Annotated in this window: 45 protein-coding genes, 1 rRNA gene and 1 pseudogene; 21 read left to right on the forward strand and 26 right to left on the reverse strand. The window is 45.2% G+C overall.

The features are described 5' to 3' along the window. Nucleotides 1–165 precede the first annotated feature (165 nt). Nucleotides 166–870 (reverse strand): DUF445 domain-containing protein, encoded by a 705-nt coding sequence (locus IEY09_RS17435; RefSeq protein WP_188872059.1) that lies wholly within the window; start codon nt 868–870, stop codon nt 166–168. Nucleotides 871–1218: 348 nt separating this feature from the next. Between IEY09_RS17435 and IEY09_RS17440 the strand changes: the two genes are divergently transcribed. The 3 genes from IEY09_RS17440 to IEY09_RS17450 all read left to right on the forward strand — a co-directional run bounded on the left by IEY09_RS17440 (nt 1219) and on the right by IEY09_RS17450 (nt 5677). Then, nucleotides 1219–1599, forward strand: a complete 381-nt coding sequence (locus tag IEY09_RS17440) for a VOC family protein (RefSeq protein ID WP_037419655.1) — start codon at nt 1219–1221, stop codon at nt 1597–1599. Between the two features lie 249 nt (nt 1600–1848). After that, entirely contained in the window at nt 1849–5103 is a 3255-nt protein-coding gene (locus IEY09_RS17445) for a DUF748 domain-containing protein (RefSeq protein ID WP_188872061.1), read from the forward strand. Between the two features lie 217 nt (nt 5104–5320). After that, nucleotides 5321–5677, forward strand: a complete 357-nt coding sequence (locus IEY09_RS17450) for a glutaredoxin family protein (RefSeq protein WP_037419649.1) — start codon at nt 5321–5323, stop codon at nt 5675–5677. A 30-nt stretch (nt 5678–5707) separates the two neighbouring features. Here the strand turns inward: IEY09_RS17450 and IEY09_RS17455 are convergent, their stop codons facing one another. Continuing rightward, nucleotides 5708–6397, reverse strand: a complete 690-nt coding sequence (locus IEY09_RS17455; protein ID WP_037419754.1) for an energy-coupling factor ABC transporter permease — start codon at nt 6395–6397, stop codon at nt 5708–5710. Between the two features lie 212 nt (nt 6398–6609). Here IEY09_RS17455 and IEY09_RS17460 point away from each other — a divergent pair, with 212 nt between their 5' ends. Continuing rightward, on the forward strand, nt 6610–7074 hold the full coding sequence (locus IEY09_RS17460; protein WP_037419646.1) for a hypothetical protein: 465 nt from the start codon (nt 6610–6612) through the stop codon (nt 7072–7074). Between the two features lie 117 nt (nt 7075–7191). On the opposite strand, the gene IEY09_RS17465 is transcribed toward IEY09_RS17460, so the two are convergent. Genes IEY09_RS17465 through IEY09_RS17480 form a run of 4 tightly spaced genes read right to left on the reverse strand, consistent with a single transcriptional unit; the run spans nt 7192 to nt 12528 of the window. After that, complete coding sequence (locus tag IEY09_RS17465; protein WP_037419644.1) at nt 7192–7371, reverse strand: Trm112 family protein; 180 nt, start codon at nt 7369–7371, stop codon at nt 7192–7194. Next, on the reverse strand, nt 7361–8368 hold the full coding sequence (lpxK, locus tag IEY09_RS17470) for a tetraacyldisaccharide 4'-kinase (protein WP_144376447.1): 1008 nt from the start codon (nt 8366–8368) through the stop codon (nt 7361–7363). Before lpxK ends, IEY09_RS17465 begins: the two co-directional genes overlap by 11 nt. Then, nucleotides 8369–10174, reverse strand: a complete 1806-nt coding sequence (gene msbA / locus IEY09_RS17475; RefSeq protein WP_037419637.1) for a lipid A export permease/ATP-binding protein MsbA — start codon at nt 10172–10174, stop codon at nt 8369–8371. A 32-nt stretch (nt 10175–10206) separates the two neighbouring features. Then, entirely contained in the window at nt 10207–12528 is a 2322-nt protein-coding gene (locus tag IEY09_RS17480) for a DNA internalization-related competence protein ComEC/Rec2 (RefSeq protein WP_188872063.1), read from the reverse strand. A gap of 32 nt (nt 12529–12560) precedes the next feature. Here IEY09_RS17480 and IEY09_RS17485 point away from each other — a divergent pair, with 32 nt between their 5' ends. From IEY09_RS17485 to IEY09_RS17510, 6 genes are all read left to right on the forward strand, one after another. Then, nucleotides 12561–13070: a DUF2062 domain-containing protein gene (locus IEY09_RS17485; RefSeq protein ID WP_037419631.1), complete on the forward strand. Its 510-nt coding sequence runs from the start codon at nt 12561–12563 to the stop codon at nt 13068–13070. 287 nt (nt 13071–13357) lie between these two features. Continuing rightward, complete coding sequence (locus IEY09_RS17490; RefSeq protein WP_188872065.1) at nt 13358–14533, forward strand: NnrS family protein; 1176 nt, start codon at nt 13358–13360, stop codon at nt 14531–14533. A 152-nt stretch (nt 14534–14685) separates the two neighbouring features. Then, nucleotides 14686–15090: a phosphate-starvation-inducible protein PsiE gene (locus IEY09_RS17495; protein WP_011623180.1), complete on the forward strand. Its 405-nt coding sequence runs from the start codon at nt 14686–14688 to the stop codon at nt 15088–15090. Nucleotides 15091–15240: 150 nt separating this feature from the next. Next, nucleotides 15241–15543: a PilZ domain-containing protein gene (locus tag IEY09_RS17500; RefSeq protein ID WP_037419625.1), complete on the forward strand. Its 303-nt coding sequence runs from the start codon at nt 15241–15243 to the stop codon at nt 15541–15543. Nucleotides 15544–15620: 77 nt separating this feature from the next. Then, nucleotides 15621–16289, forward strand: a complete 669-nt coding sequence (locus IEY09_RS17505; RefSeq protein WP_011623182.1) for an AAA family ATPase — start codon at nt 15621–15623, stop codon at nt 16287–16289. Then, on the forward strand, nt 16276–16617 hold the full coding sequence (locus tag IEY09_RS17510; RefSeq protein WP_037427275.1) for a hypothetical protein: 342 nt from the start codon (nt 16276–16278) through the stop codon (nt 16615–16617). The genes IEY09_RS17505 and IEY09_RS17510 overlap by 14 nt, the downstream gene beginning before the upstream one ends. A 109-nt stretch (nt 16618–16726) precedes the next feature. Here the strand turns inward: IEY09_RS17510 and IEY09_RS17515 are convergent, their stop codons facing one another. Further along, nucleotides 16727–16978, reverse strand: a complete 252-nt coding sequence (locus tag IEY09_RS17515; RefSeq protein ID WP_037427277.1) for a YecH family metal-binding protein — start codon at nt 16976–16978, stop codon at nt 16727–16729. 128 nt (nt 16979–17106) lie between these two features. On the opposite strand from IEY09_RS17515, the gene IEY09_RS17520 reads away from it, so the two are divergent. The 4 genes from IEY09_RS17520 to IEY09_RS17535 all read left to right on the forward strand — a co-directional run bounded on the left by IEY09_RS17520 (nt 17107) and on the right by IEY09_RS17535 (nt 21634). Beyond that, nucleotides 17107–18789, forward strand: a complete 1683-nt coding sequence (locus IEY09_RS17520; RefSeq protein WP_037419617.1) for a sensor histidine kinase — start codon at nt 17107–17109, stop codon at nt 18787–18789. Continuing rightward, entirely contained in the window at nt 18786–19496 is a 711-nt protein-coding gene (gene btsR / locus IEY09_RS17525; RefSeq protein WP_037427280.1) for a two-component system response regulator BtsR, read from the forward strand. The genes IEY09_RS17520 and btsR overlap by 4 nt, the downstream gene beginning before the upstream one ends. 195 nt (nt 19497–19691) lie before the next feature. Further along, on the forward strand, nt 19692–21140 hold the full coding sequence (locus IEY09_RS17530; protein ID WP_037427281.1) for a carbon starvation CstA family protein: 1449 nt from the start codon (nt 19692–19694) through the stop codon (nt 21138–21140). 125 nt (nt 21141–21265) lie between these two features. Further along, nucleotides 21266–21634 (forward strand): VF530 family protein, encoded by a 369-nt coding sequence (locus tag IEY09_RS17535; RefSeq protein ID WP_140907877.1) that lies wholly within the window; start codon nt 21266–21268, stop codon nt 21632–21634. Between the two features lie 211 nt (nt 21635–21845). Here the strand turns inward: IEY09_RS17535 and IEY09_RS17540 are convergent, their stop codons facing one another. Then, nucleotides 21846–22955 (reverse strand): PQQ-dependent sugar dehydrogenase, encoded by a 1110-nt coding sequence (locus tag IEY09_RS17540; protein ID WP_188872067.1) that lies wholly within the window; start codon nt 22953–22955, stop codon nt 21846–21848. A gap of 164 nt (nt 22956–23119) precedes the next feature. Here IEY09_RS17540 and IEY09_RS17545 point away from each other — a divergent pair, with 164 nt between their 5' ends. After that, a complete protein-coding gene (locus IEY09_RS17545; RefSeq protein ID WP_188872069.1) occupies nt 23120–23572 on the forward strand; it encodes a FlxA-like family protein in 453 nt (150 codons plus the stop codon). 39 nt (nt 23573–23611) lie between these two features. On the opposite strand, the gene IEY09_RS17550 is transcribed toward IEY09_RS17545, so the two are convergent. The 7 genes from IEY09_RS17550 to rssA form a co-directional block, all read right to left on the reverse strand. After that, nucleotides 23612–24496, reverse strand: coding sequence for a hypothetical protein (locus IEY09_RS17550; RefSeq protein WP_188872083.1), 885 nt, complete (start codon nt 24494–24496; stop codon nt 23612–23614). A gap of 113 nt (nt 24497–24609) precedes the next feature. Further along, complete coding sequence (gene ribA, locus IEY09_RS17555) at nt 24610–25221, reverse strand: GTP cyclohydrolase II (protein ID WP_037427288.1); 612 nt, start codon at nt 25219–25221, stop codon at nt 24610–24612. A gap of 263 nt (nt 25222–25484) precedes the next feature. Continuing rightward, nucleotides 25485–25841, reverse strand: coding sequence for a YibL family ribosome-associated protein (locus IEY09_RS17560; protein WP_037419602.1), 357 nt, complete (start codon nt 25839–25841; stop codon nt 25485–25487). Between the two features lie 125 nt (nt 25842–25966). Then, nucleotides 25967–26428 (reverse strand): anaerobic ribonucleoside-triphosphate reductase-activating protein, encoded by a 462-nt coding sequence (nrdG, locus tag IEY09_RS17565; protein WP_188872071.1) that lies wholly within the window; start codon nt 26426–26428, stop codon nt 25967–25969. Nucleotides 26429–26543: 115 nt separating this feature from the next. Beyond that, nucleotides 26544–28661, reverse strand: a complete 2118-nt coding sequence (nrdD, locus tag IEY09_RS17570) for an anaerobic ribonucleoside-triphosphate reductase (protein ID WP_037419596.1) — start codon at nt 28659–28661, stop codon at nt 26544–26546. A 303-nt stretch (nt 28662–28964) separates the two neighbouring features. Further along, a complete protein-coding gene (locus IEY09_RS17575; RefSeq protein ID WP_188872073.1) occupies nt 28965–29645 on the reverse strand; it encodes a hypothetical protein in 681 nt (226 codons plus the stop codon). 112 nt (nt 29646–29757) lie between these two features. Beyond that, nucleotides 29758–30705, reverse strand: a complete 948-nt coding sequence (gene rssA, locus IEY09_RS17580; protein ID WP_037419588.1) for a patatin-like phospholipase RssA — start codon at nt 30703–30705, stop codon at nt 29758–29760. Nucleotides 30706–31085: 380 nt separating this feature from the next. On the opposite strand from rssA, the gene IEY09_RS17585 reads away from it, so the two are divergent. From IEY09_RS17585 to IEY09_RS17600, 4 genes are all read left to right on the forward strand, one after another. Next, the gene (locus tag IEY09_RS17585) at nt 31086–32435 is read left to right on the forward strand and encodes a DEAD/DEAH box helicase (protein ID WP_188872075.1); all 1350 of its coding nucleotides are present in this window, start codon (nt 31086–31088) and stop codon (nt 32433–32435) included. A 114-nt stretch (nt 32436–32549) separates the two neighbouring features. After that, nucleotides 32550–32987: a DUF3010 family protein gene (locus IEY09_RS17590; protein ID WP_037419582.1), complete on the forward strand. Its 438-nt coding sequence runs from the start codon at nt 32550–32552 to the stop codon at nt 32985–32987. A gap of 56 nt (nt 32988–33043) precedes the next feature. Then, entirely contained in the window at nt 33044–33571 is a 528-nt protein-coding gene (locus tag IEY09_RS17595; RefSeq protein WP_037427302.1) for a M48 metallopeptidase family protein, read from the forward strand. 86 nt (nt 33572–33657) lie between these two features. Next, on the forward strand, nt 33658–34125 hold the full coding sequence (locus IEY09_RS17600; protein WP_188872077.1) for a hypothetical protein: 468 nt from the start codon (nt 33658–33660) through the stop codon (nt 34123–34125). A gap of 361 nt (nt 34126–34486) precedes the next feature. On the opposite strand, the gene IEY09_RS17605 is transcribed toward IEY09_RS17600, so the two are convergent. The 4 genes from IEY09_RS17605 to IEY09_RS17620 form a co-directional block, all read right to left on the reverse strand. Continuing rightward, nucleotides 34487–35782 carry a peptidoglycan DD-metalloendopeptidase family protein gene (locus IEY09_RS17605; RefSeq protein ID WP_037419574.1) on the reverse strand — a complete coding sequence of 432 codons (1296 nt, stop codon included), beginning with the start codon at nt 35780–35782 and terminating at the stop codon, nt 34487–34489. Nucleotides 35783–36049: 267 nt separating this feature from the next. Next, nucleotides 36050–39106 carry an AAA family ATPase gene (locus IEY09_RS17610; protein ID WP_188872079.1) on the reverse strand — a complete coding sequence of 1019 codons (3057 nt, stop codon included), beginning with the start codon at nt 39104–39106 and terminating at the stop codon, nt 36050–36052. Further along, nucleotides 39103–40302 carry an exonuclease SbcCD subunit D gene (locus IEY09_RS17615; protein WP_172587877.1) on the reverse strand — a complete coding sequence of 400 codons (1200 nt, stop codon included), beginning with the start codon at nt 40300–40302 and terminating at the stop codon, nt 39103–39105. The genes IEY09_RS17610 and IEY09_RS17615 overlap by 4 nt, the downstream gene beginning before the upstream one ends. Nucleotides 40303–40594: 292 nt before the next feature. After that, nucleotides 40595–41365 carry a TSUP family transporter gene (locus tag IEY09_RS17620; RefSeq protein ID WP_069455460.1) on the reverse strand — a complete coding sequence of 257 codons (771 nt, stop codon included), beginning with the start codon at nt 41363–41365 and terminating at the stop codon, nt 40595–40597. A gap of 141 nt (nt 41366–41506) precedes the next feature. Between IEY09_RS17620 and IEY09_RS17625 the strand changes: the two genes are divergently transcribed. Then, complete coding sequence (locus IEY09_RS17625) at nt 41507–42400, forward strand: LysR family transcriptional regulator (protein ID WP_037430889.1); 894 nt, start codon at nt 41507–41509, stop codon at nt 42398–42400. Between the two features lie 50 nt (nt 42401–42450). Here the strand turns inward: IEY09_RS17625 and IEY09_RS17630 are convergent, their stop codons facing one another. The 6 genes from IEY09_RS17630 to IEY09_RS17655 form a co-directional block, all read right to left on the reverse strand. After that, the gene (locus IEY09_RS17630) at nt 42451–42846 is read right to left on the reverse strand and encodes a hypothetical protein (RefSeq protein ID WP_037419558.1); all 396 of its coding nucleotides are present in this window, start codon (nt 42844–42846) and stop codon (nt 42451–42453) included. A gap of 44 nt (nt 42847–42890) precedes the next feature. Continuing rightward, nucleotides 42891–43346: a GNAT family N-acetyltransferase gene (locus IEY09_RS17635; protein ID WP_037419745.1), complete on the reverse strand. Its 456-nt coding sequence runs from the start codon at nt 43344–43346 to the stop codon at nt 42891–42893. A 93-nt stretch (nt 43347–43439) separates the two neighbouring features. Continuing rightward, on the reverse strand, nt 43440–44042 hold the full coding sequence (locus IEY09_RS17640) for a GNAT family N-acetyltransferase (RefSeq protein ID WP_037419555.1): 603 nt from the start codon (nt 44040–44042) through the stop codon (nt 43440–43442). Between the two features lie 643 nt (nt 44043–44685). Continuing rightward, the gene (locus IEY09_RS17645) at nt 44686–45816 is read right to left on the reverse strand and encodes a sodium ion-translocating decarboxylase subunit beta (RefSeq protein ID WP_069455194.1); all 1131 of its coding nucleotides are present in this window, start codon (nt 45814–45816) and stop codon (nt 44686–44688) included. Nucleotides 45817–45824: 8 nt separating this feature from the next. After that, entirely contained in the window at nt 45825–47660 is a 1836-nt protein-coding gene (gene oadA, locus IEY09_RS17650; protein ID WP_069455195.1) for a sodium-extruding oxaloacetate decarboxylase subunit alpha, read from the reverse strand. A gap of 11 nt (nt 47661–47671) precedes the next feature. Beyond that, complete coding sequence (locus IEY09_RS17655) at nt 47672–47884, reverse strand: OadG family protein (protein WP_229778017.1); 213 nt, start codon at nt 47882–47884, stop codon at nt 47672–47674. A gap of 503 nt (nt 47885–48387) precedes the next feature. Here IEY09_RS17655 and IEY09_RS17660 point away from each other — a divergent pair. After that, nucleotides 48388–49387 (forward strand): annotated as a pseudogene (locus IEY09_RS17660) (IS630 family transposase). A gap of 397 nt (nt 49388–49784) precedes the next feature. Here IEY09_RS17660 and IEY09_RS17665 read toward each other — a convergent pair. Then, nucleotides 49785–49893: ribosomal RNA gene (locus IEY09_RS17665) — 23S ribosomal RNA — on the reverse strand; the annotation flags it as partial.

Here is a 49893-nt window from a genome sequence, read left to right on the forward strand (position 1 = left end):
TTATTTGCCTCTTTTGACTTCGCTAAAAATCAAAGATGCATTTAACATGGGTAGGTATACAGGCAAAGCCTCAAATGATGATAACCACCTACTGAAGTAGGTGGTTTTGGGCTAAAAATAAAAAAGGGAGCCATTGCTCCCTTCGCGATAGTGGTTAATCTCAGATTAGCCCTGTACTAAGGCGGCGACAAGTCCGATGGCACCACCAAACACACCGCCCCACACCACGAGCCAACCTAAATGCGTTTGGATCATCTCCTGAACTATCTGCTTAACCATTTGCGGGGTTAATTCATTTAAGCGTTGCTCAACGATATTAGCAATCTTCTGTTGTAAATCGGCCATCACATTTGGCTGTTCAAGCTCTTGCTTCAATAGGCAGCGGAATTGTTCACTCTCGGCCATATCGACCAATGAAGCTTTCATCTTCTCAATAAAGGGTTCTTTTAGCGGCATTAGCGCCTCAGTCCCCCCAAACATGGCTAACATGCCACCAAATGAAGATTGTGCCACAGTATTGACTAAGGCATCGAAAGACGGTGCTAAGTCTACTTTCTCAATCACAGGCGCCAAATCGATTTGGCTTATACCTTCTTTTTCAGACAAAAAACGATCAATGTTTTCAGCGGTAAAAAACTGTTTCATCATCAGATGAGCAATGCCGAGTTTAAATTCTTCAAACCGCGAAGGCACCACACCAGAACCATACAAACCAGGGACTTTTTCAAACAACATATACACCGCAAGCCAGTTGGTTATCGCACCAGATAATGCAAACAATCCAACATTAAATAGAATGGGTAAGCTCAGTACGTATCCCAAGATCACACAAATGGCAGCCAACACATTGGTCACTAAACTCTTATTCAATCGTTAATCCCCCTATTACGCAATTTCATCGATTGCAAATGGCGCTAGTTTAGCAAGCGAAGGGGAGTAAGGTCTAATGCTGTAAAACAATACTAACACCACCAATCAGCCGCAAAACAGAGCGCAAACTCAGCAAATACTCAGCGGAGCAGCACAAGCACAACATCAAGACAAACTCGATAAACAGATTTTTGTTATTTCATTAATTAACATTAACTTAGTTTAATGATTTACAGCAGAAAATAATGTCACATTTCTGGATCTGCTTAGGAATTATTGAAAAGCATCGTCTACACTCAAAATACTAATCGCCTCGCCACAAGGCTCAATAATATAAAGGACGCGCTTATGGACTCTGCATTTAATACCGCTGGTGCCTTAGGCTGGCATGAACTCACGACCCACAACACTGAAGAGGCCATGCGCTTTTATGGTGAAGTATTTGGCTGGCAATTTAGAACGGTCAAGATGCCCCATGGTCAGTACCACTTGATTGAAAACCAAGGTGTAGGTATCGGCGGTATCACTGATAATCAGCTCCCGACGCTACCTTCGCACTGGACAGGTTATGTCACGGTCGCCGATGTCGACTTGGTCGCGATTAACGCTAAAAAACTTGGTGGCGATATTCTGTTTGGTCCAGAAGATATTCCGAAAGTGGGTCGCTTTTGTTGGATAAAAGATCCACAAGGCGCCGTCATCGCCGCGATAAGTTATCTCACCACTTAAACTAAGCTATTCGTATTAAAAAGCTTAGCGGTCATAAAATACCCACGGGAGACACAACATGTTACCCTCGTAAAGCGAGGGTTATGAGTTAACATACATTCTGACTCACATTGGTTGCTATACGGTAACACTCAGATTTAATTGACAAAACATCAAAAAAATCATGCAGAGATAAGCATTATTCGCTAGAATAACCACATTTATTGATAGATTTCGCGCCAGCGTGCGTATTGGAGCATTAATCTGACTATGCTAACTCAACTATCACGGTTAAAACTCGCGTTTTTTAGTCGCCCTCGATACCAACGAGTTCTCGTCTATTTAACCATTACCTACTTAAGTTACCTTATCGCCCTCGGATTAATACTCCCCAAGGCTATCGTCGCCTTCGCCCCAGAGAAGCTTTCACAGCTATTAGGGCGTCCGGTCAGTTTACAGGGTATGCATATCAATCCTTTTAACTACCGCGTCAATATCGACCAGCTCGCCGTTAAAGAGAAAGATAATCGGGATTTTGCCGGATTAACACAGCTCCAATTTGAGGTGCATTTTTGGCAGTCTATATTCAATCAAGCCTTAGTGATTGATCATATTCAGTTGCAAACGCCCTTTGCTCATATCCAACGGTTTCAAACTCATGGGGCAACTCAGTTTAACTTTGACGACATCATTACCACCCTCAACCAAGCTAAAACCACCAGCAAACCAGACACGAGTGCTGAACAAGCACGCCCTTTGCGCATCATCTTAGGTGAGTTAACCGTCAGTGCAGCCAAGTTCAAATTTGATGACAAGATAACCAAGGCGCAAATTGATTACCCCAATATCAACTTCAAACTCAGTCAATTAGATACTGAATACCTGATGTTACCTAATCCTGCTAGCGTAGCTAAGACGTCATCAACCAAAGATGCGGTGACAAACAATGCCGTTCCAGCAACAACTACGGCGAATACTACTCCAGCAACATCGGCGGCAAATGCCACTACGACTATCGTGCATAACCAATTTGTCGCCCAGTTGCAGGATGCCCACGCAGGTGAAGTGAGCCTTGCCGGACAATTTCAGCTCTTTCCCTTTAAGCTCGTCGGGGATGTACAGCTTGCCAAACTCAAACTTGTGCCGCTCTGGCAATTTGTTGCCGATCAATTCAATGTCAAACTGGGGACAGGTGAGCTTAGTATTAACGCCCATTACCAAGTCGATTTACCCGAGCAAGGTGAATTACAACTCACTGCCGAACGTGGACAAGTGATTGTTGAAAAAGTGAATTTGCTCAATGGTGACCAATCGGTTATCACCTTACCACTACTGGCTGTAGATGGGATCAGCGCTAATCTGGCCAAGCAGCGGGTCAATATTAAGCAAATCCACACTGAAGGCTTAAGTCTTAAGGCTAAGCTAGATGAACAAGGTATTGATTTAGTTCAACTATTAATGCCAAAATCTATGGCTGCCAGCATTGATACTGCAACGCCGAACTCGCCTGCAGAAGCGCAAACAGCAGAAGCGTCAGCTGAAACGAACACGTCAGCAGCATCGCCTTCACAAGCAACCTCGGATAAGAGTGTTACTGAACAGCAAGATGCCTGGTTAGTGACACTGGGCGGACTGAATGTCGAAAACTATGATATTCAGCTTGAGGAGCACAAACTCAGCAAAACGGCGCAGCAATGGCGAATCTATCCATTAGATTTTGTGACTCAAACCATAGTGAGCGATTTAAAAGCCCCGATTGAATACCAACTCTCCTTTGGGCTAAACGATAAAGGCCATTTTACCTCCAAGGGGCAAGTCGATGTCCTTGGGCAAGCCATCAGCGCTAACCTCAAAGTGGAGCAGTTGGCCTTAGCCCAATTTCAACCTTACCTTGAGCCCTATGTCAATATGCAGCTAAAAAGCGGCCTATTCAGTAGCGATGGTGAGATTCATGCCGATGGCAAAGGCAAAGCCATTTATCAAGGTAACGTTGAGCTGGATGATTTGAATATCCTCGACAGCATCCGCAAAGCGCCATTGGTAAAATGGCAAAAAATGCATATTAATCAGCTCGATTTTGACCAGCAACAAAATCAAATCAAGATTGATCATTTAAGTTTTGAGCAACCTTATGCCAAGGTTGTTATCGCGAAGGATCGTACAACCAATATCAGCAATCTGATTATTGAACAGCAAGCCATTACCGAGCCTAAAGTCACTGGACAAATGGCGCAAACTGGCATTCAAGCCGAAATCAGCACCAATACAGTTGCACCATCCCAAACCGTAGCTAAAAAGCCCGAGTTAAGCTTAGATATTCAAAAAATTAGCTTTAACCAAGGATCAGCATTTTTTGCCGATAATTCGCTAACACCTAACTTTGCCTCAGGCATCGAGCAGCTAGAAGGTTATATCAGTCACCTATCCTCCAAGCCGGGTACTAAGGCATCTGTCGATATTAAAGGCAAAATTGACCGCTATGCACCAGTGACATTAAAGGGGGATATTAATCCCTTGTTAGATAAACCTTATCTTGATTTAGACTTGGTTTTTAAGAGTGTTGAGCTGACGTCAGTAAACCCATACTCTGGCACCTATGCGGGCTATTACATTGATAAAGGGCAATTATCGTTAGCACTTAACTACAAACTTGAGCAAAACCAACTCAAGGGCAGCAACCATTTAGTCATTAATCAACTCAAACTGGGGAAACGCAGTAACAGTGATTTAGCCACCAGTTTACCCGTAACGTTAGCGATTGCATTATTGCAGGATCGCCATGGCGTAATTGACCTAGGAATGGAAGTTTCTGGCGATCTAGACTCACCCAGCTTTAGTGTTGGCAGCATCATCATGACAGCCATTACCAATGTGATTACTAAAGCCGTCACTGCCCCCTTCTCTTTCCTTGCAGGTCTCATTGGCGCTGATGATACCTTAGATAAAATCCCCTTTAATCCCGGGCAATTTACCCTCACTTCCCGTGAGCAAGAAAGCCTAGATAAGCTCGCCAAAGGATTAGAGGATAGACCCATGCTACAGCTCAGTCTTGAGGGCAGTGTCGATGCAATAAACGATAGCCAAGCAATTAGCGAGCGTATGATGAAACGCAAGCTGGCTGCCTTAGCGAATATTCAGCTGACGGAATTGCCGGCAGATCTCAGCCCGAGTCAGTTTCCGACTCAAGGACCTCTAGCCGATGCCCTTCTCAAACTCTATGAGCAGGAAGTTAAAGCCAATCCTGATGATGTGAAAGACAATATTATTGCTGAAACCAAAGATACACCACTGAGTAAAGAGGAACTGACCACCCGATGGCATATCGCGCTTTATAACCTTTCGCTAAAAGCGCAAACGGTCGGTCAAGACAGGTTGGGAGATTTAGCGCAGGAGAGAGCGAAATCAGTCAAGGCCTACCTTGTTGATAGCAAGGGCATCGCACCTGAACGCATTTTCCTACTCGAAAGTCGCGTCACCCTCAATCAAGATGCTGCCCAAGTGAATATGAGCATCGAAGCTAAATAACGCGTTGTACAAGACCATAGAGAATCAAATGCCCAGTATTCACTGGGCATTTTTATTGGTTGATTAAGGTAGCGCCCCCTCGTTCTATTACTTGGCCTAAAACATCCATTAGGTTAAACTCTGCGGCTTTATGCGAGCGGAATCACATTCCGCGCGTCAATCCCCTTTCGCACAGCCAATATTGCGGCGCGCTAAAACACTTTTACTCGAGGTAGTTATGTTCATTATTCGCTGGATTTTAGGCCGGATCATTTTGTTGCTTAACTTTGTGTTCGCCCCAAAGAAACTCAAACGCCCATCAGCAGAACAACAAAAAATCGATGCGCAAACTCAAGCACTGGCGCTATATCAGTACAATGCTTGTCCTTTCTGCGTAAAAGTGCGCCGAGCCATGCGCCGTCAAGGGCTAAATATCCAAACCTTGGATGCAAAAAAATCCCCACATAAAGATGAGCTCATCGCCCAAGGTGGCAAGCAACAAGTGCCCTGTTTACGGATTGAAGACAATGGTCAAGTGCAATGGCTATATGAATCTAAGGATATCATCAGCTACTTAGAACAACGTTTTGCCTAGCACAACAATGCGCGCCCCACGGCGCGCTTTTCATTTACGCCACAAGTACTCACGGTCAGAATAATCAAACAACCATTGGGGTTGATACACCACCAACAGCGTCACCGCCATGCCATTGAGCAACGCCTCAGGAAAGGCTAATAACGGGATTAACATCAGATAGTTATCAACTAACATGCTCCAGTCATAATCCGCCGACAACCAAAGCCAAAATGCCCAACTAAATTGATGAAAAACCGTCGATAATCCTGCATTAATAAAGGCGCCAACAAAAATAAACACAAAAAGATGCTTAGGAAATAAATGGTAACTGCGGCTGTAAAGCATAAACGCACAGAATAACGGGAGGGCTATTGCAAACAAGCCAAATGCACCAAACTCACCAGGCTGCTTTAGGACAAATATGCTGAAAAACGCACTTGGGAGGAGTAAGGCAACCGTCGCTAAGCGCCAACCAAACATCAATAGACAAGTGACTATCCCTAGAAAATGTAAATGAATTCCGACTTGAATACTGGCATTGAGGAGCCATAAGGTATTTACCGCAATCAGCGTTAACAACAACCGCCATTGCAAGCCTTTATCCTTAACAACCTGCAGTAACTCTTCCTTAGGCCAAATAGCATAAATCCAAAGTCCCAGCAGTAGCAGGCTTAAACCTTGTAATGGGCTGATATTCCAGTCTATTTCAGCAAATCGCTTGGCCCAAAAATCCAGCATCAGTAAGGCTCCGGAGTAGATGCCCATTCAACCTATCGCGACAAGTTTCAGAGCAGATTCAAGTTGCTTCGGTATTAGGGTGATTAACCAACCTATTCGGGCGAATAAACTTCTTTACCAGTATATCGCGAATAAAACCGATAATTGCATGATATTGAGCGACATATTAAGGTATTCTTCGCTAAGTAAATCATCTAAGAGTAATCCTTGATATGCCATTGAGATCGATAAGCCTGACATTATTGAGCTGCTTAACATTACTCGCTTGCAGCAGCGCTCCGATAGACCCCTCTGAATTTGCAGGTAAATTTAAAGACAAACTCACCACTGATATCCGCGCAGATGGCCTTAAACTCTTTACCTATCAGGCAGGTTTTGCGGAGGAATACTCACCAAGAGATGTCACCGAGCGCCCCTTCCCCCACGAAGAACGTATGCGTCAAGTAGCGCAAGATCCCCGCGAGCAGCGTCGTTTATACCAACAACAAGCGGATGCACTCGATATCTGGGGCAGACAAGTTGAATTGGGACTCGAGAAAACCTTAGAAATGACAGGTTACTGCCGCGAAGGTTATTTTGAGTTGAGCCGAATAATAGAATCAGGACGGGGAGAAATACGTGGTGAATGTAAAGAAGGCGCCACTGAGGAAGATAAACAAAAGTTTGTGCGCTTTTAAGTCATGAAAAGGGCGAGATGATCGCCCTGTTCTCTACACTTATGCACGGCGGTGTCGCAAGTACACGACTTAGCTCAAGCCGTTAAGTTCAATAACGCTGAGTTTTATGCCTAAAAATCAAACCGCTTCATTTAACGGTAAGGCACGATTTTCCAATAACACTGGGATGCCATCGGTAATGGGATAAGCTAATTTGTCCGCTTTACAAATCAATTGCTGCGCCGCCTTATCGTACTCCAACTTTCCTTTACATACTGGACAAGCAACGATATCTAACAGTTTTTTATCAAACGCCATGGGATTTTCCTTTTTTAGCTGCAGCCACAGAGCGTAATCGGCTCAGCAACTGTTGATCAAATTGTGGCGATAGCTTGGCATCGACAGCCAAATACCACCAGTTTTCTTGTGCAAAATCGCGACATTTAACCGCATCTTTTTCAGTCATCATCAAGGGGCGAGATGCCGCAAGCTCGCATAACACGTGTTTATCGTAGGCTTGGTGGTCATCAAAACCATGGGATAATGCGAGTTGAAAACCCTGCTGCGTTAACGTCTCAAAAAAACGCGCCGGATGACCAATACCCGCCATTGCCACCACGGGCTGGGTCGGATCAAACACGGCCTCAGCCTTAGGATTTACCGGCAACACCGCACTTGGGCTCAGCTGCATCTCATATTGATTCGCCTGCGCGGGTCCACTATTGACCACCACAAAATCCACTTGATTAAGACGCCAAGCACCTTCCCGTAGTGGGCCTGCTGGAAGCAAATGACGATTCCCTAAACCGCGCTTTCCATCAATCACCACCAGCTCAATATCACGGCCGAGGGCATAATGTTGCAAGCCATCGTCACAGATAATCACATCCACGGCAAACTGCGCCAGCAAGGTTTTTGCGGTATCAACACGTTTAGGGCCCACCACCATAGGCACACCAGTACGCGCCACAATCATAGCTGGCTCATCGCCCACATCAGTTGCAGCATCCTTTACGCTAACGACTTTTACCCCTTGGATATCCGCGCCATAACCACGGCTGATCACACCCGGATTAAACCCCTGTTGACGCAGCAGTTCAATCAAATAGATGACTGTGGGGGTTTTACCACTACCGCCAACGGTAATATTGCCCACCACGATCACGGGGACTGGCAGTGTTGTTTGTGATTTAATCCCTAAGCGAAATAAACCACGGCGAATTGCGGTAATAAGCGCAAACAACGCAGAAAAAGGCAGTAAGAGCCACCGTAATGGGTGGCCTTGATACCAAATTTTATTAACTAACGCCTGCATTTAGCTACCAAACTGCATTTGGTATAACTTGGCATACATGCCGCCAAGTTCGAGTAGAGATTTGTGGGTGCCACGCTCAACGATGCGACCTTGATCGACCACTAAAATTTGATCGGCACTTTCAATCGTTGATAAGCGGTGAGCAATCACAACCGAGGTGCGGTTTTGGCGTAAATTGTCTAATCCCTGCTGAATCGCTTTCTCAGATTCAGTATCAAGGGCCGATGTCGCTTCATCCAGAATGAGCACTGGTGCATCACGTAACATTGCCCGCGCAATCGCAATCCGTTGTCGCTGACCGCCTGACAATAGCACGCCGTTTTCACCGACTTGGGTATCTAAGCCATCGGGCAATTGCTCAATAAATTCCATCGCATGAGCTAAGGTCGCCGCCTCAATAATCTGCTCGCGGGTGACTTCGCCCGGATAGGCATAGGCGATATTATTGGCAATAGTATCGTTAAACAGTGTCACTTGCTGCGATACCAAAGCCACTTGGCTACGTAATGATTTCAATGAGTAATCATAAATACTCACATCATCAAGCAGAATATCGCCAGACGCTAGTCCGGTGTAAAAACGAGTCACCAAGCTTGCGATCGTCGACTTCCCCGACCCAGAGCGCCCGACTAAGGCTAAGGTTTGCCCTTGGGACACTTCAAAGTCAATTTTATCTAAAGCGCGGCGCTCCTGGCCTTCGTAACTAAAGGAAACATTATCAAAACGTAAGTTGCCCTTAGCACGCTTGACGGTATAAGTACCAGTATCCGATTCTGGCAAAGTGTCTAACAGTTCAAATACTGTGGTGCACGCTGCAATACCACGTTGAAATTCGGCATTCACACGCGTGAGGTTTTTGATGGGTTGCAGCATGGCCATCATCGCGCCAAGAATCGTCGCGAAGGTACCTGCGGTCAAATCGGCTTTCATGCTATCTAGGCTCGCCGCATACAGCACAAAGGCCAAGGCAAAGGAGCCAATCACCATGATAAGCGGCTGGCTGATAGCCTGTGCGATCGCAAGTTTCATATTTTGATGACGGTTTCTGTCATTAATTTTGGCAAAGCGAGCCGTTTCTGTTTCTTGTCCACCAAAGGCTAGTACGTTTTTATGACCTTTGATCATCTGCTCCGTTGCGGCACTGACATCCCCCATCGCTGTTTGGATTTGTTTCGACACCTTACGGAAGCGGCGACTCACAATAGTCATCACTAATCCCATAATCGGACCAATCACTAAAATACACAGAGAAAGCTTCCAAGAGTTATAAAACATCAATCCCAGCATACCGATAACGGTCACACCGTCACGAACAATCGAAATCAAGGCACTGCCCGATGCACGGGCAATTTGCTCGGTATCGAAGGTCACTTTTGAAATTAAATTGCCCGTGTTTTCCTTATCCATGTAACTCACGGGTAAACTTAGATAATGTTGAAACACTTGCTGGCGCATATCCATAATTAACCTAGCGCTCATATAAGAAATGCCGTAGGTGGATACGAAGTTTGCAAAGCCGCGCAGGGAGAACATTAAAATAACCACGATAGGCGCCATTAATAGCACTTGGTTATCGGCATGAAAGCCTTGGTTCGTGGGGAGTGCAATACCGTTACTGATCGCTGGTGTACTGCTGGAAAACCCTTTATCGATAAAAGGGCCAATAAAAGAAATAAAAGCCGCATCGACAAGCCCATACACAATAAGGCCAGCAACTGAAAGCAAAAACATGCCCTTCATCGGTTTGAGATAGGCCAGTAATCGCTTGAATACGGTCCACATTTCGTCTTTAGGATATGCTGTCATTGGTAACACTAAATTATGGCAAAGTGCTCATTCTACTCTGGATTAATCAAGTCACCAAATCTAAACAAGCGGTTATACCAAAATGGAGCTAAATCTTGCCGATAGGTTTTTACGTCGAGTAGCCCTTGTTCAAAAGTAACGCTAATTTGTCCTTCAATCCCGGTGGTTAAGTGGTTTATCTGCAAAGCTTGGTAGCGGGCAACGACATCGGCTTTAGGAAAGCCATAACGATTATTCAACCCCGCTGGAAACAGTACTAACTCCGGTGCCACCTTTTCAATAAATGCCAGCGTAGATGAGGTGCGGCTTCCATGGTGTGGAGCAATAAGCACCTGACTTTTAAGTATAAAGCCCGCTTGTACTCGCTCAATCAATATACTCTCTGTTTCCTTTTCAATATCACCGCTCAGTAATAGACTTTGCTGACCATCATCAATCCGCAGCACACAAGAAGCATTATTGCCACCCGCCTGGGTTTGTGGGGAAATAAAGCGTAAGGTAAGTTGTTGCCAATCAATCTGTTGTGTTAAACAAGGCTGAGCATCTAAGTGGTCAACATCGGTAATCCATTTTGCCTGAGGATACGCTTTTGCCAGTACTTGAGCGCCTCCAGCATGGTCGTTATCGCCGTGGCTGATCACAATAAAATCGATATCAGTTAATCCTCGAGTATTAAGAAAAGGGATAATCACACGGTCACTGTAGCTAAAATCATCGCCAAATGCGGCGCCCGTATCATAGATAAGTGCCCTATCATCCTTTTCAACCACCACGGCTAATCCTTGCCCTACATCAAGTAAATGTAGCGTCCATTGAGTGGTTTTCGATGCTGTAATGCGCTGAAAAACAGACAATGCCAGAGGTAGAAACAGTAACCCTATCAACACATGCCAGTGCCAATATTGGCGCCGATGAGGAACATATCGCCACAGAATCAACGCAAAAAGTGCGCACAGGCCGCCTGCTAATAATGTCTCGGAAACCACATGCCAATGGGCGGGTAAATCGACGCTGAGTTCAAGTAACTTGCCGTAGGGAAATAGTCCTAAATCCGCCAAATTGAATAATCCCAGCCACGATTGCCCTAAAAACGTACCTAACCACCAGATGATAAAAGCCAGCATCGATAGCGGAATGACGATAAGACTAAACCAAGGCACCACCAGCATATTCATCCACAAACTATGGATACTCACACCACCAAAAAAGATGGCTTGCAGCAGTCCCAATATCAGGCTTAAGCGCCATTGTATTGACCAAAACTGTATGACTCTGACTCGCGACTTGGCTAAAAAAGTTGTTTTACTATCAACAGACTGTGTAAATTTGGCACTTTCTAAGGTATATAAAATAATCGCCAAAGCACAAAAAGAAAGCCAAAATCCAGCACTCAAACAAGCGAGAGGATCAATGAGTAACACCACAAATAAGGCAAACAGCAAACGGTCCCATGCGCTTGAGTAGCGTCTTAATAAACTCAACAGCATAACCAATAAAATCATCACTAACGCACGCTGTGTTGACACGGCAAAACCGGCTAAATAGCTATAAAATAGAGCACTCACTCCTGCTAAAATGAGCGCAATAACTATATTTCGTCGACTTGGATGCGGCGCCAAACGCGTAAGAAAAAACAAAGCGCAAGCATAGACCCAAGCGGTGATCACCGATAAATGTAATCCCGATATCGCCACCAGATGGCCCGTGCCCGTTTGCCTTAACGCCTGCCACTTAGTTTGCGAGATAAGTTGTTTATCCCCGAGGATTAACGCCAGCAGAATATCCCCCTGTGTTAACGCAGATAACTTTGGAGCAAGTCGTGTGATTAAGTGATGTCTTAACGAAAAACGCTCAGCTTGAAGCCTTGCATGCATAACGCGGCCTTTACCGACAATATGCTGACTAATCAATTGCTTTTGTTCGTTATATCCTCCTTGATTGAGTACACTGGATATACTTTTAGGCATAAAAGTGAAATCCCAAACTTGCCCAACTTGCAGTGTCGCCTCGGATTGCCAGGTTAAACGCAACTTAGCCGTTGGCCCAAAGATTAAATTTGGTTTATCGACAACAATATCGAAGCTAACCCAGTCGCTGTTTTGACTAACTAGTGATATGATTTCGCCCCTCACCTGTATAGGCTTTTGGGATAAAGGAAGATCCTGCCGAGATAACACTAAGCAAAATCCTGTTAGCCAGAACATCGCAAAGAGTGTGCCAGATAAGCTAGGTGCTTTTTTGAATAAGATGAGAGCCCCAAAGCAAAAGTAGGGTAGATAAGTAATTGGCGGCAGCGAAGGCCATAACATCGCTGACAGTAAGGTGGCACTAAAGCCAAACATGAATCCATTCATAGTGAATTAAGTTAAGACAGCAATTTCAGCCTATGCCAAAAAAATTAATAAAAAGATTTATGCCTAAGCCTGAAACCCTGCGTGAGCACAAACACCTACGCATTTTCGGTCGCTTATTACACAATCCTAATCTTTGGGCGCTTAATCGACGCTCTGCGCCGGGGGCCTTTGCCATAGGCTTGTTTGTCGCTTGGATCCCAATGCCTTTTCAAATGGTGGTCGCCGCGGCCTTTGCAATCCTTTTTAATGTCAATATTCCCGTTTCCGTCGCTTTAGTCTGGATCACCAATCCACTTACGATGCCAGTTATGTTTTATGGGGCTTATTTATTAGGTGCAAAAATTCTTGGCCACGCACCGCAGGAATTTGCCTTTGAGGCAAGCTGGCAATGGATAGAAGCCTCATTAGCCACAATTGGGCCAGCATTCCTACTAGGTTGCCTAGTATTAGGGATCGTGTTTTCTACTGTAGGATATTTAATGATCAGTAACCTCTGGAAATACTCGATCATGTTTAAGTGGCAAAAGCGTAAGACCAAATAATTGCGACTTGCAGATACAATGGCTTAACTTGTTTTATGTTAGAGAAATTGACTTTCCTAATTGAACAAGTTAAGCATTAACGCCTTTTTAGCGTTTGCATCCCTGTATTTCCTTTACGTCCTCTATTGTAATTTATTCTACCTTATCAATAGATTAAACCACAGCGATAAGACTATCTTAATCCCTTCACTCGGACGCTTACTTACAAGCTACTCATAAGTAGATATATACATTCATTTAATTTGCAGCTTAAAATACTTTTCGTGTTTCACTACTACGCTGTCATTATGTTGAATATTGATGAACCTGCACATTTACAACCTAAACTACCGCTTTTCCGCTTAGGTTTTAGACCTTTCTTCTTATTTGCGAGTCTATTTAGTCTATTAAGTTTAGGGATCTGGGGAGGATTTCTTTCCGGTCTGTCATTACTTCCTAACAACATCAATCCTTTATGGTGGCATGGTCATGAGATGATTTTTGGGTTTGCCTGTGCCGTCGTCGCAGGTTTTTTACTCACCGCAGTACAAAACTGGACAGGACAACCTGGGTTGAAAGGCTTACCTCTTATAGGGCTATTTACGGTCTGGTTACTACCAAGGCTTTTATTTATATTGCCGCTAGATATTCCGTTTGTGGCGATCATGATCATCGACTTGATGTTTTTACCCTTAACCGCAATTGCATTATCAATATCTGTGGTTAAAGTACGCCAATGGCGTAACTTTGTGTTTATCCCTATTCTCAGTTTACTCACGCTTTTTAATGGATTTAGCTATTACGGTTTAATAACTAATCAATTACAGTGGGCTAATAATGGTCTTTATGCAGCAGTCATCCTTGTTGGGGTAATTGTTGCTTTGCTTGGTGGTAGAGTGATCCCATTCTTTACTGAGCGCGCCACCCAATGGCAAAGACACTCCCCTATTCCCATACTGGAATGGTTAAGTTTTGCTAGCCTATTAGCGCTTGTTGCGAGTCTCTTTTTACCGCAGATAATATTACTGACGCGCGCTCTGGCTGGTATTGCGGGTCTGGTATTGTTACTACGTTGGTCTCGTTGGGGATGGCAGGCAAGTTGGTCTGTGCCGCTGTTATGGTCACTGCATTTAAGTTACTTATGTATTCCCATTGGTTTGATACTGATTGCTACAGGACTACCACTTTCCGTAGGAATGCATGCCATTACTGTTGGAGGACTTGGCGGCATGATCCTCGCAATGATGTCGAGGGTATCGCTAGGCCATACCGGCAGACAACTAAAACCCGCTAGGCCAATGACACTGGCTTTTGGGTTAATATTACTGGCTACAGTGTTCCGTGTCTTAGCGGGTTTACCCAGTGCATGGTTTATCGAATTAATGCTCGCAGCCATTATTTGTTGGATGCTGGCTTTTGGGTGTTTCTGTTACTACTACGCACCAATGCTTTGTCGCGTCAGAGCCGATGGACGGCCAGGCTAAGCAAGGTGACTCGAGAAAACTCATGGCGCGGTACCTATAGCAGACAACCAATTACTATCTTGTGAATTGAGTCACAGAGAATCGCGTCTCTTTTCCCTACCTAAAGTATTTTTACTGTTACTATTTACAAAAATATTGAGTAGGGAGTACCCATGCCATTTTATCGTCAATATGGTGCCAAAGGCTTAAAAGCAGTTGAGCATCTCGTCTTAATCATCATAGCAATAGCGACTGTGGTTGCTATTGGTCAAGAAATTGTCCATGTATTTAATGTCGGCGCAGTCGCCCTTGCCGATCTGTTGTTATTGTTTATTTATCTCGAAGTACTGGCCATGGTTGCTAATTATGCAGAATCGGGAAAATTGCCTGTGCGCATGCCGCTGTATATTGCCATAGTTGCCCTTGCACGTTATTTGATCTTAGATATGAAGAGTATGGATGACTGGCGCATCGCCGCAATTTCGCTTTCAACTTTGATCCTTGCGGCAACGGTCATCGTGATCCGTTGGGGCCAATTAAAAATGCCCTATCCTAAAAATCAAGAATACGATAACTAATTGCTACTGGGCGCCATTGCCAACCAAGCTCAATGGCGCCATTCTTTACCTGCAAAATCCTTCCAAATCCCTCGCTTTCAGATTGGTATTCTGCCAAAAAGCAATTATGCTAGTTTTACTGAGATCAATTATTTACGGGACAATTGAGTTATGGGTGAACATCCAGTTGGATTTGAAGAAAAACGCAGCTCACTTCGAGTAGATATGGAAGCTGAACGCGTGCTCTTGCATTGGACTGATAAGAATGGCGTTGAACATACGGACGAAGGCGTATGTATCGATTTAGCCCGCAGAGGCATTCTGTTTGATTATAAAAACCCATTTGAACTCGGTGAATTAGTTAACGTGACATTCAATCCAGAAACATCCCGACAAAATAGCGTAAAAGGCCAAGTTTGCCGCTGCTCTAAACGTCATGATCAAAGTTATCATGTCGCGATGCAATTGCTTTAATTTCAATCTAGCTACGCAGGGTCGATTGAGCTGTTCTACACTGAATTAGTTGAACTATTCGTACAAAGGACATTGCTATGATATTGCTGGTGGGTGGAGAGAAAGGTGGCAGTGGCAAGAGTTGCCTCGCGCAAAATCTTGCGGTTTATATAAAGCAAAAATTTGCCGCCAATGTACTAATGGTAGACTGCGATCCCCAACGTACAACATCCGATTGGATCCAAGCTCGAAACAACGACCCTAGCCTCCCTGCAATCAATTGTATTCAGCTCTACGGCAAAATACGTAACGATCTGCTCAGTCTTAATGAACGCTTCGACTACGTCATTGTTGACTGTGGCGGTCAAGATAACCTTGCTATGCGCGCCGCCATGTCGGTGGCCACTTACGTAGTTATCCCACTTAGACCCAAACGTCGCGATCTTAAAACCTTACCCCATATGGAAGATATGCTCAGCACCTGTAAGATGGTTAATCCCAAAATGGTGGCAACCATTGTGCTAACCCAATGTCCCGCTTTGCCCACCCAAGTAAAGCGTATTTTAGAGGCCAAAGAAGTGGTCCAATCCTTTGGATTACGCGTACTCAATTCGGTGACTTTTTGCCGAAATATCTACGATGACAGTGAGGAAAAAGGATCGTCCGTAATGGAAATTGAGCCAGATGGGAAAGCGGCCGACGAGATCCGCGCCATAGTGGATGAGCTGTTCACCTTACCACCAGAAAATAGTTATGAGCTTAACTGATCTTAAACGCAAGAAACCAAAACAAGTTATCAAAACGGTTTCTATTGAGGATTTTATCGAAGATGCCAATAACTATGCTTTAGGTAAAGCGAGTATTTTAGCGGTCCCTCCCGCAGAGCCAAAAGGCTTAGATAAAAAGTCAGCCAAAATTTATCGCCATGCCACCTTTACCTTAACGGAAACCAGTATTACCCAATTAGATGGGCTCGCCAAAGGAACTAAAATCGCCAAATCACGCTTATTGCGGATCTTGATTGATGAATTCAGTCAAAAAACAATTGCAGAACAGCTTGAAGTGGTAAATAAAAGTAAGCAGGATGAGCATTAATCTTTATGGCATCAAGGTAAACCAATCCGTTGATCGCCCTTTCTTTAACAGCAAGTTATGGCCTATGACCCCAAGCAATTGCGCGGCTCATAGACCAGATTAGCCATACTTAATGATCAGAATGATGACACTGCCGCCCAGCAACAAGGGCGAGCCCTTGCGCTGATTCTGCCATTTTCCCTTTACTCAACAACAAAAAAATTAACTCCTCCGCAGTAAGGTTTTCGGCACTACAAGTGTGATAACGCGCTGCTTCTCCAAAGGTTTCAGTCATCAGAGCAATAAACTGAGGCTTTAAAACGGGATGAGCTTGCGCTACCATCAGCGCCATAACGTCATGACCGTGAACAGAATCGGACATAGTCTCTCCAAAAGATGCAAATAAGATTAAGCTTTATAACCGAACTGTTGAATTTTAACCCTGATCTTGCGCACATACTGCCAATGTCAATAACTGCGCTGACCGCTGTGACGATAAAGTGAGCCACTATGTCCTTGATCTTGCTACTGACCCAACAGATGTCACTCTATTTAGTGATTGTTTATTTAGTCAGTAAAACACCTCTTTTTAAACTGTTTGCAGAAACATCACCGCGCCTACCTCATAAAATATTTATTTATCTGGTTTTTTCTAGCTTTTGTATCATGGCGACCTATTTTGGTGAGCAAACTTCAGGGGCCATTGCCAATACTCGCGCCATGGGTGCCGTGCTAGGCGGTTTACTCGGCGGTCCTGTCACCGGATTTTTAGTCGGATTCACTGGCGGTTTACACCGCTACAGCATGGGTGGCTTTACCGATTTAGCCTGCGCGATTTCAACCACTCTCGAAGGACTCTCCGCGGGAATGATCAGTTTTTACCTACGCCGCGCGGGTAAAAGTGAACTTATCTACAATCCTCTCTTAGTCTGTTTGGTGACCTTTTACGCCGAAATGATGCAAATGAGCATTATTTTGCTGATTGCACGCCCGTTTGATGCCGCATGGGAATTAGTGCGGCAGATAGCTCCGCCTATGCTGTTGGTTAATTCCATTGGCGCAGCGCTGTTTATGAGCATGATCCGCGACCAAAAAACCATGTTTGACAAGCTCTCCTCTAGTTTCTCAACCAAGGCGCTTAAAATTGCCGAGCGCAGTGTTGGGCTGCTTTCTAAGGGGTTTAACGAAGAAAGCAGCGGCAAGGTCGCGCAAATTGTCATTGAAGAAACCAATGTGGGTGCTGTTGCCATTACGGACAGAGAAAAACTTTTGGCCTTTATCGGTATTGGTGCCGACCATCATATCCCTGGAACACCGATTTCCTCAAAAATCACCCTTGAGGCCATAAACCAAAACAAGGTGATGTTCGCCGATGGGGTGGAGATGCCCTATTCCTGCTCGATTTCGAGCCAGTGTAAACTCGGTTCGAGCCTTGTGATCCCACTTCGCAGCGACACCGAAGTCATTGGCACCATCAAGTTATACGAGCCAAAAAATAAACTATTTTTGAACATTAACCGCACCTTAGGGGAAGGGATTGCTCGGCTATTGTCGAACCAGATCCTCTACGGCCGTTTTGAACAGCAGCAAAACCTGCTCACCCAAGCGGAATTAAAATTACTGCAAGCTCAAGTGAATCCACACTTTTTATTCAACGCTCTCAATACCATCAGTGCGATTATTAAGCGCGATCCCGATATGTCGAAGCAACTGTTGCAGCAGTTGTCACAATTTTTGCGGATCAATTTAAAACGTACAACGGGTTTAGTGACACTCGGGGATGAGCTCGATCACATAGCGTCTTATCTCACTATTGAGAAAGCGAGATTTATTGATAAATTACAGGTCAACATTGCTATACCTGAATCACTTTACCACTGTAAAGTGCCTGCATTTACCCTACAACCCATCATTGAGAATGCGGTAAAACATGGCACCTCCCATATGATTGAGCAAGGACAAATCAAGGTCACGGGACGTATGGATGACCATATATTAGCTCTTGAGGTGACAGATAACGCCGGCCTTTATCAACCCTCAATAGATTCTGAGGGATTGGGGATGAATTTAGTTCATAAACGGATACAAAATCTGTTTGGCGAACAGTATGGCATCCAAGTTGAATGCAAGCCGGATGAATACACCAAGGTGACCATCCGCTTACCCATAGAACAGACGGAAACTAGCACGTGATCACTTGTTTGATTGTCGATGATGAATTGTTTGCCCGCGAGGAGCTTGCGGATTTGCTCGGCCAAGAAGCCGACATTGAGATTATTGGCCAATGCAGCAACGCCATAGAAGCATTGCAAACCATTGCCAAAGAAAAGCCTCAATTAGTTTTTCTCGACATCCAAATGCCACGTATTTCAGGCATGGAACTGATTGCTATGCTCGATCCCGACACCTTACCTAAAATCGTGTTTGTCACTGCATTTGATGAATTTGCCGTCAAAGCCTTTGATAATCATGCCTTTGATTATTTACTTAAGCCAATAGATGCCGATCGACTCAGCCAAACCCTAAAACGTGTTCGTAAGGACCTCACTCCGCAAGCCGTTAATCTGATCGCGCCTCGATGCCTCGAGCACCTACCCTGTTACAGCGGTAGTAAATTAAAAGTGATCCCCATTCAAGATGTTGAGTATGTTTTTAGTGATTTAAGCGGTATTCATGTCGCCTGTACCAAGGGCAAAGTACATACCCAACTTACCCTTAAAGTGCTGGAAGAAAAAACACCGCTAGTGCGTTGCCATCGCCAATATCTGATTTCACCCAAAGCCATTGCCGAAATAGAGCTGCTCGATACTGGCGCCGAAGTCACGACTCTGCTTGGCGACAAAGTGCCCGTTTCTCGCCGTTATTTAAAAAGTCTTAAGCAATTGTTCGGCTTCCAATAGCCCCATTGTTAACCACTAATGCGCGTATCTAAGCCGCTGGAGGCGGTTAATACTTATGAATGACATCCTCATACAACCGCTCGCCCCATTCTATTGCCGCTGAGTCAGCATTATCGACCTCTCACCCAGTTACCCCTGTTTTATGTAAACAACTTGTTTACACTCTGCACAACTCAAAATGGGGAGATAACTAAAATGATGTGGTTCCTACTCTGTGTCGGTCTATTGATCGGCGGCTACTTTATCTACGGTACCTTTGTCGAAAAGGTATTTGGTATCAACGAAAAACGTCAAACACCGGCTTTTACCCAAACCGACGGTGTGGACTATGTGCCTATGTCGAAAGGCAAAGTGTACTTAATCCAATTATTGAATATCGCAGGTGTGGGTCCAATCTTCGGTCCAATCCTCGGGGCGCTCTACGGTCCTTCAGCGATGTTGTGGATTGTGATCGGCTGTATCTTTGGAGGAGCGGTGCACGATTACTTCTCCGGTATGTTGTCGGTCCGTAATGGTGGTCAATCTGTACCAAACCTTGCTGGTAAGTATTTAGGCAAAAGTGCCAAGCACTTTATGAATGTGTTTGCCATCATTCTATTATTGCTCGTAGGTGTGGTGTTTATCTCTGCGCCAGCAGGCCTGTTAGGCAAGCTAACGGGTTGGGATGTTAGCATTTTCGTTGCGATTATCTTCGTTTACTACCTGATTGCCACTGTGGTACCTGTCGATAAAATTATCGGCCGTTTATATCCTTTCTTTGGCGCGCTGTTGTTCTTCATGTCATTTGGTTTAGCCTTTGCGATCATGTTATCAAGCGAACATACGCTACTGCCCAATGTGCAAGCGGGCGACTTCTTCCAAAATTTAAACCCTAAAGATATGCCATTATGGCCTGCGCTGTTTATCACCATCGCTTGTGGTGCGATTTCAGGCTTCCACGCCACGCAATCACCACTGATGGCACGTTGCGTTGAAAACGAAAAGAACGGTCGTTTTGTGTTCTTTGGTGCCATGATCGGTGAAGGTATCATCGCCCTACTCTGGTGTGCGATTGCACTGTCTTACTTCCACGGTGTTGAAGGATTAAGCACAGGCATGGCGGGTAACCCTGCAAACGTTGTATACGAAGCATCAACTGGTCTGTTAGGCGCAGTGGGTGGCTTTATGGCAATCCTTGGTGTGATCATTCTGCCAATTACTTCAGGCGATACGGCTTTCCGCTCTGCTCGTCTGATTTTGGCTGAATTCTTTAACATGCCGCAGGTGGCTTTACCTAAACGTTTAGTGTTAGCTATTCCATTGTTTGTGATTGGTGGCTTACTGACTCAAGTCGACTTCGGCGTGATCTGGCGCTACTTCGGTGTGGCTAACCAAGCGACAGCTGTATTAATGCTCTGGACGGCCTCAGCTTACCTACTGCGTCACAATAAACTGCACTGGATCACCACCATTCCAGCCATGTTTATGACCACAGTAGTTATCACCTTCCTACTTAACTCTGCAACTTTAGGTGCAGGCTTACCGATGACCTTATCCACCATCGCAGGGACTGTTTCAACGCTAGTCATCACAGGCTTACTGATTGTGAAAACCAAAGGTAAAGGTGAAGTTGATAGCGACAGCGAATTACCCGATGAAGCTTAATTTCCAACAATATTGATATACAAAGCAAACGGGCACTGATGAGTGCCCGTTTTTTTATCTATGATTTTAGTCAATCGGTATAATACTGGTATAATCCGATTATTGTTCACGGTAATTTATACAAAATGACTCAAGAAAATAACCCATTACACGGCATCAAACTGGAAACCATAGTCACACAACTCGTTGAGCACTATGGCTGGGAAGAACTCGGAGCTCGCATCAAGATCCGCTGTTTTACCGAAGATCCGAGTATCAAATCGAGTCTACGATTTTTAAGAAAAACCGATTGGGCACGGGAAAAAGTAGAATATTTATATTTAAAAACCAATAAACTGCCGTTGCCCGCCGCGAAAACATCCAATGCACCAGCGAAAACATCGGCCAAAAAACCTGCAAAACCAGCACAGAAACCAGCTCAGGCAAGTACGGCTACATCGACAGCCGCAACAGATGGCCAGATCAATAGCCATATCTGGGGCAAGCGCGACTAAATTTCGCTCGAATATTCAAACGCATATTCACAGGAACAGACAAAAATGCGCGGAATAATTAATTCAATTATCCCGCGCATTATTTTTTAATCTGTCTATCAGCTAGATTAGCGCCAATCCAATATCCTTCGGTGGGCAACCATGATTGGCAAGAGTCCCCTGCTAATCAAGCCAACGGCTAAGAATAAGCGTTTAAGACTTCACCTATTGGCTATTTTGTCTGCGGATAAGTGACGCGATAGATTGCCCCTGCATAATCATCCGACACGAGTAAACTGCCATCGGCCAATTCAGCAAAGGCCACTGGGCGACCAAAGGTTTGCTCGCCCTGCATAAAGCCAGTTAAAAATGGAGTGTATTTGACCACCTTGCCTTGCTCTATCGTCGCCAAGGCCACTTTATAACCCGCTTTCTTAGTGCGATTCCATGAACCATGTTCAGCGACAAATAACTGCTGTTGATAATCGCTAGGGAACTGTTTACCAAGATAAAAATGAATGCCTAGTGGCGCCACGTGAGCCCCTAAGGAGAGCGCAGGAGCGGTGTACTTGGTAGGATCTTTACCTTGGCCAAACTCAGGGTCAAGAATTGTACCTGCATGCACATAGGGGAAGCCAAAATGTTCCCCCAAGTAACTGACCTTATTGATTTCGCAGGGAGGAATATCATCGCCCATCATGTCGCGGCCATTATCGCTAAACCAAAGGGTTTGAGTGCCAGGCTGAAAATCAAACCCGACGGAATTACGAACCCCTTGGGCAATGGTGGTTAATTTTTTAGTCTCCAGATTGAGCGAGAAAATACGTCCATAGCGTTCATTCTCCGCGCACACATTACAAGGCACGCCTACAGGAATGATTAACTCGCCAGTCGGTGAAACCCCTAGTACTTTCCAGCCATGGTGGGTTTCAGTTGGAAACCCATCAAAGACCACCTCAAATGTTGGTGAGTTTAAGTGGTTATCAATATCCTTGAAGCGAATGATGCGCTCCACTTCGGAGACATACAGATCGCCATCTTTGATCACCACACCTGATGGTAGCTTTAGTCCCGAGGCAACCAGAATTTTCTCATCGGCAACACCGTCCTGATTACGGTCGATAAGGGCATAAACATTCCCGGCCTTCATCGAGCCCGCATAGACAATGCCTTTTTCGGATACGGCAATTTCGCGCGCATTGTCAACATTATCTGCAAATAAGCTCAGGTTAAAGCCTTCTGCAACGGTCAGTTTATCTAAAATATTTTTAGCCATCGCAGGCACACTTATTCCACTCAAAGCCAAAAATGCAGCGCATGTTATTTGTAGTTTACGAGCCATATCTTTCATATCCTTATCAGTCAAAAAGTGAACGACCTTAACCATTAATCCCCTAACCTATCCTAGATACGCCTTTTGTATCAAATAGGATGCTTAGCACTTAAGTTTTTTATCTCAAGGCCGATAATTCGATGAATAACCTTCAGGTACTTATGGAGCCTATCGTGAACATTAATGGATTAAACACGACCGCAAATAGCAGCGCCTTCAAATCTGTTTCCAGCGCTTATATCACCACCACGCCAACAGCTGGCTCAGCCTCTGAGAGTTCATCGGCAGAGACCAGCACGCAAGAAACGGTCAATATATCCAATGCCGGAAGACAAGCTCTCGCTACCGAAGTAGGCGCTTCTCTCAGAGGTCAAACCGCGGAAAAACGGCAACAGACGGAAAGTGCTGAGAATGAAGAACCCAAATCTATCATCGACGAACAAATTAAGCGTCTGAAAGAGCAAATCAAAGCTTTGCAGAAGATGCTCACGAAACTGGAAGGGGATGATTCCGAGGCCGCAGCTCAGCAACGTAAGCTATTGCAGGAACAAATTATGCAACTCGGTAACCAAATTGCCGTGTTAATGGACCAGAAAATGCGCGATGCACAAAAAAACGCAGGCTAAGCTGAGTACCGAATCATTTTCAATCTTGGTAGCTGTAAACTAGATTGGGAAACTAAACAATAAACGCCAAATATTTAACCCGTCACCGGTTCGATAACTGATGCCAATTCTATCTATGCCGAGGAGATCGCCGCCCAAAGGCTTAGAAAATGCCAGTGTGGCACCAAACTCATAGCTTCCAGAGACAATGGTTTCATCTTCAGCATCTTGGCTAAAATCCAGCTCGTTGAAGTACCAATAACCGACCGCAAATAACCTAGGTTGCATCTGGATATTCAACCATTGCCAGCGCGGCGAAAGGCCAATATCTACCCCGGTTTGCAATACCGCAAATTGGTCGGTTAATTTTCCTACCCGTTCACTGTAGCCCGCAAACTTCAACCTCGATACCCAGACACTGTCTTCACCCGCAAGACTAAAATCATACAAGGTGCTTACACCTGAGGCTAAAATCGCCACATTCGCATCGGTCTCAAAATTTGTCCCAAAGCCCACATCCAAATAGGCTTCCATCCGCGTATTTGCCGTTGCCTGCCAATGGTGCTCGATGCCGGGCGTTATCGTCATGGTGCCAACTGACGATGGCAATTCGCCGTCGGTGATGTCTTTGGCTAAGTAGTCAAAAAAACCGAAAGATAAGGGTAAACGCAGCCAAGTCTGACTACTATCATCCTTCAAAAAATCAAAGTTTAACGGAATACTAACGACGGTGGCATTTTGCTCAGCAGCTCGATATACCCCTGTGCCAAGGTAGCTGCCAAAGGCATAAACAGAGTTAGGATTATTTTTCCCATCAATCGGCGTTTCAGGGCTAATCTTCGAAAACGCTTGGGAAGATTGGGGGGCAAATGCAGCAAAATCTTGCGGGTGACTGGAGTTTGAAACAGGCTCTGTCGACGCCAACAGCGGGAAAACAATCCCCATTGATAGCGCCGAAATGGAGCAGAGGTTGACGATAAACCGACTAAAAATGATATTCAATTTACGCAAACAGATCCTAATTTGCAGCCTAATCGGTAAATTTATTGCACTAAGAACTACTGTTCATCCGTAAAATGATACTCAGACATCATATGCCCAAGCTCAGTGGACTTAGTCTTTAAGTAAGCCTCATTATAGCGATTTTTACCAACTTGTAAGGGTACGCGCTCAACCACTTCGATGCCGATTTCTTTCATCGCTTTGACTTTGCGAGGGTTATTGGTCATTAAGCGTACATGCTTTACGCCAATCTGCTCAAGCATAGGCTGGATCATATCGTATTTACGCATGTCCGCAGGGAAACCTAACTGTTCATTCGCCTCAACCGTATTGGCGCCTTTATCCTGCAACTCATAGGCACGGATCTTGTTTAGCAGACCAATACCACGACCTTCCTGACGCAAATATAAGATAAACCCACTGCCGGTCTCGGCAATGTTTTGCATCGCGGTTTGCAGCTGGAATCCACAGTCACAGCGTAAGCTGAATAAGGCATCGCCCGTGAGACACTCAGAGTGAATACGGCCTAAAACAGGAGCATCGCTACTTAGGGTGCCAAATGTGAGGGCAACATGCTCTTTACCGGTTTCGGTATCTTCAAAACCGTGCATGGCAAAAACGCCCCAGGGAGTGGGTAATTTTGACGTCGCGACATATTTTATCGACATGACTTAACCTTAACGACAACTCTCATTCCATGAGACGGAAGGAACATCCATAAACAAAACAATGATTAGGTACTTAGCCTACGGCGCACCTATTCTAAAGTGTTTTCAGCAATCACGAAATACTTTAGTAATTTAATCAACTACAAAACTAAGCTATTAACTGGGTGACTCATTCAGCTCAATGGGTAATATGTCGAGCCAAGGCGCTGCAAAATAGATAAGTGTTCTATTTTGCAACTTATTGAATAACTTAGCAATGTAGCTTAAAATTTTGCTGGTGCAAAACCTGTTACTTCAGTCAAGCCCATTTCGCGCCCTAAAGCAGTCATTGGGTGCACAACAACTAAGCCTTTTACTGACTTTTTCAGTTGACCCATATCGGCTTGCTCAGCTTTGGTGAGGGCGCGGTGAAATGGCAAGTGCTGAATATCCACCCCTTGCTTTTGTAATAAACGCGACTGCTGCGTTTTTACGCTATTGATTTGCTTAGTAACAGCCTCAATCTCGCGTTTAAACTGCGCCACGATGACAACATCGCCACGTTGCTCTGCCGCCGCCAGTTTACGACGAAACTTATCTAACTTATCGTTTAGCTGCTGCAGTTCTTGCTTTAAATTCATTATGTTACCTTAAATTACTTTAGCGAATCCCAGTCGATATTGACCTAATCTTTGGCCTGTTTGTCTGGGTCACTGTGTCAAGGTGTGGGATTATAACAGCAAGTTAGCGATCCTCGTTACCGCTTTTATAAGAAACGGATCACCTGATTACTGCTACCCCGATATGGAAGGCTCGGATCTGCAAGATTTTGCTCAAATTTGCCATCCACCAGCACATCTACATATTCCAGCACCGCACGCTGTTTATCGCTCAATTCATTCCATACATAGCCCGTCCACAGCCAAATATCTTTACCGGGACATTCAGCTTTGACGCGCTTAACAAGCGCCAAAATCCCCTCAAGATTGGCGGGTAAAAGTGGATCGCCGCCAGAGAGTGATAAGCCACGGCGAACGATCCGCGTATCCAGCAAATCGGCGATGATATTATCTTCCATTGCCTTATCAAATAAATGGCCAGAGCGCACATCCCAAGTACTTTGATTATAGCAACCACGGCATTGGTGCTCACAACCTGAAACAAATAAGGTGGCCCGAGTGCCTGGGCCGTTGACCACATCAACGGGATAATATTGCTGATAGTTCATTGTATAAGTCCAATACGAAATACAAGGAGCGCCAGACTGGCTAAAAATCAAAGCACAGTCCCATGCTAAGCGACTGTGCTGATATCAGTGTAACAAACACAACAAGGCAAAAATGTTACAAGTGTTTGATCCTACGCTTCACTTCTTCTTGCTTACCATGGTTGAACGGTCTGGCATCGGGACTGCCTAAGTAACCACACACACGGCGCGTAACAGACACTCGACTTGGCTCATGGTTGCCGCATTTAGGGCAAGTAAATCCTTTACTAGTACAGCTAAATTCGCCGGTAAAACCACAATCATAACATTCGTCAATCGGCGTGTTAGTACCGTAGTAAGGTACACGGCTATAGCTGTAATCCCAGACATTTTCGAGCGCTTCGATATTGTGCTGCATATTAGGATATTCGCCGTAGCAAATAAAACCACCATTGGCGATGGCGGGATATGGCTGCTCAAAATCGATCTTATCGTAAGGATTCACGTGCTTTTCCACATCTAAATGGAAGCTATTGGTGTAATAGCCCTTATCGGTTACCCCCGCAACCACACCAAACTGGCGCGCATCGAGCTTACAAAAACGACTGCAGAGACTCTCACTTGGGGTGCTATAAAGGCTGAATCCATAACCCGTTTCGGCCTTCCATGCGTCGGTAGCCGCTTTAAGGTGCGCAACAATCGCCACCGCTTTTTCACGAAGCTTAGCATCATCAAACACATGGGTTTCAGTGCCATAGAGCGCATTAATGGTTTCATGTAAACCGATATAACCTAATGAAATCGATGCCCGACCATTTTTAAAGATTTGGGCGATATCATCATCGGCACGCAAGCGCACGCCACAGGCACCTTCCATATACAAAATCGGCGCAACTCTGGCTTTCACTCCGTTTAACCGTTCGATACGCGTATCTAATGCGCGGCGGGCAAGTAATAGCCGCTCATCCAGAATACGGTAGAACTCAGCCTCATCGCCATTCGCTTCTAGCGCAACACGTGGCAAGTTTAAGCTAACAACGCCAAGGTTATTGCGGCCTTCATGGACGAGTTCACCATTTTCTTTATAGGAACCTAAAAAGCTGCGGCAACCCATAGGCGTTTTGAACGAACCCGTCACTTTTTCCACTTGCTCATAGTTCAAAATATCTGGGTACATGCGCATACTGGCGCATTTAAGGGCCATTTGTTTTACATCGTAATTGCAATCGCCGACTTTGTGGTTAATACCATCACGGATGGCAAACACCAATTTAGGGAACACCGCTGTTTTACGATTTTTACCTAACCCCGCCATGCGTACTTTCAGCATCGATTGTTGAATTAAACGCGACTCCCACGAAGTACCTAGACCGAAACCAAAGGTCACAAACGGGGTTTGTCCATTAGCGGTATGTAAGGTATTCACCTCATATTCAAGGGATTGGAAAGCATCGTGGCATTCTTTTTCAGTCTGAGCAGTGGCATAGGCTTTAGCATCTTTAATCTGCCAATTCAGTGCCACTTGATAATGTTTGTCATAACTCTTGGCCACAAAAGGCGCTAACACTTCATCAATACGATTAATCGTGGTGCCGCCATAGATATGGCTTGCCACTTGGGCAATAATTTGCGCCGTCACGGCTGTAGCGGTAGAGATCGATTTTGGGGTCTCAATTTCGGCGTTGCCCATCTTAAAGCCATGGGTCAACATGCCCGCCAAATCAATCAACATACAGTTAAACATCGGGAAAAAGGGCGAGTAATCAAGATCGTGATAGTGGATCTCACCGATTTCGTGCGCAGCCACCACATCCTTAGGCAGAATATGACTCTTGGCATAATGTTTAGCCACGATGCCCGCCAGCAGATCCCGTTGAGTTGGGATCACTTTAGAGTCTTTATTGGCGTTTTCATTTAACAGCGCGGCATTGCTCTGCTCGACTAAACCACGGATTTCAAGATTGAGCTTACTGGTAGCATCGCGGCAAATGTCTCTGTCGTGACGATATTCAATGTAGACCCGTGCCAATGATTTATAAGGGCCTTCCATCAATAGGTTTTCAACTGCATCCTGTAGATGGTGGATTTCAACTTCTGCCATATTCGCCACTCGTTCTCTCACACAAGCGGCTACCGTCGCGGCATAATCTGCGTCCTCTATCCCAACCGAGTTTGCAGCAGCGACCACTGCATCTCTTATCCTTGTTTCATCAAAAGGTGTGCGGCAACCATCCCGCTTGATCACGACTGGCATTGTTTAATTCCTCTCCATCCCGATTAAAATTAACACTATATATAGTGATTAAATAATCTATCAACACAATATGTAGGCAATTAAGCGGCATCGACACCTAAAATTCCATGATCCAGATCATGATTTATCGGATGGATAAAAAGAACAAATAAGAACTGCTGCCAAACCCAATGATCTCAGTTTTAGGCCTTGACCTTGATGCTAAAGCAAGATAGTAGACGCAGGAAATGGCGCTAATAATGACAAAAGACTCTGACCCAAAAGCCAAAGTCTATTGTTTTTGAAAGAATATTGTAAATAAGACTAGCGCTTAGCTAAGGCAAGATAACTGCTCAATTGTCCCAACGCCGATTGCTGCATCCCCATGGATGAAGCCACCTGCATCGTTGATTTAAGTCCCTGCCATAACTGTTTTTGACTATCGCTCATGATGGGGTTGCTATTCAAATAATCCGTTAATTGACCAAACACTTTAGTCGCCTTTTGTGCCAGCACTGGCGACTGGGCATCATCCATGTTTTTTAACACATTTTTAGCATCTACTAACGTGTTGATCATAGGGCTATTAGGCGATTTTTCAGCCAAAGACTTTAGCTCATCATCGATAAAATCCTGCAAAGACTGCTTATTGGTACTTTGGCTTGGCAAACTAATGCCGTTTTGCGAGAGCCGTTCCACCTGTGCATCGGAAAGAATACCGTCTTTTTGTAACCGCGAGACTAAAGCGGGTATCTCAGCCACGCTAAATTTGCCATCAGCAAAAAAATCTTTCGACATGGCCTGAATTTTTTGTGCTCGCAGTGCCCGTGGTGACAGCGCTATCTCCTCACTCGGTTTAGTATCAACCTTAGGGGGTTCTTTGGCAGAGGAGTTTGACTCCGTACTCGATTCAGTTTTACCTGTCTCCGTCTTTTTGCTATTCAGGCCATAAGCTTCAGCGGCACTGTTACGATTTAGATTAAGGGCATTTAAAAGAGAATTCATCGTCAATAATTCGGCGTCTAATACTGATTAATGGTTTTAAAGCAAAAACTAAGCCAATCAAGCAGTAAGTAGTGTCATATCGTAATTAACAGATAAATTCATCCTAACATTTTTAGCCTTTCCAGATCGCTGCTTCAATTAAATGTGCCACTTTTGCCACGGCGGCTTCACCTGCTGCAATGGCTTCAGCTGCTCGGTGGAACTCCATGGTGCCGATATTAGCCACTTCGGGTACAACACAGATATCGGGAGGGTCACCCATTAAACGCGCCCGTTTATGCCGCTGCTCTAAAATACTCATCGACTGGGACATCACCGCAATCATACCGGGATTAGATTTAGTCCCTAGGGAAAACTTATCGGTTAAGCTACCGACATATTCTCGCCCGCGGGCGAATAAATCCATAAAACCCGTTTCTTGGCGCGCGGGCATTTGGGTTTCATCTTTAGGTGCCCGATGGCTGGTCATATTAACGGGTAAAACTTGTAATCGACCGGTATGAAAACCTTGTAAATCAACGGCAATGACAATATCTACCCCCATAGCACGGCTCACCGAAACGGGGACAGGATTAACAACTGCACCATCCACCAACCAACGCTCACCTTGACGGACAGGCGCTAATATCCCAGGCATAGAGCAAGAGGCCCGTACGGCTTGGCGTAAATCACCATGGCGAAACCAGATTTCCTGACCTGAATACAGATCCGTAGCAATGGCCGCAAAGGGACGCTCTAAATCCTCGATATTGATATCACCAATCCGCGATTGCAGCACATCGAATACTTTTTCGCCGCCAATTAGCCCACCTTTACGCCAACGAATATCCATCAGTCCCAACACATCCCAACTAGAGAAGCTGCGCACCCACTCTTCAAGTTCCGCTAAATGATTATGAGCATAAGCAGCGCCAACAAGGGCGCCGATTGAGCATCCAGCGACCTTATCGGGTTTAATTCCCATCGCGGCGAGCCCATTGAGTACGCCAATATGCGCCCAACCTTTGGCTGCACCACTGCCTAAGGCAATACCGATCGTCGGAGTTGTCCCCTTACTCATAATAAATTCCCTTAATAAATCGATGATTTAAAGAAGCGCTATGACGTGAAAAAGCTAAATTCCAGCCAAAGTGTTGTCAATCATTAGACAACATAAACCGTTATGCTAGCCAGTCATTAGATACATTTATATGGTTTACGCTCGGCCTTATCCCCTTGCCATACTCAAGGGCAGAGAGCAACCACATCGTCGCTTGATATCCTGTAAGTTCATAGCCAATTTGGCTAAACATAGCACTCGGGGCAAATATCGAGCGTGACACAAGCCAAGCAAATAAGTGGCTATTTAGATGATTACGAAAGATTATGCCCAATCAAGATAGCTGACCATAGTGATTTAGCGCTATAATCTGCCCTCACTCAGATTTAGGGGATATACCTTTGCAGTTTACTGATTTTTCTCTGGACCAGCGTCTGTTACAAAGCTTAAAGCATATGGGGATTGCAACCCCAACCGCCATCCAGGAACAAGCATTACCTATCGCATTGGCAGGTAAAGATTTAATGGCATCATCAAAGACTGGGTCAGGTAAGACCTTGGCTTTTTTGCTGCCCGCATTGCAAAGGGTTATCTCCACTCGCGCCCTCAGTAAGCGCGACCCTAGAGTATTAATTTTATTACCGACCCGCGAATTAGCCCATCAGGTGTACAGTCAGTTACGCTTATTGGTGGCCAATACCCAATATAAAGCGATTAGTATATTGGGCGGTGAAAACTTTAACGATCAGGCTAAAGCGCTGGCAAAAGAGCCGCATTTTATTGTTGCAACACCAGGGCGAATCGCTGATCACTTAGAACAAAAAAACTTATTCCTCAATGGATTAGAGTTGTTAGTTTTGGACGAAGCCGACCGTATGTTGGATTTAGGCTTTGCGCCACAGTTAAAAGCTATCAACGAGGCGGCCGATCATAAACGTCGTCAGACCTTAATGTTCTCAGCAACCTTAGATCATAGTGAAATCAATGATATCGCGGCGGCCTTACTTAAAAATCCATTACATGTGGCAATCGGCACAGCCCACAGTGAACATCAGGATATTTCGCAGCGAATTTATCTGTGTGATCATTTAGATCATAAAGAAGCCCTGCTCAGTCGTTTACTGACGGATGAATCGCACAAGCAAGTGATTATTTTTACCGCCACCCGTGCCGATACAGAGCGGTTAGCCGCTAAGCTCTCGGCTCAAGGTTTTGCAACAGCCGCCTTAAGTGGCGAGTTAAAACAAACGGCACGTAACCAGATCATGGACCAATTTGCCCGTGGTCAGCAGCAAATATTGGTGACCACAGATGTGGCATCCCGTGGTTTAGACTTACTGAATGTATCATTAGTCATTAACTTCGACATGCCCAAATTTGCCGAAGAATATGTTCATCGCATTGGCCGCACTGGCCGCGCGGGCGCCAAAGGTGACGCAATCTCCTTAGTTGGACCTAAGGATTGGGATAACTTTAAAAAAGTACAACTTTTTTTAAGAAAAACCTTCGAAATCAGTGTAATTAAAGGGCTCGAAGCTAAATTTAGTGGTCTAAAAGAAAAGCCAAAGTCCGTCGCGACTAAAGGTGTAGTAAAGGCAAACACCAAAGCCAAATCTAAACCTAAGTCGCACCTTGTTAAAGCAGCGCCATCCCGTGATAAACGCTTTATCACGGGTGTTGATGTCGGTGATGCGCCAATGCGCAAAAAACCTGCGGCACAACTGCTACAAGATAATGACGACGAGATCTAAAAATAACGCAAAAGATAGCTCAAGTCCGTGAAACTTGAGCGCTCAAAATGAGTGACTCGCTGGAGCGATTCTTCCGGCGATACATAAGTAATTTGAAATAGTTAAAGGTGTAACATGCGAATTTGTGGTGTTGAATTAAAAGGTGGCGAAGCCATCATCAGTCTGCTCAGTTACGAAGGTGAAACCTTCAACGTACCCAGCTGCCGTAAAGTGTCTTTTAGCATTGCACAGTCGGCATCGACGGAGGCAATTCGTGAGTTTCATTTTGCTTTCCATAAGTTGATGGAAGATTACAAGATCGATGAAATTGTCATTATTGAGCGTGAGCAAAAAGGCAAACTGGCAGGTTCTGCTACTAGCTTCAAACTCGAAGCCGCAATTCAATTAGGCGAGCTGCCTGTAACCTTGCTATCTCCAGTGGCGATCAAGGAACAAAATAAGCGCAATCCACCTCAGGTAGACTTTGATAGCTTAGATCTGAAACGCTTCCAACAACCCGCCTTTGAGGCTGCCTACGCTCAGCAAAATCGCCATATTTTTGGTAAAGCTTAAGTGCTCTTGCTTGGCGCTATCACTTAGCGCCAAGCCTCTTACATGTCGCAAGCATCATGCAAAACCTAAAATATGTCAGTGGTTATAGCCTAGATATCCAACGCCAAGTTGAACAGCTTTTACAAAGTGGCAAGCTTGGGGAAGTATTGCTTCGCCGTCATCCGCACATTCATCATATCCGCAGCGATAAAGCCCTCTACGACTATACCCAAGGGATAAAAAATCAGTTTTTACGCCAATCCTCTCCCCTATCGAAAGTGATCTTTGATGACAAAATTAGCATGAGTCATCATGCACTTGGCTTACATTCCTACGTATCTAGAGTGCAAGGTAACAAAATCAAAGCGAAGAATGAAATTCGTATCTCTTCTCGCTTAAAACGTGTACCTGAACCTTTGTTACGAATGGTAGTGGTGCACGAACTCGCCCACCTAAAAGAGAAGGATCACAATAAAGCTTTTTATAATCTGTGTACTTATATGGAACCAGATTACCACCAATTTGAATTTGATCTGCGCTTACTGCTGACCTGTATTGATGCCAATCAATCCCCTTATATCGCGCACTCAATAGACTCAGTTTGAGTACTTATTTTTATTGCCCCAAGAGTTGACTGATAATAGTTTTCATTTAGAATAACCATGTATTATCTGTCACGTACTTAGGCTGTATGAAAACGCAAAATATTGGTAGAAAGCTAGAAAAATGGTGTAAGAAACAAGCCAAGAAACTGCAAAAGCAACAGGCAACATTATCCAATGCGGCATCAGTTAACTATGCTGCAAAATCATCTTTCTCAGCGGAACCAATAAAACAGACGACTGCGGCCAAAAGTAAAAAAGCACAACGCAAGCACTTAAATCAATTATTGGCTGAGTATATTGCCAAACAACACATTCAAGATCTTGATAAAGCCGCACGTAAGCAGCAATTAAAATTAGCCAAAGCGCATTTTAATGCCGCAAATGATGCACAATTTTTATCCTTTGCAGCCATCAAACGCATTTCCCCCTTACCGACGGAGCGAAGCTTTGCACTTCGTCCTTATAAAAAGTCTCCCTGTGGAGGATGTCCTGCATTAAAGGGGCGTCTATGTAAATGTGCGTTAAAAGCGATGCAGAAACGCCAGGCAAGTTAATATTGTTTATCGATCTTGATTAAATAAATTTGAAGATATCTCAAAGTAAGAGTGGTTAGATATTTTCTGCTAGCTATCTTCGCTATTCACACCTCATTCAATCAATACCTGTACGCTCACTAAAGCCTAAAGAGGCTCGATTTATTATTTTAAATACCGATAACAAGGGCGAAATTTAATCAAATTTAAGCAAGCCGTCTTATCCAAGCATATGCAGCCAAACAACAAACCCAACAAAAAGCCTGACAAATACACCACTCAAATCATTTAGTTGCTGAGGCACATTCAATAGAAATACAAACGCCGATGAATCAGTATTCATCGGCGTTTTTATACTCAGAACGGGACAAACGAAAAGGAATTAACCTAAATTCATCAACGACTGACGACTATTGACCATATTCGTAAAGCTACGCAATTCTTGGTTTGCTAATTGGCTTGCCATAGGAATATCGGCTTTCATTGGATCGACGGGTTTACCGTTTACATGGAATTCATAATGTAAATGCGGACCAGTTGAACGCCCAGTATTACCAGATAAAGCAATCACTTGGCCACGTGTGACTCTCTGTCCTTTACGCACTAATGCCTTTGAAAGGTGTAAATAGCGGGTGCTATATTTACCACCATGTTCAATCACAATATATTTACCTGCAAATTGGTGATCCGTTACTAAACTCACCACACCATCACCAGGCGCTATAACCTTAGTACCAATAGGGACAGAAAAATCAGTACCATTATGGGGAGAAATACGGCCAGTGATCGGATGTTTACGAGCAGGGTTAAAACGTGAACTCATGCGAGGCTGTTTAGCCAATGGAATACGCTGGAAAGCACGCACTAAACTGCGCCCTTTTGCATCATAATAACTGCCATCGGTATGCTGAAAGGCACTGATTTCTGAACGCCCAGTTTTAATGCTAACACCTAATATTTGACTGCTACCGGTTGCTTCGCCTTCAACATATTGATCATTTACCAAAACAGAAAATTTATCTCCTGCATGTAAATCCCGTGCAAAATTCACTTTTTCTTTGAGTAAATCTTCAATCCGCTGAATATCAGCTGCCGCTAAGCCCATTTTTTGAGCCGATACGTAAAATGAGCCTTTAATATCACCAGTAATAATGCGGTTTTGCCAAACGCCTTCAACGTTAATTTCTTCAACGTTGAAGCTACCATCTTCATAACGAGTAAATACGACTTGACGTGCGGCGTTAAAATAAAGCTCCAACTTTTGCAGTTGGCCATCATTATCGAGCCAAAACTGAATCCGGTTCCCAGGTAATAAGGTATCGAGTGCCAAAATATTTAAATCGGCCTCTAGTACTTTATACATCGTTAGCTGGTCAACACCCGCCTTAGAGAATAAAGCGCTTAGAGTATCACCGGAGGCAATAACACGCTCAAAATCAGGGGTATTGTCAATAACAGTGGTAGAATCAACAGGCTCAGAAACTTGCGGCAAAACAGTTTCAATGTCGAGAGCTACGGGAATTCGTTGTGCTGTGGGTACGACATGATTAGCATTCGGCATTAACATCGCCGCACCGATCAATAAACCACCTACGAGGAGAATATTTTTATGGGCTGAAGATAAATTCTGCAAACGAATTTGCGGAAAATTAGCCAAATTGGGTTTGCCTGTCTGCAACGCTTTCACCTTTTGTTATCGTTTTTGCGTTATATTTTTGAACCAGTCCCACCTAGGGAAGCCCGAATTTTCCCAACTTATCCCAAAAAACCGATTATGACAAACGCTATTTTGCACTTTAACAGCACTATTTCCCAAAAACATGCGTCAGTTAGCACTTTAAATCGATTGTGCGTTCTGTATCCAGATGTTAAATAGCACAAAATAACGTCTTCCATCACAATAAAAACAATAAGTTAAATAAACAATTAATCCCTTTAACTGACACTAAGGCAAAATCACCTTGATTTCGCTCCCATGGGAGGTTTTCAACAGATCTATTCGAGTGTTTATCTGCTCTTTCATCTCAGAAACATGAGATATCACGCCGATCATCCTACCCGCCGATTGCAAATCCATTAAGGTACGGATGGCAAGTTCAAGGGAGTCCTGATCTAGGCTGCCAAAACCTTCGTCGATAAATAACGTATCAAGTTTTATCCCACCGGCGTAGGCTTGCACCACGTCTGATAAACCCAGCGCCATAGATAAAGCTGCCATAAAACTCTCCCCACCACTTAAGGTCGCCACGGGACGCACTTTTGCGGTGTAAGCGTCTTCGACTTCAAGCTCAAGCCCTGATGCCTTATTTCCCTTCGCTCTGTCTTCTTTACGCAGTAATCGATAACGACCTTTACTCATCAGGTGTAATCTCTGAGTTGCTACGAGTAAAACATCATCGAGTAATACGCTTAATACAAAACGTTGCAGAGAAATCTTGTTGCCGGTATTGCCATTGGCCACATCGGCCAAGGTGCCAATAATGGCGTATTCATCCTCAAGGGCTTTCGCTTTTTGATCGACAATACTGAGCTGTGTTTGAGTTTGTTTAAGCAAAGAGAACCGCGTATTAAGTTGGCTCCATGTAGCTTCAGCGAGATTAAGTTGTTGGTGCTTTTCTGCAAGCATGGCTTCTAGGGCATCAAGGTCGGGTACGCTGACATCAGTAAGCTCAGTTCTTAGCTGATCAAGCTGTGATTGATTTAAGGCGCACTGTCGATGATAGGTTTCAATACGCTCGCCCAACACTTGAATTTGCTCATCGGCTAATAATGCCGCCCTTAATGCGTCCCTATCAGTAAAACCCGCTAAATGCAGTTGTGAGTTAAGGTCACCATCGGTCAAAGCCTGCTGCTCATCTGCGCTATGGCAGCGTAGTATCGCAGCCTCTAGCGCCGTTTGCGCCGCCACACAATGCTCAGATGCCTGCTTTAGTGAGTTTCTAAGAGCATGAATCTGCTCACGACTCTTCTCAAGCTGCCGTTGATTATCATTAATCGCTTGATTTAACGCAGTAAGCGAGCGGTATTCGTCAGGGATCCGAAGCGCCTTTTCCGCTAATTGACCGGATAGACGCGCCACTTCACCTTCTTGTTGATGATACCGCTCACGCTCAAGCTCTAATTGTTGCGTCAATGCTAACTCTTGCTGCTGCAACGCTTTGATTTGCTGCTGTAACTGCTGCAATGCTTGGGTGGCGACTTCAGCTTGTTTTGCTTGGCGTGTTAATTCCTCAAGCCGATGGACATGCGATTCAAGTGGTAACTCAACCGTATCCCCCAGCGAGGAGGCCAGTTCATTTGCCTGCGACTGCTGTGCTTCTAACTGTTTTTGTAGCCCCCGGTACTCTGCCCTCGCTTTGCTGAGCTGTTCGAGTGCATTCACCTCGGCATCCTGCGCAGCTTGCAGCTGTGCGTCCGTTGGTAAATGATCATGACTGGTTGCAGGATGAGGATGCTCGATACTGCCGCAAACTGGGCAGGGTTCTTCGAGTTTGAGCTCCCTCGCTAAAATGGCCGCTTGGCCTTGAAACCAACTGAGCTGTAAAGACTTATAGTCACTTAGCGCTGCCTGATGCTGCGCGCTCAGCGTCTTTCCTTGTAATCCTGCTTGTACAAGCGCCTCTTCGGTTTGTGCAACTTTGGCGCAGATTTGTTGCCATTGTTTGAACAACTCAAGTAAGTGGCGCTGTTGCTGCAAGGCTTGTGCGGTCGCGAGTTGACGCTCACTTTGCTGTTGTAATGCTGGCAATTGATTTTCATAGGTGCTGCGCTGATCAACTAAGCTTACAAGCGCCGTCTTAGTCTCTTGCCCCTGCTCTTTGGTTTGTTGCAGTATCTCTTTTGCCTGCGATAAAGCTTGTTCAAGGCTAGAAAATTCTGCCAACTGCGGTACTAACGTGCTGAGTTGATTATGTTGTTGTTCAAAATCGCGCAGCTGTTGTTCAAGGGGAATAAGTTCCTGCGCTTCGATCTCAGCTTTGGCAAGCGCAAGCTTTGCCGTATCGAGAGCCATTTGGGCATGGCTGCGCTGATCATTAGCAATTGTCGCTTCCTGCTCCCTCGATAACGCATTATCCAATAAGGGCTTAAGACGCTGCGCTTGCTCTGCCACATTCAGGCGAGCCGTTTGCGCTGCAATATCTGCTTGCTGTTCATGAAGCAAAGTGGCTTGGGATTCTAATTCACTTAAACGAGTAAATTCAGCAAACCGTTGCTGCGCACTGTCATGCTGTTTTAACGCCTGTAGATGCGCCGCCGTGCTACGTTCTTTCGCGGCGATAGCGGCCGCCAATTCGGGTTCTATTCGACTAAATTCAGCGGCAAGCTCGTCGTCACTCGCTAGCTCCGCGGTTTGTAGAATGCCATCGCGACGCGCACGCTGCTCTTTAACCAAGCCGCGGATATCGGCCGCCTTCGCCTTTAAGATATCTTCAATACGTTTATAGATATGGGTTTGAAATAATTGACTAAAAATTTGCTCACGCGCCTTGGAGTCAGCCATGAGTAATTCACGAAACTTCCCCTGTGGCAGCACCATAACCTGACGAAATTGTTCTACGTCTAAGCCCGTTAACGCTTCAATTTCAGCCGTTGCCTCTGAGACTTTACTGGCGACTAATAGGGTTTCAGTACCATCGGGAGCGATCTTAAACAGCTGCGCCTCGCTCTTTTGGACTGTCGAACCCTCGCCATTCTTTTTGAGTCTGTCCTGTTCGGGCACTCGGCGAATACGATAAGCAGTGTTACCCAATTTAAAACTAAAGGTCACCTCAGTAAGCAGATTATCATCGGCCATATCGCAGCGCATTTGGCTGCCTTCACGCTCATTGCCGGTGGTTTTTCCATACAACGCAAAGCAGATACCATCGAGCAGAGTCGTTTTACCCGCGCCAGTTGGCCCGTTGATCAAAAATAACGGATTATCACCAAGTTCAGTAAAATCAATGGTCTGAGTCGAAGCAAATGGGCCAAAAGCCGACATGGAAAGTTGTAGAGGCTTCATTCTGCCTGCTCCTCTTTTACGTCACGATGTGTTTCGCTGCGTTCAAGTTCGTCTCGATGAAGCTGGGTTAGGATATCCTCCATCACCGCCTGCTGCGCCGGCGTTAATTCATCCCCCGAGACTTGGGCAAAAAAGTCACGGAACATGGCCATTTCACCTTTTTTTATATGATCTCGATTGAGCACCACCGCCTGATCGCCCGCCATCAATCCGGTGCGTTCTAAATGCAGCACATTGGGATAAACACTGCGCAGTTTGCCCATGGCATCTAAAATGGCGTGTTTATCGAGCAGACGCACCATTAAATAATCCTCACGCTTGGCATCGGTTTTCCCTACTGCTAATAAATGTGCCAATTCACCTTCAATTATCCGCACATCACGTAGCGCAGTTAAGGGTAAGAGTTGGATTTGAGCGGGAGATTGCGCAGCGATATCCACTAAGGTGACAGACTTATGCTGGTGTTGCTCACTAAAGGAATATTTTAGGATTGAGCCTGAGTAGCGCACCTGTTCGCAGCCTTTGTATTGCGGACCATGTAAATGCCCTAGGGCGACATAGTCAAACTCACTAAACAGCCGTGGGGAAATTTTATCCGCGCCGCCGATACTTAATGGCCGTTCGGATTCAGACTCGCTGCCACCATCCAAAAAGCAATGGCTCACCACCACTTTAGGTAAACCTTGGCTATCATGGGAGCGGACCTGTTCTAGCAATAACGCCATCGCCTCTTCATGGCTCGATACGCTAAGGCCTTTGGCATCGGTATCAAAAACTTGGCGCACGGTAGCAGGTTCAGCGTAAGGCAGCGGATAAAAGTAAGCGTCGCCACTGGCACTGGTTAAACGAGTAGGCACTAATTCGGCCTGTAGCGGCCCAATAATATGTAAACCACTGGCAGCCATTTGTTTAGCAGCAAATCCCAAACGCTCATGGCCATCGTGATTGCCAGCAATCATCAGCACTTGTATACCCAATTGGTTAATAAGGCGATTAAGCACATCATTAAGCAAAGCGACGGCACTGGCGGGTGGAATCGATCTATCGTAAATGTCCCCTGCAATAATCACCGCATCAACACTGTGCTGCTGCGCCAATGCAACAATTTGATCAAGTACATAGGCCTGATCATCCAGTAATGATTGATTATGTAACTGACGGCCAATATGCCAGTCTGAGGTGTGGATAAATCGCATTGTTGCTAAACCTTAATGGATACTAAGCCAACGCTATGGCGCGAGATGCTTATCGTTAAGTTGTTTGTCGAAGCTGCTTGTCGGATAACCTCGCCCAATGACTCGCCAATAAACCCTAAAAACACTTTAAAAAATGCTAGGTTATCCTAAAAAATGCCGCTGAGTATAGTCAATACAATGGGAGTGGAGAGATTTACAGCAAAGAGGTCGAAGACTGCGCTAACAGATCACCATTAGCGCAAATAAGGTCAGTGCTCAGCTTGAAGAAAGTTGATCCGTACCAAAATCATCATCAAAACAGTTGGTATTGGCTGGCGAGCAATTTCACACTCATGGCCAGTGACATGGTCACTACTAAGGGCTTAATGATCTTTGTACCCTTAGTGACCACTAAACGTGATCCTAAGGTTGCCCCAATGGCTTGGCCCGCTAACATCACTAAGCCGAGTAACCAAATGACTTTTCCGCCAAGGGCGAAAAAAATCAGCGAGGCAATATTGGTCGAAAAATTCAGCACCTTTGCGTGAGCCGTCGCTTTAGCGAGGCCAAAACCCGCAAGGGTAACAAACGCCAACGCAAAAAAGCTGCCAGTCCCCGGACCAAAAAAGCCATCATACAAGCCCACACCTAACGCGGCAGTAAAAGCAAAGGCGGTAGGGGTTAAGACTTGGTGGCGATCATCTTCCGAAATCTTTTTCGAGAACAAAAAGTAGCAACCAATAGCGAGGATTAAAAACGGCAATACTAACTCAAGGATTTTGGTATCCACTAACTGCACCAACACTGTACCTAACGCCGCGCCGATAAAGGCACAAAACAGCGCGAGTTTGACAGTTTTGAGATCAACCAATCCCTTACGAACAAAGTACAAGCTCGCAAAAAAGCTGCCACCGCAGGCCTGTAACTTGTTAGTGCCAAGGGCGACCGCTGGCGGTAACCCAGCCCACATTAACGCAGGAATGGTCAGTAATCCCCCACCTCCAGCAATAGAGTCGATAAAGCCCGCCACCATCGCCACGCCAAACAGTAATGCTGCAACTTGCAGAGTTAATTCAAATTCCATGATTTTTATAATTGAGTTATAGGAGCTAAGGCTTCGCATTAGACTGCGTTTGCCTTATAAATGCAAAGGAGTTATTGTCGCGCTAGCGTGAGCAAAGCTCACACTAAACCGTTTGTTAAACACCTAGATTTGGATATGAATATGTTTACTAGCTTGCCACCGCTCAATGCATTACGGGCATTCGAGTCTGCTGCCCGCTTACAGAGTATGACGCTGGCGAGCAAAGAACTGCACGTCACCCATGGCGCAATCAGTAAACAAATCAGGGTATTAGAAGATTTTTTAGGTTTCGCCCTCTTTGTTAGGCTACATAAAAAAGTCGAACTCACTGACGAAGCCAAGCGTTACTTCCCCCACGTACAAGCGGCGCTGCAAACCTTATCGAGCGCCACCGCCGATTTGCGTAGCCAAGGTTCTCGGCCACAAACCTTAGCCATCAATGTATTACCAAGTTTAACCATCAACTGGTTAATCCCTCGTATGGAGCAATTTAAGTCGCGTTATCCACATTTATATGTGGATCTCTCGATAGGTGACTTTGCCGTTGACTTCAGCCAAGGGCGCTACGACATCGCGATCCGCAGTAGTACCAAGCTGCCCAAAGGAGTGAATTACATCAAACTCATGGATGAAGATCTGTGCTTAGTTTGTGCGCCGTCATTGGCCCCAAAACTGAAATGTATTGAGGATATTAATCATGTCACCTTACTCAAACACACCACTCGCCCAGAACTTTGGGATTATTGGGCTGAAAAGGTAGGCTTAACACTCACGCAAGAGCAAACCTTTGGCGTGGAGCATTTTTACATGTTGAGTCAGGCGGCTGCCAGTGGCATGGGCGCGGCGTTGATCCCACGCTTTTTTATTGAAGAACAATTAGCTAACGGCAGTTTAGTCATCCCCTTTCATGCACCGTTTACCAGCCCATACGTTTATTACCTACTCACGCCTAAATCCCCAAGCTTGCCGTTAAAAGTGCAAGCATTTATCGAGTGGATGCTCGACCTCTTCGCTCCTTATCGCAATGCATGCTAAAAACTAAAAACCACCCGAAGGTGGTTTTTACGTCAGTCATAGTAACCACGTTACATGGTTGCCATTGTCCAATAATCGAGGCGCTTTTGAGGATCAGCCAGTAAGTTTTTACACTCTTCTTTATATTTCCCCATCAATACCCCGAGATTACTAGAGCCACCCAGGCTTTGTATTTGACGAGCTTTGGCATCGGCAACGGCTTGGGTCACCTCGGCTTCTGACTGGTATTTCTTCGCCAGATTTTCGGCTTCAACTTTAGACGCTTTTAAGCGTTCACCCACCGCTTGCATTTGTGGGGCATTCATGGCGCCAATCGCTTCAGAGCTAATTTGATAATAGGCTGCACATTCTATGGCTTCTTTAGCCAGAGCCTGTTGGGCTTCATCCGCAAACACGCTGTGGCTCATCGTCAGCATAAGACCTGCAATAGCAAAAGCTTTTAACATTGATATTGTCCTTTTTATTAGTAATTAAGAGTAAGCGACTTAAGCTAAGGATTTAGCTCAAGTTCATAGGTTACAAATTGTTGATCGCGCACAAACCCAAGTGCTTCATAAAGCCCTTGAGCACGTAAATTCTCTTTTTGGGTTTCGAGCACTAAATAACGTGCTCCTTGGCTACGAGCATAGTCTGCTGCCCGTTGTACCAGCGCCCGACCTAGCCCGACACATCGCGCATGCTGCGTGACAAATACATCATTCAGAATAAAAATCGGCGCTAAATTAAGGGATGAAAAACTGGGATATAACTGCACAAAACCCAAGCCTAAACCTTGAGGTGAGCGCGCAAAAAAAATTACCGATGACCCCTCATGCAAACGAGTTCGGATAAACAGCTCACCGGCCTCTACATCATCCTTACAGCCATAAAACTGCCGATACTCATTAAATAAAGGAGCAATATCATGACTGTGGGACTCATTAGCTTGAATGATTCTATTTGCCATCGGCTTAACCAACCTTAAGTCCATATCCATATTGACGTCTTATCAAGCTATATCTACTCATAGTAGATATGCGCGATACGCATCCATCATTCCTTACACTACCAGTCGCTGTTGTAAGCGAAAGATTAAATGATGTTTCACCGTCGCCCACTCAGAATCAATAATGGAATAAACCACAGTGTCCCGAATGGTGCCATCCTTAAGAATTTTATTATTCCGTAAAACCCCATCTTGCTTGGCTCCTAAACGAGCGATGGCTTGGCGCGAAGCTTGATTGTGCCAATGGGTTCTAAACTCCACCGCAATGGCCTCAAGGGTTTCGAAGGCAAAGGTGAGTAGTAGCAATTTAGCCTCGGTATTAATACCTGTGCGCTGGGCGCGCTTAGCATACCAAGTGTAACCAATCTCTAAATGGCGATGCTCACTCTCCCAATGGCAAATGCGCGTACAACCCACAATCTCACCAGAAACTTTGTCTCGCACCGCAAAGGGAAAACTTTCCCCACGGGATTTTTCAGCTAAGGCTTTCATTACATAAGCTTTCATCTCACTCGGCTCAGGCACACTGGTAAACCATAAACGCCACAGTTCACCATCGGTGACCGCTAAGCTAAGTGCCGCCACATGGGATAACGACAAAGGCTCTAGAACGACATATTCACCATTTAAACACGCTGAAAGATCATCATTGCCCATTATCTCGTCTCCATTAACGCGGTAAAAAGTGTGCTATTGCGCACACTTTTTACTAGCCTATCATTTATATAAAATAAAAAAACCTCTATTTTCAACATGATTATATAAATTTTATTCCGGACAATAGCTAAGTTTCTCTTAAGCTTCACCGTTGAAAATGACAGGTTAATGAATCGGTGCATAAGCCTGCCATGGTTTAGCACATGGCACGCTGTAGCCTAGGGCTCCAGCCTATTTAGATCGTGTAAATATAAGGCCTACCAACACATCAATGTATTTAGGGCGTGTTGACGTTTCGAGATTAAATTTTGTTCGTTCTGGCAAGCTCGTGCTCGCGAAACGAGGAATGATGTGTAGTTTACTCAAATGACGAGCGGCTCTTATGACAGAAAATAAGGGCAAGGGCTTGCCAGACGAACCTTTCGGGCAGCATTTGGCTGACGTTTCTGCTGCGTTATCGTCCGTTTATGTAGAATAACTACACTGCACGGACTTTGCCTTGCATAAACGCCAGCCAAATTGCTGCAAAAATAACCCTGAAACGTCAACACGCCCTTGTAGGCCTTTTGATGTATCCCACTCGCTTTAGCAGGCGCGATAACCTTACACTATGGGTTAATACTATATTTTTCGTTTTATTCTATTAGCCGAGTACGGCAAGTAGTATCCCCGCAGCGACCGCAGAACCTAGCACGCCAGCAACATTTGGCCCCATAGCATGCATTAATAGAAAGTTATGCTGATTGGCCTCTAATCCCACTTTATTCACTACCCTTGCAGCCATAGGCACAGCCGATACTCCTGCCGCCCCAATCAGTGGATTAACTTTACCGCCGGATAACTTACACATCAGTTTTGCCATCAACACTCCTGCGGCTGTACCTATACCAAAAGCAAGGGCACCAAGTACTAAGATCCCCAAGGTTTCTACCCGCAAAAACTGCTCGGCCGATAATTTAGAGCCGACAGCTAAGCCCAAAAAAATCGTCACGATATTAATCAGCTCGTTTTGTGCTGTTTTTGAGAGCCTATCCACCACGCCCGATTCGCGCATTAAGTTACCCAGGCAAAACATCCCTACCAGTGGCGTTGCCGCGGGTAAAAACAGAATGGTTAAGCCTAATACCATCAGCGGAAAAATAATCCGCTCCTTTTTACTGACTTCCCGTAGCTGCTCCATTTTTATCTCACGTTCCGCTTGGGTTGTGAGTAAACGCATGATCGGCGGCTGAATAATCGGCACCAACGCCATATAGGAATAAGCCGCCACAGCAATCGCTCCCAGTAACTCAGGCGCAAGCTTAGAGGCAAGGAAAATAGCCGTTGGTCCATCCGCGCCACCGATAATGGCAATGGCTGCGGCATCCTGCATGGTAAATTCAAAGCCTGGCACCAGATTTAGGGCGATAGCGCCAATTAAGGTCGCGAAAATCCCAAACTGCGCCGCCGCGCCGAGTAATAAGGTTTTTGGGTTGGCGATCAGTGCACTAAAATCTGTCAGTGCTCCGACCCCCATAAAGATCAGCAGTGGAAAAACGCCGGTTTCAATCCCCACATGATAGGCGTAGTAGAGTATTCCCCCCTCTTCGGTAAAGCCTGCGTTGGGAATATTCGCCAGCACTGCACCAAAGCCAATAGGCAACAGCAACAAAGGCTCAAATCCACGCACGATAGCGAGGTATAACAGCAACATGCCAACGGCCATCATTAAGACTTGCCCTGCGGTAAAATGGGCTATGCCCGTTTCGGCCCAAAACGCCAGTAAACCATCCATATAGACTCCTAGGCTAAGGCCAATAATTGAGAACCCACGACAACCGAATCGCCTTCTTTCACAAAGAGATGGGTAATAACACCATCCCCCTGAGCGCGGATCTCTGTCTCCATTTTCATCGCCTCAAGGATGATCACCACATCGCCGGCGCAAACCTTGTCGCCAATCCCCACATGCACTTTAAAGATATTGCCCGATAGCGGCGCACTCATCTTCAGCTTAATCTCGGCGGATTGAGCCAATGGTGCACTGTTTAAATGAGAAGTAGGGGCATAATTAAGCTGCGAAGCTACCTGTCCTTGAGGTTGGATCTGACTAATTTCGCCGCCCTCGGCAACCTCAACCACATAAGTTTGCCCCTCAACCGTGACGGTATAGGTTTCGGCCTCACGCGGCGTAACTGGTAAGATTGGCGCAAGTTCAGGTTTAGGCTCAAATGCCGCCGGATTATGGCGATTCTTCAAAAACTGTAAGCCAATCTGTGGAAAGAGCGCATAAATGAGTAAATCATCGTCCGAAGGCTTTTCCTTACTCTCTAAGACGAGACTAATCCCTTGATCCTGCGCCTTTGATAATAACTCTGCACGCAACTTGTCTAACTCTGGTACGAGTAAATCCGCAGGACGACAGGTGATAGCCACCTGCCCATTAAGTACTCTTGCCTGCAACTCTGAATTCACTGGCGCTGGCGTAGCGCCATATTCGCCCCTTAACACACCTTCAGTCTCTTTCGTTAACGATTGGTATCTTTGGCCCATCAGTACATTGATAACCGCCTGTGAGCCGACAATCTGCGAGGTTGGCGTGACCAAAGGCAGAAAACCTAAATCTTGACGCACCCGAGGGATCTCCTCCAGCACCGCATCTATCTTATCTAGTGCACCTTGCTCTTTGAGTTGACTCTCCATGTTTGTCAGCATGCCGCCAGGGACTTGAGCACGTAGAATACGGGAATCAATCCCCTTTAGCGCACCTTCGAATTTGGCGTATTTTTTGCGAACCTCACGAAAATAAGCGGCAATCTCCTCAAGTAATACAAGATCATAGCCTGTTGCACGTTCAGTATCTTCCACCATAGCGACTACGGTTTCAGTTGCGGTATGGCCATAGGTTTGACTCATGGATGAAATGGCGGTATCGAGTACATCGACTCCCGCCTCAATAGCCTTTTGATAGGTTGCCGTGCTCAGCCCTGTAGTCGCGTGACTATGCAGAGATAGTATGAGTTGAGTTTGTGATTTTAGACGACTGATAAGCTCAAAAGCTTCCATAGGCTTGAGTAAGCCCGCCATATCTTTAATACACAGCGAATGGCAGCCCATGTCCTCAAGACGCTTTGCTATATCAACCCAAGTATCAACCGAATGAACAGGGCTAGTTGTATAAGAAATTGTGCCTTGCGCGTGCCCACCGACATCACGCACCGCTTTAACTGCCATCTCTAGGTTACGCACATCATTCATCGCATCAAAGATACGGAAGACATCGACACCATTGGCATGCGCACGTTCGACAAAACGTGTCACTAAATCATCGGCATAATGGCGATAACCCAATAGATTTTGTCCGCGCAATAACATTTGCTGAGGCGTATTGGGCATGACCTTTTTCAGCTCGCGGATCCTGTCCCAAGGATCCTCACCCAGATAACGGATGCAAGCATCAAAGGTCGCTCCGCCCCAAGACTCTAGCGACCAAAATCCCACTTTATCTAAGAGCGGTGCAATCGGAAGCATGTCATCGAGGCGTAAACGCGTCGCTAAAATAGACTGATGTGCATCCCTCAAGACAACATCGGTTAACTGTAATGGCTTAGGCGCCACTATCGAATTTACTCGGTTCATATGGCGCTCCATTATTTAGCCTGAGAACGATACTGCTGGACGGCTAAGCTGATCACAGCCACCAATTTAGGATCTAAAGTGCTTGCGGCTCCAGTTGAGCTCGCATCATTGACCTTCAACGGTTTTACTGCTTTGTGCTCTTCACGACACCACTTAGCAACCAGATTCACAGCTAATATCAATACACTTAAAAATAAATAGACCAGCCCCATCCCCAATAACATGATGCCAACAGCGTCTAATAACTGTTGCGTTAGCTCCCCTTTCACTGCCCTACCTCCTTCGCCCTTAACCAACATTCGCGTTTTAAATTAACAACCACACAACATCTGCATTGATAACAAATTTAATCGACGAATGTAAATTGGTAAGACCAATTTACATAAGATCAGCAGCAAGTGTCTGAGGGATCCTTAGTGAACGACCGATAAAATGAATATTCGTTAATGAAACGGCAAAGCAGAAATTTTTATTGAGGAGTAATGACGAAATGAAGATACCAACCAAGATGAAACCAAAAGCAAACATGGGCTGACAATAAGGTTCTGACTCCCCCTTAAACGAGCATACGAAGAGTACAAGCTTTAAATTTACTGATTAGTCCTATAAGGACAAAAATCAAAGGGGTCTCAATGCACTACAGTATTTAGACCAAGCAGCCATTTAATACCATTCCGCATTGAAGTCTGATCTAATAGCAAGCAACCCAACAGCTTAAAATTGGATTATGAAACCTGAAACTGCTGAAAGTCTGCTTAGCCTCTCCAAAAGAGAAAAAAATCCGCATAAGCGCATGCGATTGCTCGCTGTATCGCTATTTTTNGCCAGCTGAAGGTGGCCAGATCTAGCGTCAACTTATGGGTCTCCAGCTATCTTGGGCAAGGACTGGCAGGACTTGAAGATAAGCCACGCCTAGGGAAGAAGCCGTCATTGTCAAATGAGCAAAAAAGGAGACTCGCCAGATATATTGAGTTCAAAGCACAATCAGATGAGGGTGGCAGACTCACTGGGGCCGACATCCAGCAATACATCTCGAGTGAGTTTAATGTCGAGTACCATCCCAATCACATCTACAAGCTACTCAAGAGCATGGGTTTCTGTTGGATAACCAGCCGCTCCAGGCATCCAAAACAAACTCAGAGCTTACAGGACGCTTTTAAAAAAGTTTCCTCTGGAAACGATCCTTCACACTCCCATTCATATACAACCTCACCAGATTGATATTTGGTTTCAGGACGAAGCCAGATCCGGCCAGCAAAATACAACGACACCCCAAAGGCAGTAGACCAAGAGCGTTAAAACAGCAGCAGTTTGAATATGTGCATCTCTTCGGCGCAGTCTGTCCTGCAACAGGAGAAACTGAAGCCATCATCACGCCATTCGTCAATAAGGACATCATGCACCAGCACCTGGAGCTGATTGCAAAACGCACCAAATCTGGCCGCCATGCAGTCGTGGTAATGGACGGTGCGGGTTGGCATACCAATGACATTGCTGCTGATATCCCCAACCTGTCGATACTCAAACTACCGCCATATTCCCCAGAACTAAACCCCATAGAACAGGTATGGAGTTGGCTGCGCCAACATTATCTCGCCAATCGCTGTTTTAAAGGATATGAGGACATAGTGGATGCCTGCAGCCAGGCATGGAACAGCTTTATCAGTTGTACAAAACGCGTGGTAAAGATGTGCTCTCGGGAATGGGCAAAGGTGACTGAACTTTAATGCGGAATGGTATAAATGAATGATGCTAAAGGTGTTGGAGAATGAAGAAAACGGAGCAAAGAGGGGCTCTCTGTTTATATTCCGTATGAGGCGATAAATTAAAGATACTTAGAGAAGTATTGTGAAGAATAGAACGTTGAAATTCAAAACACTAAATGCAAAAAAGCCAGCTTATTCAGCTGGCTTCATTGTTTAATTAGGCGCTTGGCGATGAAATGCTATTGTCACCAAGCAAATTTGGTTTAAACAAGACTCGAGAGCGCACTCCGTGCTGCTAGATTCTAGGAACTAAAATCTGCTCTTATCTTATTTAATAATTCGGAAAGCTGTATTGAGTACCACTTCTTAAGTGTTTCTATTCGTCTAAGTGCTACTTAGTAAAACCCATCTGGGTTGTATGGTTAAGCCTCTCGAGTCATTAGTATCAGTTAGCTCAACGCCTCACAACGCTTACACACCTGACCTATCAACGTCCTAGTCTCGAACGGCTCTTTAGTGGACTTAAA

The organism is Shewanella xiamenensis (assembly GCF_014647135.1).
Taxonomy (GTDB): domain Bacteria; phylum Pseudomonadota; class Gammaproteobacteria; order Enterobacterales; family Shewanellaceae; genus Shewanella; species Shewanella xiamenensis.

What these genes read in the sequence shown, in the direction of transcription:
- IEY09_RS17455 (WP_037419754.1), bottom strand. Translation starts at nt 6,397, where the DNA reads ATGCTGGATTTTTGGGCCAAGCGATTTGCTGAAATAGACTGGAATATC.
- nrdD (WP_037419596.1), bottom strand. Translation starts at nt 28,661, where the DNA reads ATGCCAGTCGTGATCAAGCGGGATGGTTGCCGCACACCTTTTGATGAA.
- IEY09_RS17445 (WP_188872061.1), top strand. Translation starts at nt 1,849, where the DNA reads ATGCTAACTCAACTATCACGGTTAAAACTCGCGTTTTTTAGTCGCCCT.
- IEY09_RS17485 (WP_037419631.1), top strand. Translation starts at nt 12,561, where the DNA reads ATGCCAAAAAAATTAATAAAAAGATTTATGCCTAAGCCTGAAACCCTG.
- IEY09_RS17515 (WP_037427277.1), bottom strand. Translation starts at nt 16,978, where the DNA reads ATGTCCGATTCTGTTCACGGTCATGACGTTATGGCGCTGATGGTAGCG.
- IEY09_RS17520 (WP_037419617.1), top strand. Translation starts at nt 17,107, where the DNA reads ATGTCCTTGATCTTGCTACTGACCCAACAGATGTCACTCTATTTAGTG.
- IEY09_RS17505 (WP_011623182.1), top strand. Translation starts at nt 15,621, where the DNA reads ATGATATTGCTGGTGGGTGGAGAGAAAGGTGGCAGTGGCAAGAGTTGC.
- IEY09_RS17655 (WP_229778017.1), bottom strand. Translation starts at nt 47,884, where the DNA reads ATGTTATTGGGGATGGGGCTGGTCTATTTATTTTTAAGTGTATTGATA.
- rssA (WP_037419588.1), bottom strand. Translation starts at nt 30,705, where the DNA reads ATGAGTAAGGGGACAACTCCGACGATCGGTATTGCCTTAGGCAGTGGT.
- IEY09_RS17460 (WP_037419646.1), top strand. Translation starts at nt 6,610, where the DNA reads ATGCCATTGAGATCGATAAGCCTGACATTATTGAGCTGCTTAACATTA.
- IEY09_RS17595 (WP_037427302.1), top strand. Translation starts at nt 33,044, where the DNA reads ATGCAAAACCTAAAATATGTCAGTGGTTATAGCCTAGATATCCAACGC.
- IEY09_RS17620 (WP_069455460.1), bottom strand. Translation starts at nt 41,365, where the DNA reads ATGGAATTTGAATTAACTCTGCAAGTTGCAGCATTACTGTTTGGCGTG.
- IEY09_RS17645 (WP_069455194.1), bottom strand. Translation starts at nt 45,816, where the DNA reads ATGGATGGTTTACTGGCGTTTTGGGCCGAAACGGGCATAGCCCATTTT.
- IEY09_RS17490 (WP_188872065.1), top strand. Translation starts at nt 13,358, where the DNA reads ATGTTGAATATTGATGAACCTGCACATTTACAACCTAAACTACCGCTT.
- nrdG (WP_188872071.1), bottom strand. Translation starts at nt 26,428, where the DNA reads ATGAACTATCAGCAATATTATCCCGTTGATGTGGTCAACGGCCCAGGC.
- IEY09_RS17625 (WP_037430889.1), top strand. Translation starts at nt 41,507, where the DNA reads ATGTTTACTAGCTTGCCACCGCTCAATGCATTACGGGCATTCGAGTCT.
- IEY09_RS17510 (WP_037427275.1), top strand. Translation starts at nt 16,276, where the DNA reads ATGAGCTTAACTGATCTTAAACGCAAGAAACCAAAACAAGTTATCAAA.
- IEY09_RS17640 (WP_037419555.1), bottom strand. Translation starts at nt 44,042, where the DNA reads ATGGGCAATGATGATCTTTCAGCGTGTTTAAATGGTGAATATGTCGTT.
- IEY09_RS17635 (WP_037419745.1), bottom strand. Translation starts at nt 43,346, where the DNA reads ATGGCAAATAGAATCATTCAAGCTAATGAGTCCCACAGTCATGATATT.
- IEY09_RS17615 (WP_172587877.1), bottom strand. Translation starts at nt 40,302, where the DNA reads ATGCGATTTATCCACACCTCAGACTGGCATATTGGCCGTCAGTTACAT.
- IEY09_RS17535 (WP_140907877.1), top strand. Translation starts at nt 21,266, where the DNA reads ATGACTCAAGAAAATAACCCATTACACGGCATCAAACTGGAAACCATA.
- IEY09_RS17530 (WP_037427281.1), top strand. Translation starts at nt 19,692, where the DNA reads ATGATGTGGTTCCTACTCTGTGTCGGTCTATTGATCGGCGGCTACTTT.
- IEY09_RS17550 (WP_188872083.1), bottom strand. Translation starts at nt 24,496, where the DNA reads ATGGGGATTGTTTTCCCGCTGTTGGCGTCGACAGAGCCTGTTTCAAAC.
- IEY09_RS17560 (WP_037419602.1), bottom strand. Translation starts at nt 25,841, where the DNA reads ATGAATTTAAAGCAAGAACTGCAGCAGCTAAACGATAAGTTAGATAAG.
- IEY09_RS17495 (WP_011623180.1), top strand. Translation starts at nt 14,686, where the DNA reads ATGCCATTTTATCGTCAATATGGTGCCAAAGGCTTAAAAGCAGTTGAG.
- IEY09_RS17440 (WP_037419655.1), top strand. Translation starts at nt 1,219, where the DNA reads ATGGACTCTGCATTTAATACCGCTGGTGCCTTAGGCTGGCATGAACTC.
- IEY09_RS17610 (WP_188872079.1), bottom strand. Translation starts at nt 39,106, where the DNA reads ATGAAGCCTCTACAACTTTCCATGTCGGCTTTTGGCCCATTTGCTTCG.
- IEY09_RS17600 (WP_188872077.1), top strand. Translation starts at nt 33,658, where the DNA reads ATGAAAACGCAAAATATTGGTAGAAAGCTAGAAAAATGGTGTAAGAAA.
- msbA (WP_037419637.1), bottom strand. Translation starts at nt 10,174, where the DNA reads ATGACAGCATATCCTAAAGACGAAATGTGGACCGTATTCAAGCGATTA.
- oadA (WP_069455195.1), bottom strand. Translation starts at nt 47,660, where the DNA reads ATGAACCGAGTAAATTCGATAGTGGCGCCTAAGCCATTACAGTTAACC.
- IEY09_RS17575 (WP_188872073.1), bottom strand. Translation starts at nt 29,645, where the DNA reads ATGAATTCTCTTTTAAATGCCCTTAATCTAAATCGTAACAGTGCCGCT.
- IEY09_RS17465 (WP_037419644.1), bottom strand. Translation starts at nt 7,371, where the DNA reads ATGGCGTTTGATAAAAAACTGTTAGATATCGTTGCTTGTCCAGTATGT.
- ribA (WP_037427288.1), bottom strand. Translation starts at nt 25,221, where the DNA reads ATGTCGATAAAATATGTCGCGACGTCAAAATTACCCACTCCCTGGGGC.
- lpxK (WP_144376447.1), bottom strand. Translation starts at nt 8,368, where the DNA reads ATGCAGGCGTTAGTTAATAAAATTTGGTATCAAGGCCACCCATTACGG.
- IEY09_RS17450 (WP_037419649.1), top strand. Translation starts at nt 5,321, where the DNA reads ATGTTCATTATTCGCTGGATTTTAGGCCGGATCATTTTGTTGCTTAAC.
- IEY09_RS17540 (WP_188872067.1), bottom strand. Translation starts at nt 22,955, where the DNA reads ATGGCTCGTAAACTACAAATAACATGCGCTGCATTTTTGGCTTTGAGT.
- IEY09_RS17590 (WP_037419582.1), top strand. Translation starts at nt 32,550, where the DNA reads ATGCGAATTTGTGGTGTTGAATTAAAAGGTGGCGAAGCCATCATCAGT.
- IEY09_RS17480 (WP_188872063.1), bottom strand. Translation starts at nt 12,528, where the DNA reads ATGAATGGATTCATGTTTGGCTTTAGTGCCACCTTACTGTCAGCGATG.
- IEY09_RS17630 (WP_037419558.1), bottom strand. Translation starts at nt 42,846, where the DNA reads ATGTTAAAAGCTTTTGCTATTGCAGGTCTTATGCTGACGATGAGCCAC.
- IEY09_RS17500 (WP_037419625.1), top strand. Translation starts at nt 15,241, where the DNA reads ATGGGTGAACATCCAGTTGGATTTGAAGAAAAACGCAGCTCACTTCGA.